The sequence below is a fragment of the Actinoplanes sp. NPDC051513 genome (assembly GCF_044454685.1).
GTDB lineage: Bacteria > Actinomycetota > Actinomycetes > Mycobacteriales > Micromonosporaceae > Actinoplanes.
This window is the reverse complement of sequence record NZ_JBITDW010000017.1, coordinates 1-50036: the sequence shown is the minus strand read 5'-3', so window position 1 is coordinate 50036 and position 50036 is coordinate 1. Positions and strand designations below refer to the sequence as shown.

85 protein-coding genes and 1 pseudogene (1 of these 86 running past the window's edge) are annotated in these 50036 nt (G+C 67.8%); 26 read left to right on the top strand and 60 right to left on the bottom strand.

Going from position 1 to position 50036, the window contains the following annotated elements:
• A protein-coding gene (locus ACIA5D_RS36780) for an RNA-guided endonuclease InsQ/TnpB family protein (RefSeq protein WP_396035069.1) crosses the window boundary here: on the bottom strand, window positions 1-295 show its 5' portion. Its footprint begins 212 nt before the window's first position; the window shows 295 of its 507 coding nt (coding positions 1-295); the start codon lies at window positions 293-295; its stop codon lies off the left edge, out of view.
• A gap of 51 nt (window positions 296-346) precedes the next feature.
• Between ACIA5D_RS36780 and ACIA5D_RS36775 the strand changes: the two genes are divergently transcribed.
• Both ACIA5D_RS36775 and ACIA5D_RS36770 read left to right on the top strand, forming a co-directional pair.
• Window positions 347-616 (top strand): helix-turn-helix domain-containing protein, encoded by a 270-nt coding sequence (locus tag ACIA5D_RS36775; protein WP_396035068.1) that lies wholly within the window; start codon window positions 347-349, stop codon window positions 614-616.
• A gap of 320 nt (window positions 617-936) precedes the next feature.
• A complete protein-coding gene (locus ACIA5D_RS36770; protein WP_396035067.1) occupies window positions 937-1263 on the top strand; it encodes a LysR family transcriptional regulator in 327 nt (108 codons plus the stop codon).
• A gap of 791 nt (window positions 1264-2054) precedes the next feature.
• Here the strand turns inward: ACIA5D_RS36770 and ACIA5D_RS36765 are convergent.
• From ACIA5D_RS36765 to ACIA5D_RS36705, 13 genes are all read right to left on the bottom strand, one after another.
• Complete coding sequence (locus ACIA5D_RS36765) at window positions 2055-3221, bottom strand: hypothetical protein (RefSeq protein WP_396035066.1); 1167 nt, start codon at window positions 3219-3221, stop codon at window positions 2055-2057.
• 603 nt (window positions 3222-3824) lie between these two features.
• Window positions 3825-3977 (bottom strand): hypothetical protein, encoded by a 153-nt coding sequence (locus ACIA5D_RS36760; RefSeq protein WP_396035065.1) that lies wholly within the window; start codon window positions 3975-3977, stop codon window positions 3825-3827.
• A 9-nt stretch (window positions 3978-3986) separates the two neighbouring features.
• Window positions 3987-4295: a hypothetical protein gene (locus ACIA5D_RS36755; RefSeq protein WP_396035064.1), complete on the bottom strand. Its 309-nt coding sequence runs from the start codon at window positions 4293-4295 to the stop codon at window positions 3987-3989.
• On the bottom strand, window positions 4292-4600 hold the full coding sequence (locus ACIA5D_RS36750; RefSeq protein ID WP_396035063.1) for a hypothetical protein: 309 nt from the start codon (window positions 4598-4600) through the stop codon (window positions 4292-4294). The genes ACIA5D_RS36755 and ACIA5D_RS36750 overlap by 4 nt, the downstream gene beginning before the upstream one ends.
• The gene (locus ACIA5D_RS36745; RefSeq protein WP_396035061.1) at window positions 4597-4881 is read right to left on the bottom strand and encodes a hypothetical protein; all 285 of its coding nucleotides are present in this window, start codon (window positions 4879-4881) and stop codon (window positions 4597-4599) included. Before ACIA5D_RS36745 ends, ACIA5D_RS36750 begins: the two co-directional genes overlap by 4 nt.
• Window positions 4878-5186, bottom strand: a complete 309-nt coding sequence (locus ACIA5D_RS36740) for a hypothetical protein (protein WP_396035060.1) — start codon at window positions 5184-5186, stop codon at window positions 4878-4880. Before ACIA5D_RS36740 ends, ACIA5D_RS36745 begins: the two co-directional genes overlap by 4 nt.
• Complete coding sequence (locus tag ACIA5D_RS36735) at window positions 5183-5398, bottom strand: hypothetical protein (RefSeq protein WP_396035059.1); 216 nt, start codon at window positions 5396-5398, stop codon at window positions 5183-5185. The genes ACIA5D_RS36740 and ACIA5D_RS36735 overlap by 4 nt, the downstream gene beginning before the upstream one ends.
• 5 nt (window positions 5399-5403) lie before the next feature.
• Entirely contained in the window at window positions 5404-5646 is a 243-nt protein-coding gene (locus ACIA5D_RS36730) for a hypothetical protein (protein ID WP_396035058.1), read from the bottom strand.
• Entirely contained in the window at window positions 5643-6032 is a 390-nt protein-coding gene (locus ACIA5D_RS36725) for an SAV_6107 family HEPN domain-containing protein (protein WP_396035192.1), read from the bottom strand. The genes ACIA5D_RS36730 and ACIA5D_RS36725 overlap by 4 nt, the downstream gene beginning before the upstream one ends.
• A gap of 26 nt (window positions 6033-6058) precedes the next feature.
• Complete coding sequence (locus ACIA5D_RS36720) at window positions 6059-6490, bottom strand: hypothetical protein (RefSeq protein ID WP_396035057.1); 432 nt, start codon at window positions 6488-6490, stop codon at window positions 6059-6061.
• Window positions 6487-6732, bottom strand: a complete 246-nt coding sequence (locus tag ACIA5D_RS36715; protein WP_396035056.1) for a hypothetical protein — start codon at window positions 6730-6732, stop codon at window positions 6487-6489. Before ACIA5D_RS36715 ends, ACIA5D_RS36720 begins: the two co-directional genes overlap by 4 nt.
• A gap of 8 nt (window positions 6733-6740) precedes the next feature.
• A complete protein-coding gene (locus tag ACIA5D_RS36710; protein WP_396035055.1) occupies window positions 6741-6986 on the bottom strand; it encodes a hypothetical protein in 246 nt (81 codons plus the stop codon).
• Window positions 6986-7726 (bottom strand): hypothetical protein, encoded by a 741-nt coding sequence (locus tag ACIA5D_RS36705; protein ID WP_396035054.1) that lies wholly within the window; start codon window positions 7724-7726, stop codon window positions 6986-6988. Before ACIA5D_RS36705 ends, ACIA5D_RS36710 begins: the two co-directional genes overlap by 1 nt.
• A 140-nt stretch (window positions 7727-7866) precedes the next feature.
• Here ACIA5D_RS36705 and ACIA5D_RS36700 point away from each other — a divergent pair, with 140 nt between their 5' ends.
• The gene (locus ACIA5D_RS36700) at window positions 7867-8124 is read left to right on the top strand and encodes a hypothetical protein (RefSeq protein ID WP_396035053.1); all 258 of its coding nucleotides are present in this window, start codon (window positions 7867-7869) and stop codon (window positions 8122-8124) included.
• Window positions 8125-8142: 18 nt separating this feature from the next.
• Here ACIA5D_RS36700 and ACIA5D_RS36695 read toward each other — a convergent pair whose 3' ends face one another.
• The 26 genes from ACIA5D_RS36695 to ACIA5D_RS36570 form a co-directional block, all read right to left on the bottom strand.
• Window positions 8143-8343, bottom strand: a complete 201-nt coding sequence (locus ACIA5D_RS36695) for a hypothetical protein (RefSeq protein ID WP_396035052.1) — start codon at window positions 8341-8343, stop codon at window positions 8143-8145.
• A complete protein-coding gene (locus ACIA5D_RS36690) occupies window positions 8340-8543 on the bottom strand; it encodes a hypothetical protein (protein WP_396035051.1) in 204 nt (67 codons plus the stop codon). Before ACIA5D_RS36690 ends, ACIA5D_RS36695 begins: the two co-directional genes overlap by 4 nt.
• The gene (locus ACIA5D_RS36685) at window positions 8536-8718 is read right to left on the bottom strand and encodes a hypothetical protein (protein WP_396035050.1); all 183 of its coding nucleotides are present in this window, start codon (window positions 8716-8718) and stop codon (window positions 8536-8538) included. Before ACIA5D_RS36685 ends, ACIA5D_RS36690 begins: the two co-directional genes overlap by 8 nt.
• Window positions 8718-8873, bottom strand: coding sequence for a hypothetical protein (locus tag ACIA5D_RS36680; RefSeq protein WP_396035049.1), 156 nt, complete (start codon window positions 8871-8873; stop codon window positions 8718-8720). Before ACIA5D_RS36680 ends, ACIA5D_RS36685 begins: the two co-directional genes overlap by 1 nt.
• Window positions 8874-8945: 72 nt before the next feature.
• Complete coding sequence (locus ACIA5D_RS36675; RefSeq protein ID WP_396035048.1) at window positions 8946-9164, bottom strand: hypothetical protein; 219 nt, start codon at window positions 9162-9164, stop codon at window positions 8946-8948.
• Window positions 9157-9399 carry a hypothetical protein gene (locus ACIA5D_RS36670; RefSeq protein WP_396035047.1) on the bottom strand — a complete coding sequence of 81 codons (243 nt, stop codon included), beginning with the start codon at window positions 9397-9399 and terminating at the stop codon, window positions 9157-9159. The genes ACIA5D_RS36675 and ACIA5D_RS36670 overlap by 8 nt, the downstream gene beginning before the upstream one ends.
• Window positions 9396-9629, bottom strand: coding sequence for a hypothetical protein (locus tag ACIA5D_RS36665; RefSeq protein ID WP_396035046.1), 234 nt, complete (start codon window positions 9627-9629; stop codon window positions 9396-9398). The genes ACIA5D_RS36670 and ACIA5D_RS36665 overlap by 4 nt, the downstream gene beginning before the upstream one ends.
• Window positions 9626-9847 carry a hypothetical protein gene (locus ACIA5D_RS36660; RefSeq protein ID WP_396035045.1) on the bottom strand — a complete coding sequence of 74 codons (222 nt, stop codon included), beginning with the start codon at window positions 9845-9847 and terminating at the stop codon, window positions 9626-9628. Before ACIA5D_RS36660 ends, ACIA5D_RS36665 begins: the two co-directional genes overlap by 4 nt.
• On the bottom strand, window positions 9844-10086 hold the full coding sequence (locus tag ACIA5D_RS36655; RefSeq protein WP_396035044.1) for a hypothetical protein: 243 nt from the start codon (window positions 10084-10086) through the stop codon (window positions 9844-9846). Before ACIA5D_RS36655 ends, ACIA5D_RS36660 begins: the two co-directional genes overlap by 4 nt.
• Window positions 10083-10376 (bottom strand): hypothetical protein, encoded by a 294-nt coding sequence (locus ACIA5D_RS36650; RefSeq protein ID WP_396035043.1) that lies wholly within the window; start codon window positions 10374-10376, stop codon window positions 10083-10085. Before ACIA5D_RS36650 ends, ACIA5D_RS36655 begins: the two co-directional genes overlap by 4 nt.
• Window positions 10373-10585, bottom strand: a complete 213-nt coding sequence (locus ACIA5D_RS36645) for a hypothetical protein (RefSeq protein ID WP_396035042.1) — start codon at window positions 10583-10585, stop codon at window positions 10373-10375. The genes ACIA5D_RS36650 and ACIA5D_RS36645 overlap by 4 nt, the downstream gene beginning before the upstream one ends.
• On the bottom strand, window positions 10582-10842 hold the full coding sequence (locus ACIA5D_RS36640) for a hypothetical protein (RefSeq protein ID WP_396035041.1): 261 nt from the start codon (window positions 10840-10842) through the stop codon (window positions 10582-10584). The genes ACIA5D_RS36645 and ACIA5D_RS36640 overlap by 4 nt, the downstream gene beginning before the upstream one ends.
• Window positions 10843-10942: 100 nt before the next feature.
• Window positions 10943-11200, bottom strand: coding sequence for a hypothetical protein (locus ACIA5D_RS36635; protein WP_396035040.1), 258 nt, complete (start codon window positions 11198-11200; stop codon window positions 10943-10945).
• Window positions 11197-11439 (bottom strand): hypothetical protein, encoded by a 243-nt coding sequence (locus tag ACIA5D_RS36630; protein WP_396035038.1) that lies wholly within the window; start codon window positions 11437-11439, stop codon window positions 11197-11199. The genes ACIA5D_RS36635 and ACIA5D_RS36630 overlap by 4 nt, the downstream gene beginning before the upstream one ends.
• Window positions 11436-11606: a hypothetical protein gene (locus ACIA5D_RS36625; protein ID WP_396035037.1), complete on the bottom strand. Its 171-nt coding sequence runs from the start codon at window positions 11604-11606 to the stop codon at window positions 11436-11438. Before ACIA5D_RS36625 ends, ACIA5D_RS36630 begins: the two co-directional genes overlap by 4 nt.
• The gene (locus tag ACIA5D_RS36620; protein ID WP_396035036.1) at window positions 11603-11851 is read right to left on the bottom strand and encodes a hypothetical protein; all 249 of its coding nucleotides are present in this window, start codon (window positions 11849-11851) and stop codon (window positions 11603-11605) included. The genes ACIA5D_RS36625 and ACIA5D_RS36620 overlap by 4 nt, the downstream gene beginning before the upstream one ends.
• Window positions 11848-12123, bottom strand: coding sequence for a hypothetical protein (locus ACIA5D_RS36615; RefSeq protein ID WP_396035035.1), 276 nt, complete (start codon window positions 12121-12123; stop codon window positions 11848-11850). Before ACIA5D_RS36615 ends, ACIA5D_RS36620 begins: the two co-directional genes overlap by 4 nt.
• A gap of 2 nt (window positions 12124-12125) precedes the next feature.
• Complete coding sequence (locus tag ACIA5D_RS36610) at window positions 12126-12320, bottom strand: hypothetical protein (protein WP_396035033.1); 195 nt, start codon at window positions 12318-12320, stop codon at window positions 12126-12128.
• Window positions 12317-12535 (bottom strand): hypothetical protein, encoded by a 219-nt coding sequence (locus ACIA5D_RS36605; RefSeq protein WP_396035032.1) that lies wholly within the window; start codon window positions 12533-12535, stop codon window positions 12317-12319. The genes ACIA5D_RS36610 and ACIA5D_RS36605 overlap by 4 nt, the downstream gene beginning before the upstream one ends.
• Complete coding sequence (locus ACIA5D_RS36600; RefSeq protein ID WP_396035030.1) at window positions 12535-12732, bottom strand: hypothetical protein; 198 nt, start codon at window positions 12730-12732, stop codon at window positions 12535-12537. Before ACIA5D_RS36600 ends, ACIA5D_RS36605 begins: the two co-directional genes overlap by 1 nt.
• On the bottom strand, window positions 12732-12923 hold the full coding sequence (locus tag ACIA5D_RS36595; protein ID WP_396035029.1) for a hypothetical protein: 192 nt from the start codon (window positions 12921-12923) through the stop codon (window positions 12732-12734). Before ACIA5D_RS36595 ends, ACIA5D_RS36600 begins: the two co-directional genes overlap by 1 nt.
• Window positions 12924-12936: 13 nt before the next feature.
• Window positions 12937-13137 (bottom strand): hypothetical protein, encoded by a 201-nt coding sequence (locus ACIA5D_RS36590; RefSeq protein WP_396035028.1) that lies wholly within the window; start codon window positions 13135-13137, stop codon window positions 12937-12939.
• The gene (locus ACIA5D_RS36585) at window positions 13134-13352 is read right to left on the bottom strand and encodes a hypothetical protein (protein ID WP_396035027.1); all 219 of its coding nucleotides are present in this window, start codon (window positions 13350-13352) and stop codon (window positions 13134-13136) included. The genes ACIA5D_RS36590 and ACIA5D_RS36585 overlap by 4 nt, the downstream gene beginning before the upstream one ends.
• Window positions 13349-13681 (bottom strand): hypothetical protein, encoded by a 333-nt coding sequence (locus ACIA5D_RS36580; RefSeq protein ID WP_396035025.1) that lies wholly within the window; start codon window positions 13679-13681, stop codon window positions 13349-13351. Before ACIA5D_RS36580 ends, ACIA5D_RS36585 begins: the two co-directional genes overlap by 4 nt.
• The gene (locus ACIA5D_RS36575) at window positions 13678-13923 is read right to left on the bottom strand and encodes a hypothetical protein (RefSeq protein ID WP_396035024.1); all 246 of its coding nucleotides are present in this window, start codon (window positions 13921-13923) and stop codon (window positions 13678-13680) included. The genes ACIA5D_RS36580 and ACIA5D_RS36575 overlap by 4 nt, the downstream gene beginning before the upstream one ends.
• The gene (locus ACIA5D_RS36570) at window positions 13920-14171 is read right to left on the bottom strand and encodes a hypothetical protein (protein ID WP_396035023.1); all 252 of its coding nucleotides are present in this window, start codon (window positions 14169-14171) and stop codon (window positions 13920-13922) included. Before ACIA5D_RS36570 ends, ACIA5D_RS36575 begins: the two co-directional genes overlap by 4 nt.
• A gap of 334 nt (window positions 14172-14505) precedes the next feature.
• Here ACIA5D_RS36570 and ACIA5D_RS36565 point away from each other — a divergent pair, with 334 nt between their 5' ends.
• The 3 genes from ACIA5D_RS36565 to ACIA5D_RS36555 are packed head-to-tail and all read left to right on the top strand — an operon-like array spanning window position 14506 to window position 16115.
• Entirely contained in the window at window positions 14506-14736 is a 231-nt protein-coding gene (locus tag ACIA5D_RS36565; protein WP_396035022.1) for a lipid A biosynthesis lauroyl acyltransferase, read from the top strand.
• Between the two features lie 3 nt (window positions 14737-14739).
• Window positions 14740-15270 (top strand): DUF6879 family protein, encoded by a 531-nt coding sequence (locus ACIA5D_RS36560; protein WP_396035021.1) that lies wholly within the window; start codon window positions 14740-14742, stop codon window positions 15268-15270.
• Window positions 15267-16115: a helix-turn-helix domain-containing protein gene (locus ACIA5D_RS36555; RefSeq protein WP_396035020.1), complete on the top strand. Its 849-nt coding sequence runs from the start codon at window positions 15267-15269 to the stop codon at window positions 16113-16115. The genes ACIA5D_RS36560 and ACIA5D_RS36555 overlap by 4 nt, the downstream gene beginning before the upstream one ends.
• A 64-nt stretch (window positions 16116-16179) precedes the next feature.
• Here ACIA5D_RS36555 and ACIA5D_RS36550 read toward each other — a convergent pair whose 3' ends face one another.
• The 12 genes from ACIA5D_RS36550 to ACIA5D_RS36495 form a co-directional block, all read right to left on the bottom strand.
• Window positions 16180-16800, bottom strand: a complete 621-nt coding sequence (locus ACIA5D_RS36550) for a DUF4352 domain-containing protein (RefSeq protein ID WP_396035019.1) — start codon at window positions 16798-16800, stop codon at window positions 16180-16182.
• A 460-nt stretch (window positions 16801-17260) separates the two neighbouring features.
• The gene (locus ACIA5D_RS36545; protein WP_396035018.1) at window positions 17261-17842 is read right to left on the bottom strand and encodes a hypothetical protein; all 582 of its coding nucleotides are present in this window, start codon (window positions 17840-17842) and stop codon (window positions 17261-17263) included.
• Window positions 17839-18492 carry an RNA polymerase sigma factor gene (locus ACIA5D_RS36540; protein WP_396035017.1) on the bottom strand — a complete coding sequence of 218 codons (654 nt, stop codon included), beginning with the start codon at window positions 18490-18492 and terminating at the stop codon, window positions 17839-17841. Before ACIA5D_RS36540 ends, ACIA5D_RS36545 begins: the two co-directional genes overlap by 4 nt.
• A 322-nt stretch (window positions 18493-18814) precedes the next feature.
• Complete coding sequence (locus ACIA5D_RS36535) at window positions 18815-19297, bottom strand: hypothetical protein (protein WP_396035016.1); 483 nt, start codon at window positions 19295-19297, stop codon at window positions 18815-18817.
• Between the two features lie 13 nt (window positions 19298-19310).
• Window positions 19311-19754, bottom strand: a complete 444-nt coding sequence (locus ACIA5D_RS36530) for a Panacea domain-containing protein (protein ID WP_396035015.1) — start codon at window positions 19752-19754, stop codon at window positions 19311-19313.
• Between the two features lie 346 nt (window positions 19755-20100).
• The gene (locus tag ACIA5D_RS36525) at window positions 20101-20520 is read right to left on the bottom strand and encodes a hypothetical protein (RefSeq protein WP_396035014.1); all 420 of its coding nucleotides are present in this window, start codon (window positions 20518-20520) and stop codon (window positions 20101-20103) included.
• Window positions 20520-20744 carry a hypothetical protein gene (locus tag ACIA5D_RS36520; RefSeq protein WP_396035013.1) on the bottom strand — a complete coding sequence of 75 codons (225 nt, stop codon included), beginning with the start codon at window positions 20742-20744 and terminating at the stop codon, window positions 20520-20522. The genes ACIA5D_RS36525 and ACIA5D_RS36520 overlap by 1 nt, the downstream gene beginning before the upstream one ends.
• A gap of 80 nt (window positions 20745-20824) precedes the next feature.
• On the bottom strand, window positions 20825-21121 hold the full coding sequence (locus ACIA5D_RS36515; RefSeq protein ID WP_396035012.1) for a hypothetical protein: 297 nt from the start codon (window positions 21119-21121) through the stop codon (window positions 20825-20827).
• Window positions 21111-21821, bottom strand: a complete 711-nt coding sequence (locus tag ACIA5D_RS36510) for a hypothetical protein (protein WP_396035010.1) — start codon at window positions 21819-21821, stop codon at window positions 21111-21113. The genes ACIA5D_RS36515 and ACIA5D_RS36510 overlap by 11 nt, the downstream gene beginning before the upstream one ends.
• Before the next feature lie 249 nt (window positions 21822-22070).
• Entirely contained in the window at window positions 22071-23681 is a 1611-nt protein-coding gene (locus tag ACIA5D_RS36505; protein WP_396035009.1) for an AAA family ATPase, read from the bottom strand.
• A gap of 19 nt (window positions 23682-23700) precedes the next feature.
• Window positions 23701-24066, bottom strand: coding sequence for a hypothetical protein (locus ACIA5D_RS36500; protein ID WP_396035008.1), 366 nt, complete (start codon window positions 24064-24066; stop codon window positions 23701-23703).
• An 86-nt stretch (window positions 24067-24152) separates the two neighbouring features.
• Window positions 24153-24476, bottom strand: coding sequence for a helix-turn-helix domain-containing protein (locus ACIA5D_RS36495; RefSeq protein WP_396035007.1), 324 nt, complete (start codon window positions 24474-24476; stop codon window positions 24153-24155).
• Between the two features lie 70 nt (window positions 24477-24546).
• On the opposite strand from ACIA5D_RS36495, the gene ACIA5D_RS36490 reads away from it, so the two are divergent.
• Genes ACIA5D_RS36490 through ACIA5D_RS36455 form a run of 8 tightly spaced genes read left to right on the top strand, consistent with a single transcriptional unit; the run spans window position 24547 to window position 31205 of the window.
• A complete protein-coding gene (locus ACIA5D_RS36490) occupies window positions 24547-25929 on the top strand; it encodes a DUF2637 domain-containing protein (protein ID WP_396035006.1) in 1383 nt (460 codons plus the stop codon).
• Window positions 25926-26159 (top strand): hypothetical protein, encoded by a 234-nt coding sequence (locus ACIA5D_RS36485; RefSeq protein ID WP_396035005.1) that lies wholly within the window; start codon window positions 25926-25928, stop codon window positions 26157-26159. Before ACIA5D_RS36490 ends, ACIA5D_RS36485 begins: the two co-directional genes overlap by 4 nt.
• On the top strand, window positions 26156-26560 hold the full coding sequence (locus ACIA5D_RS36480) for a hypothetical protein (protein ID WP_396035004.1): 405 nt from the start codon (window positions 26156-26158) through the stop codon (window positions 26558-26560). Before ACIA5D_RS36485 ends, ACIA5D_RS36480 begins: the two co-directional genes overlap by 4 nt.
• Window positions 26557-26802, top strand: coding sequence for a hypothetical protein (locus ACIA5D_RS36475; RefSeq protein WP_396035002.1), 246 nt, complete (start codon window positions 26557-26559; stop codon window positions 26800-26802). Before ACIA5D_RS36480 ends, ACIA5D_RS36475 begins: the two co-directional genes overlap by 4 nt.
• 1 nt (window position 26803) lies before the next feature.
• Window positions 26804-27217 carry a hypothetical protein gene (locus tag ACIA5D_RS36470; RefSeq protein ID WP_396035001.1) on the top strand — a complete coding sequence of 138 codons (414 nt, stop codon included), beginning with the start codon at window positions 26804-26806 and terminating at the stop codon, window positions 27215-27217.
• 2 nt (window positions 27218-27219) lie between these two features.
• Window positions 27220-27618 carry a hypothetical protein gene (locus tag ACIA5D_RS36465; protein ID WP_396035000.1) on the top strand — a complete coding sequence of 133 codons (399 nt, stop codon included), beginning with the start codon at window positions 27220-27222 and terminating at the stop codon, window positions 27616-27618.
• A gap of 3 nt (window positions 27619-27621) precedes the next feature.
• A complete protein-coding gene (locus ACIA5D_RS36460; protein WP_396034997.1) occupies window positions 27622-28776 on the top strand; it encodes a hypothetical protein in 1155 nt (384 codons plus the stop codon).
• A gap of 32 nt (window positions 28777-28808) precedes the next feature.
• Window positions 28809-31205: a hypothetical protein gene (locus ACIA5D_RS36455; RefSeq protein WP_396034995.1), complete on the top strand. Its 2397-nt coding sequence runs from the start codon at window positions 28809-28811 to the stop codon at window positions 31203-31205.
• Window positions 31206-31207: 2 nt separating this feature from the next.
• Here the strand turns inward: ACIA5D_RS36455 and ACIA5D_RS36450 are convergent, their stop codons facing one another.
• Window positions 31208-31444: a hypothetical protein gene (locus ACIA5D_RS36450; RefSeq protein WP_396034993.1), complete on the bottom strand. Its 237-nt coding sequence runs from the start codon at window positions 31442-31444 to the stop codon at window positions 31208-31210.
• A gap of 38 nt (window positions 31445-31482) precedes the next feature.
• Here ACIA5D_RS36450 and ACIA5D_RS36445 point away from each other — a divergent pair, with 38 nt between their 5' ends.
• Entirely contained in the window at window positions 31483-32157 is a 675-nt protein-coding gene (locus tag ACIA5D_RS36445) for a hypothetical protein (RefSeq protein WP_396034992.1), read from the top strand.
• Between the two features lie 23 nt (window positions 32158-32180).
• On the opposite strand, the gene ACIA5D_RS36440 is transcribed toward ACIA5D_RS36445, so the two are convergent.
• The 3 genes from ACIA5D_RS36440 to ACIA5D_RS36430 all read right to left on the bottom strand — a co-directional run bounded on the left by ACIA5D_RS36440 (window position 32181) and on the right by ACIA5D_RS36430 (window position 33526).
• Entirely contained in the window at window positions 32181-32393 is a 213-nt protein-coding gene (locus ACIA5D_RS36440; RefSeq protein ID WP_396034991.1) for a hypothetical protein, read from the bottom strand.
• 323 nt (window positions 32394-32716) lie between these two features.
• The gene (locus tag ACIA5D_RS36435; protein WP_396034990.1) at window positions 32717-33127 is read right to left on the bottom strand and encodes a hypothetical protein; all 411 of its coding nucleotides are present in this window, start codon (window positions 33125-33127) and stop codon (window positions 32717-32719) included.
• A gap of 204 nt (window positions 33128-33331) precedes the next feature.
• Window positions 33332-33526 (bottom strand): hypothetical protein, encoded by a 195-nt coding sequence (locus ACIA5D_RS36430; RefSeq protein ID WP_396034989.1) that lies wholly within the window; start codon window positions 33524-33526, stop codon window positions 33332-33334.
• A gap of 650 nt (window positions 33527-34176) precedes the next feature.
• On the opposite strand from ACIA5D_RS36430, the gene ACIA5D_RS36425 reads away from it, so the two are divergent.
• The 4 genes from ACIA5D_RS36425 (at window position 34177) to ACIA5D_RS36410 (ending at window position 38654) form a co-directional block, all read left to right on the top strand.
• Window positions 34177-34821, top strand: coding sequence for a hypothetical protein (locus tag ACIA5D_RS36425; RefSeq protein ID WP_396034987.1), 645 nt, complete (start codon window positions 34177-34179; stop codon window positions 34819-34821).
• 329 nt (window positions 34822-35150) lie between these two features.
• The gene (locus tag ACIA5D_RS36420) at window positions 35151-36176 is read left to right on the top strand and encodes a hypothetical protein (protein ID WP_396034986.1); all 1026 of its coding nucleotides are present in this window, start codon (window positions 35151-35153) and stop codon (window positions 36174-36176) included.
• 8 nt (window positions 36177-36184) lie between these two features.
• Complete coding sequence (locus ACIA5D_RS36415; protein WP_396034985.1) at window positions 36185-38437, top strand: hypothetical protein; 2253 nt, start codon at window positions 36185-36187, stop codon at window positions 38435-38437.
• Between the two features lie 79 nt (window positions 38438-38516).
• Window positions 38517-38654, top strand: a complete 138-nt coding sequence (locus ACIA5D_RS36410; RefSeq protein WP_396034984.1) for a hypothetical protein — start codon at window positions 38517-38519, stop codon at window positions 38652-38654.
• A 360-nt stretch (window positions 38655-39014) separates the two neighbouring features.
• On the opposite strand, the gene ACIA5D_RS36405 is transcribed toward ACIA5D_RS36410, so the two are convergent.
• Together ACIA5D_RS36405 and ACIA5D_RS36400 are read right to left on the bottom strand one after the other, a co-directional pair.
• A complete protein-coding gene (locus tag ACIA5D_RS36405; RefSeq protein ID WP_396034983.1) occupies window positions 39015-41168 on the bottom strand; it encodes a hypothetical protein in 2154 nt (717 codons plus the stop codon).
• A gap of 588 nt (window positions 41169-41756) precedes the next feature.
• A complete protein-coding gene (locus ACIA5D_RS36400) occupies window positions 41757-42464 on the bottom strand; it encodes a hypothetical protein (protein WP_396034981.1) in 708 nt (235 codons plus the stop codon).
• A 165-nt stretch (window positions 42465-42629) separates the two neighbouring features.
• Between ACIA5D_RS36400 and ACIA5D_RS36395 the strand changes: the two genes are divergently transcribed.
• The 5 genes from ACIA5D_RS36395 (at window position 42630) to ACIA5D_RS36375 (ending at window position 47451) form a co-directional block, all read left to right on the top strand.
• Window positions 42630-43718: a hypothetical protein gene (locus ACIA5D_RS36395; protein ID WP_396034980.1), complete on the top strand. Its 1089-nt coding sequence runs from the start codon at window positions 42630-42632 to the stop codon at window positions 43716-43718.
• A gap of 65 nt (window positions 43719-43783) precedes the next feature.
• Entirely contained in the window at window positions 43784-44986 is a 1203-nt protein-coding gene (locus tag ACIA5D_RS36390; RefSeq protein WP_396034979.1) for a tyrosine-type recombinase/integrase, read from the top strand.
• Complete coding sequence (locus ACIA5D_RS36385; protein ID WP_396034978.1) at window positions 44983-45912, top strand: tyrosine-type recombinase/integrase; 930 nt, start codon at window positions 44983-44985, stop codon at window positions 45910-45912. The genes ACIA5D_RS36390 and ACIA5D_RS36385 overlap by 4 nt, the downstream gene beginning before the upstream one ends.
• On the top strand, window positions 45909-46898 hold the full coding sequence (locus tag ACIA5D_RS36380; RefSeq protein ID WP_396034977.1) for a tyrosine-type recombinase/integrase: 990 nt from the start codon (window positions 45909-45911) through the stop codon (window positions 46896-46898). Before ACIA5D_RS36385 ends, ACIA5D_RS36380 begins: the two co-directional genes overlap by 4 nt.
• Window positions 46899-46974: 76 nt before the next feature.
• Window positions 46975-47451, top strand: a complete 477-nt coding sequence (locus tag ACIA5D_RS36375; RefSeq protein ID WP_396034976.1) for a DUF4279 domain-containing protein — start codon at window positions 46975-46977, stop codon at window positions 47449-47451.
• 3 nt (window positions 47452-47454) lie between these two features.
• On the opposite strand, the gene ACIA5D_RS36370 is transcribed toward ACIA5D_RS36375, so the two are convergent.
• Window positions 47455-47619 (bottom strand): hypothetical protein, encoded by a 165-nt coding sequence (locus tag ACIA5D_RS36370; RefSeq protein WP_396034975.1) that lies wholly within the window; start codon window positions 47617-47619, stop codon window positions 47455-47457.
• 210 nt (window positions 47620-47829) lie between these two features.
• On the opposite strand from ACIA5D_RS36370, the gene ACIA5D_RS36365 reads away from it, so the two are divergent.
• Together ACIA5D_RS36365 and ACIA5D_RS36360 are read left to right on the top strand one after the other, a co-directional pair.
• Window positions 47830-48162, top strand: coding sequence for a hypothetical protein (locus ACIA5D_RS36365; protein WP_396034974.1), 333 nt, complete (start codon window positions 47830-47832; stop codon window positions 48160-48162).
• A gap of 98 nt (window positions 48163-48260) precedes the next feature.
• Entirely contained in the window at window positions 48261-49418 is a 1158-nt protein-coding gene (locus ACIA5D_RS36360; RefSeq protein ID WP_396034973.1) for a hypothetical protein, read from the top strand.
• Window positions 49419-49543: 125 nt separating this feature from the next.
• Here ACIA5D_RS36360 and ACIA5D_RS36355 read toward each other — a convergent pair.
• A pseudogene (locus tag ACIA5D_RS36355) lies at window positions 49544-49714 on the bottom strand (IS1380 family transposase); the annotation flags it as partial.
• Window positions 49715-50036 lie beyond the last annotated feature (322 nt).

The window sequence follows — 50036 nt, the reverse complement described above, 5'->3', positions numbered from 1 at the left end:
TGTACGCGGGGTTGACCTTGACAATGGTCGCGCCGTGGTAGCGCGCCGCTTGTTCAAGGGCAAGCAGAAGCCTGCCCCAGCCCTTGTCCAGGATGGCGCGGTTCAGGCCTGCCTTTTGCAGCACGTTCTTTCCGGGTGCACTGGCGGAACCCTTCGCGGAGCGGGTCATGTTCTTGGTACGCAAGTCTTCAACTACTACGAGGCCGTGCTTGGTAGCCAGTTTATGGGCAGTCTGCGCAGCGAAGTCCTTACGCCTAGTGCCGTGACCACGAACGTTTACGGTGTTGGATGACACGCCGCCCGGGCTGACGGTTGGGCGGCGCCGCGCGCGGGTCAGGCTGTGGTGGTGGCAGATCTTGTACGCGTGCGGCGGCTCAGTGACCAGGAAGGTCAGCAGCTGCTGAGAATTACCCGTCGAGGTACGGGTTCACCGATCCGATTACGGCGGGCGATGGTCGTGCTCGCCTCTGCCGGAGGTAACACCGTGCCGGCGATTGCTCGTCTGGTCCAGGCCGACGAGGACACGATCCGGCAGGTCATCCACCGGTTCAACGAGTTGGGGATGGCCAGCCTGGACCCTCGGTGGGCGGGTGTGTCGCCGGTTTCCGAAAATTGACCCTCTGGGGGTTCGCAGGAACCCACCAGGGGTCAGTCTTCAGGGCGCGGCGACACCCGTGCCCGGTCGGCGGTCAGCTCACATAGCGGATAGTCCAAACGGACCGGATAGACCCCCACGAGGTTCTTTTTAAAAGGGCGTCTGGTCGGGATCCCCCGAGCCGACAGTGGCTTCTATTTCCTTCGAAACCGACATCGGCACGATTTTTTTTACCCACGGCGTCGAACGCCTCCACGGAGAGCAGGCCGCCCGACGCGACCACTACCAGGCACAACGTCGCGACACGGAACCACGTCGGCCCGTCGTAGCCAGCCACAACTTTGACGCCCTCGTTGAGGGAGGCGGGAAGGGCGGACACGGCGACCAAGCGCCAGAGTTGGCGCTGTTGGGGTCGACGACGCGGCACGAGCACTACCGTAATCGCCCGACGCCACCTGCCGGGTATTCGACTCACCCGATCGTGTCACCACTCGCTAATCGAACCCCCGGGCTCGGCCGCCGCGGCGCTCGGCCTGGCCCAGCCTGCCCTGACCAACCAATTTCAGCGCATCGAGCGGATCCTCGGGGGCGCGCTGTTCACCCGTGACCGCCGCGGCGTCCTGCCGACGCCGCTCGGCGATCCCGTGCTGGCCGCGCCCCGGTGTTGATCCCGGCCGTGACCGGGCTGCACGACGAGGCCAGCGAGCTGATCACGGCGGGCGGGACGGCCCGATACCGCGTGGGCGCCACCAATAAGCCGATCGTGGGGCGGGCTGCTGCGCTGGCTCAATGACGCGTACCCCAGCGGGCCTGTCTCGATCCACTCGACCTGGTCGGAGAACGAGGTCGAGTGGATGACGGTCGACGGGCGGCTCGACTATGCCCTGGTCGGCGCGCGTTCGGCCCCGCCGGCCGGGTTGTTCTCCGGCCTCACCTGGCGGGTGGCCTCGGTCGATGCCGTCTGGGCTGCTGAACGAGCGACATCCGCTGGCCGACTGGCAAGGCGCCATAGCCCAATGCAACCGGGATGTTGGCGTGCTGGAAGCACGTTACGTGGCTCGACCGCCCGGATCGCGGCAGTGCGTCCCGACGATCAAATATATCTACCGAGCGTGCGTGGATGCGCAGATTGCCAGCATTCCAACGAACAAGGAATCGGCAGGTAGCGGTACTCGAAATGGGTGAGAACGAGTGCCGCCGGATCGCTCCTACCGTGCTGGCCGGGTCCCGGCGGGCCTCGACCGCCAACCGGGTCGCACGCTCACGCAACTCGTCCAGGTACTTCTTCGGTGCGGGCATCGCTGGTGTTCCTCCCAGGTTTCGATGTCTCCATCAAACCCGGTGCGGGACGCATGGTCACCGCACTAGTGCGTTGACCGCGAACGCTACCAACGCTGGGGCCACCGACCCGAAACCCAAGCCGCTTGACGAACCCAGGAATCCATCAAGGTCAAACGCACTAACCAGAGGGGGTGGTGGTGCAGACGTACCAGGGCGAGTAGTTCGGGAACCAGTCCGAGTCACCATGCCCGCCTGCTGCCTTTACGTTGACGCACATGTACGAGCCGGGGTCTACGGCCCAGGAGTAGGTCGTCTGGTTCGCGGCAAGCCGGCGCTCCTCGTTGCCGTTCGAGACGACGAAGGCGGTCTCGTCGATCGAGTTGTCCTGCCACCGCATCTCGATCTTCCGCGGTCCGCTCGCGGTGGCGGTCAGTCCCGTGGGCATCGCCGGCGGGCCGGAGTCGGCGAGCGATCCCAGCCACTGGACCAGTCCCTCGTGCTCCGCGACCGCGTGCGAATGGACCAGGGAGGCGATGACCGGGCGAAGGTGGTCGGCGACCCAGATCGCGGCCTGCTGATCGACATAGGCGGCGGCTTCCATGCAGTACAGCCATGGGACGCCGACCTTCACGGTCAGCCAGGCCGCGAGACCGGGCACAGTCTTCGGCAGCGAACCGTCGATGCCGTCCGCGAGCTTGAGGGCGATGCGCGCGGCATCCCAGATGTCGTGCTGGGTCAGTTCACCGTTCTTCGCCCGGTAGGAGATGTCGAATGCCTTCGTCCCGGACTCGGCGATGTCGAGGATCTTGAGCGCCGGGTGGTCCGCGAACATGATCCGCGCCAGCACGGACAGCCCCTCGTCGGTGATGCCCTTGAGGCAGTAACGCACGGCGTCGTTCACCGCCTCCCCAAGATCAGGAGGCCCGGAAGGAGGCCCGGAAGGAGGCCCGGAAGAAGGAGGCTGCTCGGAGGGCGGCGCGGAAACCTGCCCGGTTACTGTGAAGTCGGCGTCGGCGCTGCCGCCGTCCCCGGTCAGCGCCGCAATGCCGAGAAGCGCCCCGACCGGCGCCTCCGGCGGTATCGGGAACGTCGCGGTGAAGCGCCCAGCCGAATCCGGCCTAGGACGAGCGATGCCGTCCCGCAGCGAATCCCAATGCCCGTTCCCGCGATTCACGCTGATGTCGATGGGCACGCCCGCGGCGTAGATCTCGTGGGTGAACCCCGAGCCGGTGACGGTGACCGACGTCCCCGGCGGCCCGGAGCTCGGCGACACCGAGATCGACTGCTGCGCGAAGGCCGCCGGCGGCGCCACCAGAACGCCGGCCGCGACCACCACCACGGCCATAAGCCGTCCGACACCAGACCACATAACAATGCCTCCCGGATATGACATTGGGAGGCGTTCACCACTCTAGCCGCGTTTCAGCGGCGACGCCGGAACTCGCGAGACAGGACGTAGGCGGCCAGGGGAGCCGAAACTCACCGACATTGATCAAGATTTCGGGGCCGGGCCGTAGATCGCGTACAGCGAGCGGCTCGGGATCGTCAGCTCCTGGGAAGACGAAGCGAACGCGCAGCAAGTCAGGAAGTCGGCGTGCGTGATGGTCACGCGGTGGCCAATGCTCGTCCGTAGCCGGGCCGGTCGGAGTGGTCGATGCCGTGTCCCGCCCAGCTGTACAGATGCAGGCTCATCCGTCGGGGTCGTCGAAGGCCAGGAGCCAGCCGACTGATGCCTCGATGACCGGTGAGTGGGCGACGCCCGGGGTGTCGAGGTGGGCCGCTTAAGCATGGAGGTCGGCGTGGTCGTCGACGGCGAAGCTGATCGGGTCGAATCCGACGCATCCCCTCGCCAGCCCGGTCAAAAGTTACTGGTCACCGCACTAGGCAGTGGCACGGACGCCATGCAGTTGTGCGACGAGATCGCCGAGGCGTTGTGGCCGGTCAGTGTCTACAAGCTTCCGAAGGTATGCACGGCGTTCGACTCGACGGCGGTGACGTCGACGAGGCCATGGGTCGCAAGCGCTCGTACGTGCGCGATCGGATCAGTGGCTACACCGTGGATCAGCTCTGCCAGCTCGGCGCCTGTGTCGTCGAGCAGCACTATCGGCCGTCATTGTGGGTTGCTGCAGGTCTTCGGAGGCCGGCATGCCGGCGTCAGCTCACAGTTCAAGAATCTGATCTTTGCGGCAGACGGACCAAAGCCGGAGCTGGTGCTGGCCGACGCTGTCAGCAACACCATCGAGATCAGCAAGAACGGCGAGTGCCAGCCCCTGCCCCAGTCCTCGCGGGCCAGCCGTTCGGCGCTGACCGGACCACGGTTTTCGTCGACGGTGAACAGATGCTGTGGAAAGACCTCACCGGCATTGCTGTCTGCCATGAAGATCAGGTCGCCAGGCTTGAGGGCGCTCGGGTCAGTCACTGCCGACTCCTCAACGCGGCCCGGTAGAACGCCAGCGCCGCCGCGCCAGCCGGAGTCAGCCGCCATGAGCCGCCCGGGCCGCCGGTCGAGTACGGCTTCGACACCAGAAACCCGGCCTTCTCGGCGATGGCCACCTCCTCTGTGACGTTGTCGATCGGGTCGGACACGCCGAAGTACTCGCGGTCGGTCAGAACGCTGCTGCCGCCCGGCTCGAGCCACAGATCGCAGTTGTCGGCGGCGGCGAGCAGGTTGCCGAGTTCGCGGGCCCGTGTCTGCTGGGCGGGCGTCAACTCGACGACGGTCACTGCTGCATCCCACCGTGCGTGCAAAGCTGGGTCATCCGGCGAAAGAAGTCCCGCTCGTAGGCGGCATGGTCGACGAACACGACCTGCACGCCAGCGGTCCGGGCCCGGCGCTCGTCGGCCCGGCTGTCGAACATGCCGTTCCAGGCGTCGTCCTCGTCCTTGTAAAACGTCGACTCCTCGATCAGGCCGAACGGGCAGCCACAGCGGTAGAGGAACACCCAATGCCGTCGCTCGGACTGTGGGCGGTAGGCGGGGGTCGTCTTCGCGGACCGGGTGCTCATTTGCCGCCCTCCGTGTCGTGCTCGCCAGTAAGCAGGTACCGCAGCGCGGGTGTCGGAACCCACGCATCCGAACGCCGCTGGTATTCCTCGGCACCGGCGCAGAAGCTCAGTAGCGCCGCGCGTAGTTGGGCACCGCTTTCCGCGTCCGCCTCGAGGGCGGCAGCGACGGCGTGGGCCTCCCGGCGGATATCGTCAGGCTCCCCGTCGTCGACGGCGTCAACCGCGGCCAGGCTGATGTAGCTGCGCGACCGGGCGATGGCCTCAGCGATCACCAATTCCAGCGGGGACAAATTACGGTTACTCACGACGTCTCCTCGTATTCGGCCAGCGCGCGAACCGTGTCCAGCAAGGTCCGCTTCTCAGCGAGGACCACGGTCACGTCGCAGGCGGCATGGTCACGAGTCCAGGCGATTACCTCGGACACGGGCATTCCTGCCACGATGAGGATCTCCGAGTGGGCCGGGCACACGATCTTCTCGATCCGCGAAGCCTTGTCGGCAGTCAGCGAGCCGCTCACGCCGCCTACTCAGGCTTCGTTGCCGAGGTCCCCCACAACGGGTGGCCGTGTTCGTCGGTCAGCGCCAGGTTGCCGCGGTGGAACGGCATCTCGAGACCGTCAGCGAACCTGAGGACCACCTGCCAGCGCGGCCAGCCCACCTCCCGTACCTCCAGCAGGTACCGCCACTGCGCGAGCGGAGCGTTCGGATTGTCGGTAGCCAGCCAGCGCACCCACCGACCGGGCATGAGCCGGTCGCCCACACTCACGATGCCTCCCCAAACCCGAGGGACGACGAGACCACATCCACGAACTGCCCGGCCGCGTCGAGCAGGTCGTCGGCCTCCTGCGCGGTCACCGTCCGTGGGATGCCCGCCTCGGCGGCAGCTCGTTTGGTCGACGTGCCGGCAAAGTAGGTGGCCCAGTCGCCGAACTCGGGCGCTACCTCGGCGAGCAGCACCCACACCGAGACCGTCGGCCGGCGCCGTCGTTCGGGGTCGGGCTTGGCGCGCGCCCCTAGGACCGCGGCAGCGGCCCGCAGGGCGGCCAGGTGGGCACCGGCGTACCGCATACCGTCGGAACGGGTTTCGCGTGCGTCGGCGAGTCCCTGCCGGGCGATGACCAGCAGCTGGGCTGGGGTGCGATGGGGCAGCATGTGCACGGGGACCGTGGGGACGTCGGTCACGCCGCCACCTCGTCGGCGAACGCGATCCGCTCCCAGTTCCGGTGGCTGATCTCCAGATCGCCGGCCTCGAACTCGGCGAGCATCGCCGCGCACTCAGCCTCCGCGTAGTCGCCGTCGCCGTACGACTGGCCGATCAGGTTGCACGGGCCGCGGTAGCCGTTGCGCCAGTCCAGGACGGTGTAGAAGACGTCGCCTTCCAGTTCTTCGTAGCTGTCGGCCAGGTCGTCGTCCCAGTGCGCCTCGTCGTACGCGCCCCGGTGCGCCTTCCGGTCGGCGTCGGTGACCGGTCGGGTGAGGGCGGCGAAGTTCTTGGTGACGGCCTTAACCGTCCACGGATTGGCATCGTCGGCCAGGGGAACGGTGTCGCCGAGGTGGAGGGCGCGCGGGGTCATCTCCCAGCGGCCGTCAGCAGGAGGATGGAAGTTCATCGCCATTCCTCCTCGTCGATCTGGACTACCCACGTCTTGGTGATGTCGTCGTACGGGTCGTAGGTGGTGCCGTCGGGTTCGGTCACCGTCGTGGTCTCGCTCATGTCGCTCAGGTAGGCGTCGAGCAGGTGGTCCACCATGTCGTCGGCCTTCGCCTGCTCGTACTCGGTGCGGCTGACGGTGAACTTCCGGCGAGCGATGGACTCGCCGTAGAGCGTGATCGTGTCGTCGTTGTCGGGCATCGTTCTCCTCAGTCGTCGAGTTCTTTGGTGGCGTTCAGCAGTGCCCTCTCGGCCTGCACGTAGTCGCTGGCGACCGGGTCCAGCCAGACGCCGTCGTAGGTGACGGCCTGGTAGACAAGGTGGCCGGCGATGCCGGGCCGGAGGGTGTCTTCGATGCCGGTGGTGCGGATGGTGCCGCGCCACAGGCCGTTCACCTCGACGCGGCAGACGCTGCGGCGGCCGGTGCCGAACCAGACGCGAGTCAGGGAGGCCATCAGTTCGGGTAGCGGACGCGGCCATTGCGAGTCTGCGGACGGGCCCGCATGTTCTCGTCCAGCAGGCGCACGTCCCCGTTGTAGGTGCTTGCGTGGACCGTCGGGCGGCCCAGGCCGGCGCTGCCAACCGTCACGTCACCGTTGTATGACTCGGCCTCGGAATCGGAAGCCAGGCCCGTCGCCGTGACATCACCGTTGTACGACTTGGCGCGAACGCTAGCTACATCGCGGGACGCCACATCCCCGTTGTAGGTGTTCGCGATCAACGACGAACCGGGAGGCAGGAACGCCCGGATATGCACCGGCATCGGCGGATCGGTCACGTCACCGCCCTGCCCGCCGTCCACCGCCACGCCGTTCACGTAGGTGCGCCCGCCGCGAACCTGGATGCGCTGACAGTTGACGTACATGTCGGCATCGCCGCCGCCAGTCATGACCATGCCGCCGCCGACGCTGATCGAGGAGAAGTTGCTACCCCCGACGACCACGTTGCCGGAGCCGACGATCACGCTGCCGGCGGTTTCGTTCTTCGGCAGGTGAAGGGTGTAGTAGTCGCCCTCGTCGTCGGCGCTGAGATTTTCGAGCATCTCGATGGTAGGTCCGCTGTTCGCGGCAGTGACGAGTTCGATGCGGGCAGACGTTAGGCCGGGGTCGGTGGCGGCCTCGATGTTGCTGTTGTAGCCGGAGAGGTCGACGGCGATTGGGCCGCTCTGGCGCGGCGTGAACGTCTTCGTTGTCAAGGGAACTCCGAAAGTGCGGGTGTAAGGCGACTATCTAGCATCACCGCTAGATCGAAGCGCTAATACCGAGCGCTTCGGCATGGCGTAATGCTATCAGGGTCGTACAGGTATGCGCCACGGTGTAGCGCTAAGGTGTGCACATGGCACAAGACCTGCGGCAACAACTCGCCGAGATAGCGCAGCGGAGAGTGAACGCCGAGGCCGAGGCGAAGGCTCTCAACGACCAGGAACAGGAACTGATCGCTCAAGCGTGGCGAGAGCACGTCCCACCGGCGGAGATCGCCGAACTGGTAGGCCGGTCAGCTGCCCACGTTCGCAAACTCCGCCCGGACGATGTGCCCCCGCTACGCCTCGGCGGCGGCGCCGCACCCAAGAAGGGGCGGCGCGGCAAGCGGTAGCCGAACACCGCGCCGCCTTTACCCGGCGACCCGCAGCTCGTTGTCGAGCAGCCACTCGTCCACGCACCGCACGCACACCGTGTTGTAGTGGTCGCACCGCTCGGGAACGATCTGCACCTCGACCGGCTGCCACGACACCGGCCCGGTGATGTTCGTCTGCAGATACTCCAGCCGCTGGCCGGCCGCGGCCACGGCTACGACATTGAACGCCGCGCTCACCGGGCGGCCGCCTCAGGCTGGGCCTGCTCCGCGAGGTCGTGGTGCCGGCGCCCGCACACAGGGCAGACCAGCCATCCGTCGTCGTCCCGCTCGGTCAGCGCAACGTCGTCGTCCGGGCACACGGACGTCCACGCCTCGCCGGTCCACTCGTTCGCCAGCACCATGTCCGGCTCCTGGTATCGCTCACCGGCCTCAGGCATCGGCTGCCGCCAGCTTGTCGGCGACCGCCCGGGCCAGCGGGAAATCCTCGGCGTCGCCGTCCACGTACACGACGACGCCTTCCCGGTACAGCGTGTACGACACGTCCTCGAAGCTGCGCGGCTCACGCGCGTCGTCGAAGTACACGGTCAGCCGGTCGGCGTGCTCGTGGGCCATCAGCCCAACCGCCGGCGCAGGACACTGCCGACACCTGTGCGGCCCGCCGGCGGGTACGCCTCCCGCTGCACCGCGTCGCGGACCTGCCGCATCTCCTGCTCGGTGTAGGGCCAGTCCGCGGGCCGGGTCCGGTCGGTCGCTGCTACGTTCGTCATGAGCGTTCCTTTCGCTCTGGGGTCGCGCGGTGTCTTTGGACGGGACGGACGCGCGGCCCTGCTTCGTTTCGGTCATTTGCCGTACGCTGCCGGGTTCTCGTCCCGGGCGTCCCGGTCGTGCTCGTCGCACCAGCGGTAGAAGGAATTCGGTGATGACGGCTGGCCGCAGCGAACGATCCGCCCCGGATATATGCCGCACTCGAGCTCCCGATCGCAGCTGCCCGACGACGCGTACTCCCACTCCTCGTCGCAGTAGCGGCTGCGGGCCAGCATGGGCTGAAGCTCAGGCATGCGGGTCGCGTCCTGCCCGGTACTCGGCTGCCTCAGCGCGCAGCGACTCCGGCGTGAACGACGACGCGAACAACCGGACCAGGCCAGAACGTTCCATCCGGTCGGCGTACGACTCCAGCAGCTCGGCCATCCGCTGCTTCGCCTCAGGGTCTTCGCTGCGGCGCTGGAGGTCGCACATCTCCGACCACTCGTCGCCGGAAGCGGACCACTCCCGCAGGTGCTCGATGGGGCTCACGACGTCACCGTCCGCGCCCACTCAATGGCCTGCGCCGGGTCCTGCCGCCAGCTGCCCGGGTAGCCGAGCCGCGGCGTGCGGTCCGTGCTCGTCGAGGCGCCGTCGAACACCGCCCAGCCCTCGCCCGACAGCCGGGGCAGCACTGTGCGGCTGGTGCCGTCGTCGCGGTGCACCCGCCAGCCGTTCGGCAGCGGAATCACGTCCCGGTCGAGGTTCGTAGGGGCGGTCACGATGCCTCCTCGAGTGCACAGCGGACGGCCTGGTCGAGGGTGGGGAACGGGTTGCCGGGGGACGGCCGGCGCATCTGGTTGATCCGCTTGATTGCGCACCAGGCATCGCCGTACCGTTCGAACAGCCACGGGCCGGCAACTTCCTCCCACGCCTCGTCAGCGCGCCCGGACGGCCGCACCCGGTGAATGCGCGGGTCGGTGGTCATCGGGGCGGTCACCGCGGGTCCCCGATCAGCGAACGGACCAAATCCTCGGCCGTCGCCCGCCCCGTATGCTCCGACGGCATCCGCGTCGCCCTGTACTCGTCGATGTCGAACCGGGCGCTGGCGCAGTCCGGCAGTGGCCACGCCTCCCACAGGTTTTGAGTCTCGACGACCGCCCAGCTTCCGTCGACGAGGTAGTTGCCTTGGGGCGTGGCGGCGACCCGGCCGGGCCACATCTTCGGAGGGGTGGTCACTGCGGGCCCCCGATCAGCGAGCGGATCGCCTCGGCATCCACAGGCCGCAGCCAGCGGCAGCCTTCCGTGTCCCGGCCATCGGTGAGATACAGCAGACTCGCCTCGATCAGCCGATTGGCGACGTCGGCGTCCACGAACGCCAGGGCATTCGGGCGCATGCCGTGTATCTCCGTCCCCGGGTTCGGGTCCGGATACCAGCGAGCAAGTCTGTGTTCCTCGCCGACCGCGCACGACACCTGTTGCAGCAACGCCCAGCTGAGAACCTGCGTCTCTTCGACGGTGAGGTTCACGACGCCATCTCCGGACGCCAGCGGGCCACGATCTCCGCGGTCATCACGTCGCCCAGATCCCCGCCCATGCTGCGGCCGGCGCGGCGGATGCGCTCGGCGATCTGCTCGTTCGACTCGCTCGGGTAACTGGCAACGAACGACTCGACCATCGTCTTGGCGACCGGATCCCGGCCCGTGATCGGCTCGAACACGTCATCTCCGTCGATCACGCCCACACCGACACCCCGTAGGCGGCACCGTCGTCAGCGGTCACCTCATGACCTCGGCCCTTTGCCTGGGCGATCAGCTCGAAGTCGGCGGGCGACAGCACCACCCGGGCGATCCCGGCGTGCAGGGCGCGCATCTCCCCGTCTTCGACATCGAGGGCGACCTCGATGCCGGAGTCCCAGTCGGCGACACGCACGACAGTGGCGGTTCCGTTGCGGGCGGACATGAGATCCGCCGGGCTCATGTGAATTTCTCTCACGGTGTTGTCCTTGTCTCGCCCGGTCATCTGACCGGCCGCCACGCCCCCCAGCCCAGGGGAAGCGTGGGGCGGGGCCCGGGCTGGGAGGCTTGGTCGCCGGTCAGACGTCGATGTGGATCCGGTCGCGGGCGTCACCGGTCCAGTCGACGGTGACGTCCTGCTCGTCGAGGGCGGACACCACTGCCTCACCATCGGCGGGGTCGCCGACGGTGATCTCGACGTGGTTGTTCTCAACGTGGGCGTGCACCTCGCGCCGGCCGGGCTTCGGATGCCGGTGCGCGGCGAGAATCAGCACGAGGGTGATGCCTTGGCCGCCGAGGAGATCCTTCAGCCAGTCGAGCAGGTCGTGGCCGGTCATGGGATCGTCGCCAGGGAGAACGCGGCGCCGACGGACAGCAGCGCCCACCGCATCCGTACGGCCGCGTACGTCGGGTCGTCGCCGTACGCCTGCGCCATCCTCGCCGCGCATTCAGCCTCACCCACAGCGGCGAGGGTGTCGGTGACGGTGCAGCGCACCACCGACCCGTTCGGGCAGGCACGCATGTCGAGGTCGGAGCAGAACAACGCCTCGGCGCGGCGGGCATCCTCGGCGGTCACCGGGTCACCGCCTGACGGCTGGCGGTCCACCCGCAGTCGCAGGACAGGGCGCCGCTCGGCAGCTTCGCCGCACAGGACGGGCAGCTGCGGGTCCGCTGCCGGTCCCGGCCGGCCTGCTCGTTGACGTCGAGGTAGCGGCGGTTCGTCGTCTCGTAGGCGCGACTCACGACGCCACCTCGTCGCAGGCCGACCCGAACACCGGCAATGCCTCACCGGTCGTCACATGGCACCCGGGGCAGCAGAAGGAGCCGTCGTCGGTGATCTGGTGCATCGCCAGATCACAGCCCCCGCAGACGGGGATGCCGCGGTGGCCGTTCCACTCCATTGCCTGGCCGCCCCGGTTGATTGCCCGGTCACCGACCTGCAGGTCCAACAGCGGCGTCCACGGATCCACATAGCGGTGGGCGGTCACGACGCCACCTCCCGCCGGACACGCTCGATCGCGCGGGCGGTGCGCTCCGGTCCGGCCGGCGTGAACGGGCCGTGGAACTCGTCGACCTGATCCCAGGGGCGCGGCTGGCCGATGCCGTCGAGGGCCCGCGGCTCCCAGCCAGGTCCGTCAGTGAGCGGCCACCACGGCCCCCAGCGTTCGATGCCGTACGAGCCGATCGGGTAGTCGTCGACGCGCACCCACGTGTCGCCGCCGCGGTCGATCCACGCGGTGTGGTTGTCAGGCTCGACCATCGTCACCACTCCGCCCTGATCTCGAGGGAGCGGATGTCGCCGACCGTCAGGTGCGGCAGGCCGTTTACCTTCACGGGCGCCGAGTTGTCGCCGCGGGCTTTCGCCTTCAGCAGATCGGCGAGGGCCTCGATGTCGGCGGCGTTGGCGGACTTGTCGACAACGCCACCCGACGCGTACGCGATCTCGAAGACGATCATGCCGTCACCACCGCGTCCGGCTCACCATCGGGCGTCGGCAGGACACCGTCCTGGATCCACACCCGGCACGTCCAGCCGGCGTTGTCCGGTGCGTCCAGGAAGTCACGGCCAAACTCGGCCGGATCGGTGCCCTCCGGAACCGAGCACATGCTGTCGGTCTTGGTCAGACGGACTTTGCCCTGCGGGTCTGTGACCTCGAAGTAGCAGACGGCCATCACGCCTCCCTACGTGCGACGGCGTCCGGGGCACGCTCGGTGTCGTAGCCCTCCCAGACGCGGATCTCGTCGGTCGGCTTGTTCGGGCCCAGCCTGAACAGCTCCTCACCGAACGCGGGGGCGTCGAGGCCGCTGTCGAAGGTGCCGCGATGCCATTCCTGGCCGAGGAAGCGGTAGGCGAACGTGTAGACCGGCATCACGCCTCCCGCAGCGACTCGTCGATCGCGGCCCGCTGCTCGGCGCCGCGGGCAGGACGCTTCGGCCGGCGCAGACCGTCGAAGTCCGGGTCGACGTCGAGGGTGAGGTGCTGGGTGAGGGTGGCGAACTTCAGGAAGTCGTCCCAGTCGCCGAAGTCACCGGCGGTCGGGGTCAGCGTTGCGGTGGACATTTCGTCCTCCAGATCAGCGGGTGGGGGAGAGCAGAGAAGGCAGAACGTCCACATAGGTGGCGTGGACGGGCTGGAAGCAGGCGCCGGGCCGGTCCGAGGTCCAGCCGCAGCGCTGCCAGTCGTAATAGATCCGGGCCGTGCCGCCAGCCGGCAGCGCGACGACCGCCTCGTGCGGGTCGGCCCACGTCAGGGCGGGAGCGGTCGGGGCGGTCACGGCAGCACCTGCCCGGCCTTGTCGGTCGGCTTCACCGGGCGGCGGACCGCGTCGGTCAGGTCCACCACGAACAGCAGCCCGTCGGCGATCAGGTCGAGGATTCGCTGCCGCGTCGCGCGATCCACCTCGATGTAGTCCAGGTCGAATTCGTGGCCTACCTTCACGAGCCGCTCGGCAGCTGCAGCCCGGATCAGGTCACGGTCCTCGGCGGTCATCCCGCCACCACCGTCACGCGCACCGTCGTCACGTCCGTGGCGAGCATGGTCAGCCCGCTGGTCGCGGTGGCCAGGTCAAGGACCTGGCTGTCGTCGGCCTTCTCGATCGCCTCGAGCAGGTCTGCGACCTTGTCGATGCCGCACGGGGCGTCGCTGCGGTTGCCGAAGCCGACGGTCATGCCGTCCCGGCCGAACAGCCGCACCTCGAAGGTGAGGATCTCGGAGGCACGCTCCCGCAGCACCGCGGCGAGAGTCGCCAGGTCGGGCTCAGCCGGCCAGTCCGCGTTGCGCCCGGCGGCGTCGGCGTTGAAGAAGACGGCGGGAGTCATTGCACGCCGGCCTTACGCAGTTCGGCATACCCGGCGTCGGTGACCGTCACCGGACTGACACCCGGGCCGTCGTCGATGGCGACGAGGTAGCCGTCGCAGCTGAGGTTGTTGACCCGGGCGTGCAGGTCGTATTCGGCTTCGGCGCCGCGCCACAGGACGCCGTAAGTGAGGCTGTCGTCGTAGGTGAACTCGCCCCGGTCGGCGGCGGCGATCAGCACCAAATCGGTCGTGGACAGGGTCATCGCGGGTTTTCGCTCATCGGCAGGGATCGGACCCACGCGGCGGCTTCGGGGTCCTGGATGCCGAGCGCCGCGGCCGGGTCGCCGCCGTGCCGGGCCAGGGCTGCCTCCAGGAGCGGCAGCAGGTCCGGGTCGAGCGGGCCGGTCATCTTGGCGAGACCGTCCGGCCCGTGCTTGGCGATTAGGCTGTGAAGGTTCGCGCGCATGTCGGCGCTGGCGGGGTCGGGGAGTGTCGTCGTGGTGGTGTCCACGGGGTCCTCCGGGAGGTGTTCCAGCCGGGGCAGGGGGATCTGTGCCGCACCAACCCCGGCCGGGAGTCGATGGCTTGATGCCTGACTCCCACGGAAGCACGCTTGTAGCAACTTGTAAAGTACTTGTAGACAACTTGCGCTACAGTTGACACGCGAGGTCCCCCAATGGCCCCGGCCACTTCACGCTGGCCGGGGCTTTCGTGTAGAAACGATCAAGACGCAGTCGTCAAGTGCTCCACAAGCACGCGACAAGAAGGCTCGCAATTGACACACGGTTGGTGGGACCATCACAGCGGGCCACAAAGGTCCGCCCACTCACACGAAGGGGACCGCTGTGTTCGACAACATCGAGTGGCTGTGGAAGACCTGGGGATCCGGTGACGGCGACTGCCCCAGCATCATGAAGGTCGACGGAGGATATGTACTCGTCGGCAAGAATCTCGACTCCGGCACCATCGAGCAGGTCGCCGCTGTCGGCCGCGCCAACAACTCCGGCATCGGCGCCGACGAGACGGCGGTCTTCCTTCCCGCCGACGTGATCGACCGCCTCCGCGAGCTCGGCTGAACCATGCGTCGAACGCTCGCTGGCGACGAGTTCAGCACCCAACTGCGCGACTTCAAACGCACAGCACTGCGGTGCGAGATGCAGCCGTGGTACTGGGTCGCCAGCGAGCGTGACGCGTACAGCAACTTCCTGGCAGGCAGCCCGGTTGAGCCCATCAACGTGGAGGGTTCAGCAAGATGGCTCGCCCAGGTCGCCAACCAGAGAGCTGAAGGCCGGCGCATGGAACGAGTCCGCATCCACCGAGACCCGCCCACCGACTACCAGAGATGGATTCGATGGACAGGTCAGTGGAACATCCGCGCCGGCGAACGCATCGACTACCTCACTGAAGGACAAGCCACGGTCGCCGGACTCTTGGCCGGCGTAGCCCAACGCGACTGGTGGCTCTTCGACGATAAACGGCTCATGGTCTTGACTCACAACGAGGAGGGCCGCCGTATCCACACCGAACTGATCACTGACGAAGCCGAGCTCGATCGAGCACGCGCGTGGTGGGACCTCGCAGTCCACACGACGCGAGGAGAGAACATATGACCGACTTCCGCGCCGAAGACTGGCTGACCCGCCCTCACGGGTTGGCTCAACGTTTTCGCGAGGCACGGGAAGCCGCAGGCATGCTGGCCCAGGATGTAGGTGCCGCCTTGCACTGGGATCCGGCGAAAGTCTCCAAGACCGAGAACGGCAAACGCACGCCGACCGCGGCCGACATTCACGCGTGGGCAGAAGTGACTGGCCTCGACGACTCCAGGCGTGACGAGATGCTTGCCATGCTCGAGACCGTGCGAGCCCTGCGTAGCTCATTCAAGGACCGCATGCGGTACGGGCGCACCGCGCTACAGGGTGAATACGACAGGCTTTATCGCGAGAGCAGCCGCTTTCGAATCTTCCAGACCATCTGGATTCCCGGCATCCTCCAGGTCCCGGACTACGCCCGCGCTGTCTTCATCGACCTCGATGAGCTGCGAGAAACGCCGCGGGATGTCGAACCGGCAGTACAGACTAGGATCGGCCGGCAGCAGCACCTGAACGACCTGAGTAAACGGTTCGAGATCATCGTCTGTGAGGCCGCGCTCCGGACAGTGTTGGCCGATCCGCAGGTAATGCGGGTACAGCTTGATCGGCTCATCTCAGTGACGATGCTGCCGAACGTGCGGTTCGGAATCATCCCCCTGTTGAAGCGAATTCACACTGCGCCGCAGGCTTCGTTCGTCCTTTACGACGAGCTTGCCGTAACGGAAAGCTTTGTGGGAGAGACGCGGTATTTCACTGAGGAGGCAGCGTTGCTCGGCCGGATCATGGAGCGGCTGTGGAACGACGCCGTTGAAGGCGCGGAGGCGAGAGGCCTCATCAGAGCCATCATTGAGGACCTGACTGCGTAGCGTTCCACAGCGCCAGACGTGAGGCCCTGGGGCAGGACGGTCCCAGGGCCTCGTCGTCCCCGCACTACTTCAGCGCAACCTTCGCCCCGCCGGACCAGAACGAGTCATGCAGCTCGATGGTGGTCAGCTTCGTACTCTCCGGCACGTCGAATACCAGGGTGCCCTTCACCGAGTTGCCCGGGTTGATCTCCTCCAGGAACGTTTCAGCGCCCGAGTTCACGCTGAGCTCGGCGCCACCGTCGTTGGAGTACTCGACACCCCTGCCGTCGAACGCCTTCTGAGAACCGCCGGTGAACGTCTGGGCCTCGTCGCCGATGTTCTTCACCGTCACATTCACCAGGCAGAACTCGCCCTGCGCCTTCGACACGAGGAATCCGCTGCCCACCTGCTCCTTGCCGCAGGACACCTTCGTGACCGTGAACTCGAATTTCCCGTCCCGCACCGGCGTGTTCAACCCGGGCTGCGCAGGCTTCGGCTTCGCCGGCGGCTTCGTGGCCGGCTTGACGGCAGCCTTGGTGGTCGCCTCCGGGGCCGGCGCCGCAGCACCAGTCTCATCGGCCACGTCCGCGGCATCCTCGACACTCTTGGTCGTGGTGGTGTCCGAGCCGTCGTCGGTGAGGTTCGCGATGGCGCCGAAGAACAGGCAGCCTCCGAACAAGACGGCCAGCACCACGAAGACGATCAACCCTGTCCTCCGCTTCGGTGCCTGCGGCGGCTGAGGCGGGAACGGCTGCTGCCCGTACGGTACCGGCGCAGCCTGGTACGGCTGCTGCGGTGGCGGCGCGTACTGCTGCGGCGGATACGGGGTCTGATACGGCTGATCCGGCGGGGGCGGAGCGTTGTACGGGCCTGGCTGCTGCCAATTCGCGTGCGGATCGTACGACACGGGGTGGACTCCGAGCGGGCTGGTGACTGGGCTGGTTGGCGCGGCCAGGCACCAGCCCAGGTGGCCCGGCCGCGTCACACACCCAACGACGTTCGTCGTTCCCGCGCAGTCGCCCTAACGGTCGGCGTCGGTCACTGACCGTCCTCCGAGGTTCACCGAACGGTCGTCGCCCAGGCTGAAGTTGATCGACCGTTCGCATCCACGCTCCATGGGGTGGTCCGCCGGGCCGTATGCCGCGACCAACCCCGGCCTGGCCGCACTACTCCGGGCCGGCCTGTCCGGGCGGCTTCCCGCCCACCAGGCTGGCTGCCTTGTTCTGTGCCACCGACACGATCGCCGCCGCCTCCACCCGGGCACGGTTCACGATCCGGTCCGCCTCGGCCCGCGCCTCGTCGATGATCCCTTGACTCAGGTCGAGCACCGTCGGGCCCAGCGGGCCGTCACCGACTGACGGCGCCGCCGCGAGACGACCTGCGCTGGTCAGCCGCCGTTCCGCGTCGGCGCAGGCGCGCAGCACGGCATCACGATGGGCTTCGGCTTCCCCGACCGCCAGCCGCACACTGTGCAGTTGCCGCTTCAGATTCTGTAGCTGCACCGCGAGGTCTTGCACGTCCGCGGCGTCCACATCGGGCGGCGGGCTGGCGGGAAACGGGTACGGAGACTGCAGCCGCTCAAGCTTGGTCAGACGCGCCCCGAAAGCAGTAGCGAGCACGTCGTGCAAACGGGCTGTGATGTGCTCGTCGGTGACCGCGGCGGCTTCAGCCTCGATTCGCTCGACGCTGAACAGGCCGGGAATCATGTCGTCGTCGTAGTGGTGACCGATGCTGGCGTCGCGTGTCATGGTCGGGCCTCAGGTCGGTTGCCGGGTTCGGTTCTCAGGTCGTTCTGCCACGCGTCGACGAGCCGGGCCCGCGCGTAGGACAGCTGCCGGCGTACCGCGGTCGGCTGGACCTCGAACATGTCGGCGATCTCCGTGGGTGTGTAGCCGTCGAGAATCATCGCCATGACCTTCTGCTGGCCGGGCGTCAACAGGTCGAGCAGCAACTGTCTGATCCACTGCCATTCCTCCCAGGTGGTTAGGTTCGCATCCGGCCGTGCCTGCGGTGTGCCCGCACGTCTGCGCACCTGCTCGGCGCGGATCAGGTCCAAGCTCCGCGCCTTCGACTTCAAATAGAACCGCACCACTGCCCGGCGGGCCCAGGCGAGCGGGTTGTCGAGCCTAGACCAGTTGTTATAGACGTCGAGCATGGTCGCGGCGACCGCCTCATCGGCGTCCTCGCGGTCCGCGCCGGCGTACTGGGCCTGCACCAGCAATGTCCGGTAAGAGGTACGGAAAAACGCCACGAACTCCTGCTCCCAATCGGTGCGGGCAACGCCCGAAACCGGATCGGTCCAGGACAGGGGAGTTGGCTGCTCCGCAGGGCGGTCACGGTCGGCCGCCGCCGCAGTTGGCCGGTCCTGATCGGCTGGATCAGAGTTGTCGTCGCGCACGGTGTCGTGATTAACCACGAGTGCGCTCCCGCAGGATGAGGGTGGTGCTGTGCTGGCGCCGGTGCGAGTCAGGTCTATGTGGTCCGGTGCTCGGTAAAACGTCAGGGGTTGTCACCGTGGGGGTCCTCTCGTCCGCGTTGACGGAACGTCCACCCATATAGGGCTTCGAAACCGTCGCAGCGTGAGAACACGATCGGGTGACAACTGGCCAGTACCTTTCGAGATCGCGTCCGTGGCGCTAGCCCGGCACGAAGAACTCGTCGAGGTCCAGCACCAGGCTGCAGTGATAGCCGGCCTGCGGCGCCAGCCATCGCCGATCGAGTCAGTCCTTTTCGACTGGATAGACGCCATGGTCGGCGTCCCACCACAACACGTAGAAGACGCCGGCGGCGATGAAGCCCCACAGCCGTTTCTTGTTGCCGATGCGGAATCGGAAGATATCCGCGTCGAAGACCTCGTCGAGGCGCAGCTGCGCGATCCGGTCCTGCGCCTCCTTGTTAAGCGTGTTGACCGCCTGGAAATGGTGTTTCTTGTGGGCACCGCCCTTCGACCCTGCGAGCTGCGCTTTGACTTCCGTCCACGTCGACCGACCGATGTTGCACATGAACTCGAGCAGCTCGTGCGCCTCGTCGCCGCTCACCCACGACCAGGCGCCGTGGTGGCCGCGGTCGGCGTGCTGAAACGAGAAGGTCACCTTGTGCTCGCCCGCGTCCGGGCCGCCCGCCGCCCGCTGATCCGTCTTCGGGACCTTGGCGCCAGAGACGAGTTGCTTCTGAGGAACGGTTTTCGCCCGTTTCGGCGACATGACCGGGTCCCGTTCAGGCGGTCGCGGCCGGTGTGGTTCCCCAGTCGTCCCAGGTGAGTTCGTCGACCGGGACGGCCTCCTGCGCGGAGTCCAGCGAGCTGTAGTACTCCTGCATGGCTGCTTGCGTGATTTCCGCGCTGGACCGGTCGGTGGGGTGCAGGCCGTGCCGTGCTTCCTGCCACGGCTGCTCGGCGTGGGTGAGGTGGCTGAGCTTGCGCGCGTTCAGGTCGGCGTAGGTGCCAAGAACCACGTCCACGGACTCACGCTCCGAGGTGGTCAGCCTGCTTGGGCTACCCGCCGGCCAGTCGGTGACAGTGAACTGGCCGCGGTGCAGTTGGTACACCTCGTAGACGACGGGCCCGTTCGCCCAGGCTTCGATGCGTTCGCCGAACAGTGGCTGGTCGTCCCAGACGAGATGCCAGGCCTGCGCGTAGTAGAGCAGCTTTTGCAGCTTCATCGCTGACATCGGGCCGCGTTGGGACAGGATGTATGCGGCTACGTCGTGTGCGGTTGCCACGGATACACCTCCCAGGTTCGCCTTCGGTGCGCCTCGTTTGCGGGTGAGCCTAGCGATCAGGTCCGACATTCCCTGTCCTCATGGTAACGGTTCGGTCACAGAACGTGGGTGGTTTGCCCTATTCTGTCGGTTACCGCCGCGTTTTTTCGCGAGTGACATTCACAACTCGGCGAGGAGACGTCACCCCGCCAGTCTGCGGTGCTTCCCCGGTTCGTGGCGACCACCCGAACGTATGGTGCCGACACACGACAGAACGAACAGCAGACCTCGCTGGACGTGGGGCCAGCTACTCCTCGCGGAACACCTCGTCGAGGTCCAGTACCCGCCCCAAGCTGAAGCCGGCCTGCTCGAGTGTCGGCGCCGCATACGTGGCCAGCGACAGGCCGCCGGTGACCGACAGCAGCATGGCGTGCGCCAGGCCGGGCGTCACCCGGCCCTCTTCCACGATCAGGTCCACGGCCCGGGTGGTGTCGGCATCGGCGAGGCGCACACCGTGCGCGCCGGCGAACGATTCCAGCCGGGCTAGCGCCGCCCTGTCATCGGCGAGAACCTGCTGGGCCTCCTCCAGCGCATACCAGGGGATGTGCACGGGGCCGCCGGTGTCTTCGCGCAGCTCCCGCAGCAGTTCGTCGATGGGCAGCGCGCGAACATCGTTGCGGGCGTATTCGACGAGCGCTGAGGTGTCGAGAACGACGCCCGGGTCCATCACCGGCCGGCGTACCGGGCCAGGAACGCTGCGGCCGACGCCTGGCCCTCGGCGGAGGCGGCGAACTCGCGGGTCTCGTTGAGGCGGGCACGAAGCCGTGCCTTCTGAACCGACGACAGCGCAGGCTTGGTTCCGCCGGCAGCCAGCTCTTCGATCACGGCAGGGTGCTCCTCGACGTAGCGTGCCGCTGCGTCGGACAGCTCAACCTCCGGGCGCCTGCTCATACCTTCGAGGCTACCGTCAGGCCTGGAAAATGCACTACACCGTGTCGTGCATTTCCGGGGAATCGGATCGCTGGCAGTGCTCAGGCCGGCCACGACAAGGTGCTGAACAGGTCGCATCGCACAACTCGGTCGGCGGCGACGATCCAGTACGAGCAGATCACTATCTGCCCGTCGTAGTGTGAGCCGGGAACCCGCGCCCACCAGAAGTCGTCCTCGGCGCGTTCGAGCTGGGCACCGCGTCGCGGATCGAACCTTCGAGTCGGGATCCATTCCTCAACCACTGCCAGGACCTCGGCCGGCGGCTGTTCCCGGTCGCGCCACAGGGCCAGTCGCTGCGGGAAGCGGTCGAGGTTCCACAGTCGGTCGTCAACTGTCATAGGTGTCTCTCGGCGGCCAGGTTCCTTCGGCCTTCCGCTTCGCGATCATCGCCTCGACCATCCGTTTCGTGGGCCGTTCGTCGTCCGGGTCGTCGGTCTCATCAGGCCGGTCAAACCAGTCCGTCAACCAGTCCCATTCGATGTGGTTGTCGGGCGCGTCTCGGGCCAACTGCCACGGCTTGGACGCCTGAACAAGGCTGCGCAGGTCGGCGGGGGAGAGGTTGGCGTAGCGGGACAGCACGTAACCGACCACGGAGAGTCGGTTGTCGCGAATGTTCCCAACCGAGGACTCGTCGATTTTCACGTCGACGCCGTTGTCGGTGGCGTAGATGGTCTCGCTGAACAGCGGCTCGTTGCTGTGGGCAAGCTCGTGGCCCTGGCAGAAGAACAGCAGCAGGTTGCGTTTGGTTTCTGACAAGCCCGGCCGGTCGTGATCTATGGCTGCGATGACGGTTGTGACGTTGAAGGGCGCGGTGCTCATCGGGGCACGATAGGTCGGCGCTGTTGGCGGCGCAGTCCGCCCTGGGGTCAAAGTGAGACTTGGCATGATCACCCCTTCCGCTGCGTCAACCTCACCAGCACTGACGGTAACCCTGTCGGCTGGCTGACCCTGTCGGATCACGGACTCGTCATTGCGATCCATCGATGCCCGGTTGAGGTCCTCATCGAGGTGCGGAGGTGGGTTCTGCTGGTCGGTCATGTCTCCTCCTCTGGTTTCAAGTAGCACGGGGGTACGACATGTTTGGGCTTGGCGACCTGTCCCGGACCTGTCCCCTGTCCTCTCCCTAGAGAGAGTGGGAGAGGACAGGTGCCATTTGCAGGTGGCGGGGACAGGTCCGGGACAGGCACAGGACAGCTCCGACCTGCGCTTTTCTGAAATTCGGGGACAGGTCGGGACAATCTTGGGGACAGATCTTGGCGGGACAGGTTTCAGGACAGGTTTTGATCTTCATGACTGGCGATCCTTCAACTCTCGGACCACGTCCGCCATCAACGCGTTGTTGAACGTCGGCAGGCCCTTCAGCGCCATCCAGCTCTTCAACTTGTCCCGGCCCAAGCCGGCCGGGACGCTCGCACCAATCAGGTCGTCGACGACCCGGTCCACCTCGCCACGGATGGTCTCGAGGGCGCCGGGCTCGGCGAGTTCGTGGCTAGTCCGCCCGGGAAGCCAAAGACCGCCAACTTGCTTCTCGCCGCGCCGCACCACCATGAACTCGTCCTCGCCCAGCCCAGTGCGCGTGTACGGCCGACTCAGCCGGATCGTCGTCGCGATTCGTTCAACGCCGTTCGCCACCGTCTTGCGCTCGTCGACCCGGCGCATCTCCCACACGTGGTCCACGTCCTGGGTCTTCGCCGACGAGCCACGTGAGCCCTTGTCCGAGTCCTTGCCGAAATGATCCAGCCGTACGCACGCGACACCGCGCGCCTTCAACGGCTCGTGGACCAGCTGGTAGAGCTGCAGCCACGTGTCGGAGTCGTTCTCCTTGCCGCCGATAAACCGCGACGCTGTGTCGAGCACTACGACATCGGGTGACTCCTGGTCGATGACGGCGAGAAACTCGCGAGAGGCCTGCTGTGATTCGTCGAGCGTGCCGGAGAAGCGGGGGAACTGCCGGTACGACAACAGGGCGCGAAAGTCGTCCGCGGTGGCGCCGAAAGCCTGGGCGCGAGTGACCACGTCCCGGAGGCTGTTCTCCCGGTCGAAGTACGACACCTTGATCGGCCGGCGGCTGATGTCGCCGATGAACGGCCGGCCCGTGACCGCCTTGAACACCCAGTCGAGAACGAACAGCGACTTGCCGACCTTGCCGTCGCCGACCAGCGTGATCTGCTGGCCGCGCTCGAGGAACCGGCCCGGCAGCCAGTCCATCCGGGTGAAGTCACGGGCGAAGGCGTCGTCCCAATCGACCTGGGATTCGATCTTGGAAGTCGGCCGGGGGCTGGTCGGTGAGCAGGTACTGCATCTCGCCCAGGGCAGCGTCGTACGCGGCGAGATCGTCCGCTTCGAGCGCCTTGCCGGCCCGGGCGTGAATCTCGAGTCGACGCCGGCGTCGGTACGCCTCCCGAACCTTGCCACGTGGTACGCGCACTCCGGGAGTCCGAGGAGGTCAGCGTGTTCCTTGCACTCGGACAGGTAGCTGATGACGCCGCCCGCCAGGGCGCGCACGGCGCGATGCGTGGTTCCCGTGGCCAGGTCGACAGCGACAAGCGTCGAGATGTTCGGGACGCCGATGTGCACGCTTATCGCCGCGTAGATCTCCTGGTGCGCGATCGAATAGAAGTGCTGCACCTCGAGATCGGCCAGGCGGGCTTCGGCGTCAATGTGGTTGGCGGGACTCAGGAGCCAGCCAAGAACAGTCTGTTCGTGGATCGACAGTGCCGCCGCGTTTGGCACACCCGAATCGCCAGGTGCGGCGGGTGGTGCGTTACGCGGTTTGGCGTGGGCTTCTTGGCGGGGAAGTGTCACGCGACACGTCCCGGAATCACCACGCTGTGGCCTACCTTCAAGTGGTCTGTTTCCGTAGTTGCATACGTGGGCGTGATGAACCGGCCGTGGCATGGCATCGCCGCGGCCGCCGTCATCTCGGGGCTTCGATCGAAGCGGAGCGACACCGCCCCGTTTCGCTATAGCTCCACTTCCAACTGCTGATCGCTTCCAGTAGGTCCGCGCGGCCCAACGCGGTGAGGTAGTCGACCAGCCGTTCCTTGGCGCCGAGGGCGGAGTGGTAGCGGTTGAACAGCGGCCGTTCTTCGCGGATTGCCGCTTCTTCGGCCTGCTTTGCTTCGGCGCGCGAGGGATACCAGGTGTTGGTTCCGGTTGCGGCGAACTCGGTCCACAGCGACTTTGCACCGTGCATCACCGCCCGGTCGTACAGCCAGTCGCTGATGCCGATGTACAAAAGCCGTTCGCCGCCATCAAATCGGCGGTACAGCACGGTCGTCATGCCAGAAGGGCAGCCCTCAACGCGACCGAGCTCGGTGGCTCGAGTTCCTGGCTTGGGACGACTGGCGGATTCGGAGGCGAAGTTGTTCATTCCGCTGTCTCTTGATCTGCGTGAGCTGCTGTTGTCTCTCGGATCCGCCACCCAAGGTCGTGATCAAGTTTGGCGAGTGCCTGGAGCAGGCAGATGTACGCTGCACGGTTCTTTGGCCAGGGCTGGCGCACGCCGCGCTCCCAACGACTCACGGTCATCTTTTCCACGCCGAGCGCCTTTGCCACGTCATCAAGGGTCACGTCGGCGCGCTTTCGAATAGCCCGGCGTTCCGCCGGCGGGGGCAGGCGGTTGGCACGCAACCGGTCGACTAGTTCGGCGACCCCCTCTCGGGCGGCCGGATCTGGGATGGCATGCGTCATGAGCTGAGGTTACAACACCTGACCTACAAGTCACTAGCAAGTGGTTACAAGTTGTGGTTTACTTGCAGCCGTGTCCGCGACGATCTACGCCCTCCCCGATCTCCCCGACCCCGGCGGCTCAGCCGTGTCCGGTCCGTCGTGGACCCATGACGCATGGGCGCAGATCATCAGCTCGTTCGACACCATTCCCCCGATCGCCTGGGTCGGTGTCCTCGCCGCGCTCACCCTCGTCACCTGCCTGACCATCCCGTGGCTGCGCAGCCAGGCGTTCCGGGCCGGCGCCCGCCATGGCAAGCCGCTGTCCGACGAGGACAAGCGCGACCGGCGGCTCCTGATCGCTGCGATGGTTCCCGCCAGCCTGTTCTGGGTTGCGGTGCTCGTCGGCTCCGGTCGGGGCCTTGTCGCGTTCGGCCGGGAAGACCTTCGCTGGACCGGCGGCTGGGAGTACCTGGTCCCGCTCACCCTCGACGGCGTCGCCATCAGCTTCGCGCTGCTGGCCTTCCGCGCCGTCAAGAAGAACCTCAACCCCGACCGGGCCGTCCGCATCGCCGGGCTCGCCATGTGCGCGTCCGCCGGCATCAACTTCCTGCACGAGGTCGGCGGGTCGAAACTCGGCGCCGGATACCTGGCGATCCTGTCCCTGCTCGGCATGCTGATCTTCGACGAGCTGCTGGGCCAGTTCGAACTCGGCGCCGACAACGAGGTACGGCGCAAGAACCCGAAGTTCGGCCTGCGCTGGATCACCTGGCCCACCAACACCGCCTGCGCGTGGGTGGCGTGGCGCAACTACCCGCCGAGCGATGACCTCAAGGCGACCATCGGCAACGCGGTCACGCACCTCGAGACCGTCCGCCAGCGCAAGACGGAGCACCGCGCCGGGCAGATCGACACCACCGCCTGGTGGTGGCGGCTCGCCCCGTGGATGCACGTCGCCGCGCTCCGTGTGGCGCTCACGGAGCACCACTCCACCCTCGCTGCGGAGCGCTCCGCCACCCAACGCGCCGAGCTCGCGCTAGCCGAACTCGCCGAGACGCACCGCCGTGAGTACGCGGCCGCGGTGGAGCAGTTCCGTGCCGAATCGGAGCAGGCCCGCTCCGAGGCGGCGGAGCAGATCGAGCGGCTCAAGGCGGAGCACGCCGCCCACGTGTCCCGGATCCGGGAGAAGCAGGCCCCTGCTCCGGGCGGAGCGCCCACGCGGGCCAGCGGAAACACCGCACCGGCGTCCGGTGGGGCGGAGCGGCGGCTCAGTAACGACGAGGCCGTCGAGTTGATGCTCCGCACCCATCCGGAGCCCGGCTACGAGTGGGGCAACCGGGAAGTCAACCGGCTCACCGGAGCGGGTTTCGGGCGCATTCCGAAGCTCATCGACGCGGTCCGTGAGCACCATGCCCGGAGCGGCGGAGCAGCCGGCCGGAGCACTTCCGAAGACGACGCCAAGGAGCACTCCGCATGACCGACCTTGAGACCAAGCCGGCCACCATCGAGGTGTCCGTCACCGTGACCGTGAACGGCACGGGTAAGACGTTCAACGCGAGCGCCCAGACCGACGGTGACCCGCACTCCGCCGCGCGGATGCTGCTACATGCGGTCCGCGACGACGCCGCCGACTGGGCATCCGAGCTCGGCAGTGAACTCGAGCGTCGGCAGGACGCTGCCCGCCGCGGCCTGGTGGGTGTCCGATGACCGCCGCTCAGCCGTCCGGCCGGCTCGCGCTGGTCGTGGACGAGATGCACACGGCCGTGTCGCAGCAGGAGATCCACCAGATGCTCGACGTGATCGCGGCTGAGATGCGCGACCGCGAGGCTGTTGTCGCAGGTCAGGCCGCCCACCCGGTGCTCGGGGAGATCGGCGCCGGCGAGCCCGTCTACCTCGTCGCCGTGAATCCGTGGCGGCCGTGGGTCGCCCGGGCCGGCGGCACCGCCCTCGGCGCCGGCATGTCCGCGATCGTCAGCGTCGCCCTGAACCCGCAGCTCATGTACACGGCCACCCTGATCACGATCGCGGTGGCGCTGGTGTTCGCGTGGGTGCTCGGCGGCTACGAGCTCACCGAGAAGCACCCGAAGAAGTTCGTGAAGGCCCAGTGACCTGGGAAAACACAAAAAGGGCCAGCCGTAAGGCCGAGCGGCGGCGGCTGTGGCACGAAGCCCGGATCGCCGCGGCGGCCACGCCGAAACAGAAGGCGTGGGCCGCCTGCGGGTGGCTGATCTCCGAGGCGTGGCGGGCCGGCCGTCTCGACGACGCCCTCGACTGGGTGCTGGTGAAAGTCCACGAACTACGGGAGGAGGAACGCAACGATGACGACCGAGACGACGGATACGCAGCGTGATGTGAGATCAGATGAGCGGGGGAGGTCCCGGATCCTCGACAGCCCGGCGGTGTCGGCGCGCGCACGCGCGAGGATACCGGTCACGGACAGTGAGATCAACCGGGGTGATCGGGTCCGGCAGGCGTTCACCTCCTGGTGGCTGCTGACCGCCGAACCGATGACCCTGCGCGAGCTGTGGAACGCGTCCAAAGTCGACCGGAAGCGGATCCCCGCCGACAACCTGATCCTGCGCGTCCTGTGGCAGGTCTCCAACTGGACCGACCGGCTGGCCATGTTCGCCGCCGTCACCATCGTCTTCCCGCCACTGCTCACCGGTCCGCTGCGCTGGTGCGCGGCCCGGCCCACCCGCCGCTACGGCCTCTACCTCACCGTCGCCGCCCTCACCGGCGCCTACCTCTACGAAAGGAACCACTGACCATGTTCGGTATCGGCGCCCGGTTCGGGCTCCTGCTGATTGCGGCCGCGGTGCTGTTCGCCGCGCACCGCACCCACAAGTCGTCGAAGAAGTCCGCGAAGAACGTCGCCGTGGTGATGGCGTTCCTCGCCGGACTTGCTTTCCTCGCCACGTTCGTCGGCGACTGGATGCAGTCCGCGGCCTGGCTCGGCGGGCTCGGCGTTGCCGGGCTGATCGTCTGCGCATGCATCATCGCCGTGGACTGGTTCATCGACAAGAAACCCGACAAGCCCGCCTTCTGGGCAGCGTTCGCGCTCGGCTTCGCGATCGTCATGGGCGCCGCGAACATCGACCAGGCTGGGCAGCAGATCCAGGACGGTGGCCGGGAGGTCACCAACCAGCTGTCGCAGATGGGCAAGTAGACCGTGGAGTTCCTCGTCTGCTGCGTGCTCGCCTACTGGGTGGTGAAGCACATCCCGCAGCTTGCCGGGGAAGCCGCCCAGGAGTGGCGGTACGCCCAACAGGGCGAGGAATCCCCGGCCGCCAAAGCCCGCCGTGACCGGCTCGTCGACGCCGGTATCGACCCGGCCACGGGAGGCGCGTTTCGTCAGTACTGGGGCAACGCGTGGCGGGACTTCTGGCTCGACCTGGACGAGGACCGGCAGAAATGCCGGGCCCGGACCGAGGCGGCGGCCGTCACGGACGGGCGCGGTTGGTGGACCCGGCTGGGCGAGAAGGTCGGCCGGCGGCTGGACGAGATGGTCGACGGGCAGGCCGCGAAATGGCGCCACCGCAACCCCGGCGGCACAGCCGCAGACGGCAGTCCGCCGGACCCGCCGGACCCCGCCGGATCCACCTGGCCGGACACCGACGACGCCGGCCCCGACCGGCCACCGCACGGCGACGGGCCCGGGAACCCGCACCCGGACCCGGCCGCCAGCGATCCGGTGCAGGTCCCGTCGACGCTCGGCGACCCCGCCCCGTCCGGCCCGCCCAAGGAGGACCCCATCAGCGACCTACCGCCCATCGCCATCGGGCCGGCCGAGGCCGAAGCCCTCAAACACGAACTGTTCGGCAACTGCAGTCAAGACCCCACCCGATGCCCGCACTGCGCCGCCGAACAACGCCAACGCCCCGACACCCCAGCGCAGCCGGTGAAAGTGTCCGCAACTGTCGGCGCGCCGGCCGCAGACACGCACACCCCAGCCGGCGCCGGCATGGCCCTGCCGGCCGCCCCGACCGAAAGGAACCCCGCCATGACCCAGGCCGTCACCACCCGAGGTATCGCCGTCACCGGTGTCATCTCCGGCGCGCAGGAAGCCGAAGCGATCCGCCGCCAGCTCGAAGCCGCGACCGCCGCCTACCTTGCCGCGATCCGCAGCGCCCGCGGCCGCATCAACTCCCTCGGCGAGCAGACCCTGAGCATTGTCCAGTTCGCGGGCGCGTCCGCGGTGGTGACCCGGATGGCGCAGGCCGCCGAGGCCGCCGCGGCCGCGGAACGCGCCGCGAGTTCCTGCGCGGCCGAGGTCGGCCCGCTGCTGCAGGCCACCCGACGCGAGTTCGACAAGCGCAACAGCTGACCCAGGTACGACACCACGAAGGGATGTGAACGATGGCAGCGCCGACGACTGCCCCGCGCCAGCCGGCGCCGCCCACCATCAGCAAACCGCCTACCGGGGCGGCGAAGATGGCGAAGGTCTACCTCGACGACAAGGGCATCCCGCAGCGCTCGCCCACACCGGTTCCGGTCGACGAGAACGAGCGCCGCACCCCGCACCTGCTGCACCAGTGCCCGCAGTTCCGGAATCTCAACGGCGGCGGGAAGGAACGCTGCGGGACGAAGGAGTGGCTGCTGCCGGACGCCGACCGGCTGTTCTGCCCGCGGCACGGCAAGGAACTGGAGCCGCAGCGGTCCGGGCCGTCCGCGCTCGAGCAGACGATCCGGGATGCGTTGCGAATGCACGGCCGGTCCGCCGCCCCGTGGCTGGCCCCGGCCGCCGCCGGCGTGTTCGATGTGGCCGCGCATCTCGGTGGTGTCGGCGCGTTGGAGACGGCCGGTGCGACGCCGGTGTTGGCCGCGGGAACGTACGTGATCGCGAAGCGGACGCTGACGGCCCGGGCGGTGAAGCGGGGCCGGATCGAGAAGGGCCAGAAGATCGGCCGCCGGGTCCTCGCGTTGAAGGGCGAGGCCCGCCGGTACGCCTGGTACGCGGGGGAGACCGGGCTGTGGCTGGCCGCCCTCGCCGGCACCGACATCACCCACCTGCCGGGGGTGCTGATCGCCGGGGCGGGCATGCTGCGCTGGGCGTTCGCGTCGCGGCTGTGGTGGCAGAACGCCGAGCAGCGCCGGGCCCGCGGGCAGGTCACCGTGCACACCCCCGCCGCCGTGGCCGGCGCCGCACCGGTGCAGGCCCCGGATCCGGTCCGGCTGCGCGCTCTCACCACCTGGGCGTCCATCATCGGCTGCGCCGGTGGGCCGCTCGCCGGGACCGAACTCGTCGACTTCCAGCGGCTACCGGCCTGCGAGGTCGCCGCCACCGATCGCAGCCAGTTGCCGAACTGGTCGGCGAAGGTCGTGGCGAAGGTCGAAGGCACCATCAACATGCGGGAGCCGCGGCCGGCGCTGCTGGGCCGGATCGCCGCCGCCTACAAATGCACCTACGCGGATGTGAGTTTCTCCGCCGACGAGTCGGATCTGTCGATCGGCTGGGTGCGGGTGCAACCGGACAATGTGCTCGCCGAAACCCGCATGTGGGTCGGCCCGGCCGCGTCCGACTGGAAGCGTGGCACGTCGGTGATCGGCCGGTTCGACGACGGGCAGCCGATCATCTACCAGTGGTGGACGAAGACCGGCGCCGCCCACGACCTGATCTCAGGGTGCACCGGGTCCGGGAAGAGCGAGCTGGTCGCGCAGCTGCTGCTCGCCTCGCTGCACTCGAACGGCCTGGTCCTGGACTGGGTGGGTGACCCGCAGGGCGGCCAGTCGTACGGGGCGTTGAAGGACCAGGTTGACTGGTTCGCCCGGGACCTGACCGAGATCAAGCTGATGTTGCTGGCGGCGGTGAAGGAGATGTACCGCCGCAACGACGAACTGTCCCACAACAACATCAAAACCTGGTTCGCGACCACGGCGATGCCGCTGCTGGTGGTCACCTTGGACGAGGTCCAGTCGTACATCGAGGACCCGGACATTCTCGCCCTGGTGGAGAAGCTGGTCGGGCAGGGCCGCAAGTGCGGCATCAAGATGCGGCTGATCACGCAGATCCCGGCCGCCTACAACCTGGGCGGCTCCACCTACATCAAGGAGCAGTTGAAGGCCGGCCAAACGCTGATCTTCCGGGCGATGACGGATGTGGCCGGCCGATCCGCGGTCGACGGAGACGTGCCGGTCGATCCGACGTTGCTACCGCTGGCGTGGGGCAAGAACACGTGCGCGGCGGGGGAAACCACCGCCGGGCTGATGTTCGTGCAGGGCATGAACGGCCGCGACGTGTACGGGCGGGCCGACTTCACCGGCGAGAAACTGGAGCCGTGGCTCGTCGACCCGGACGGCGACCCATCCGTCTGCCCGGGCCGGTTCAGCCCGGAAGCGCAGCTGGAGTCGGGTGTGTTGTGGGGGGATCGGAGGGAACGGGCGAGGAAGCTGCTGTCGCAGGGCCGCCGCACCGAGGATCTGCTGCCGGGTGGCCGGGCGGCCGGGCTGATCGAGCAGGCTGCCGCGGACTGGGATCCGAACGGCCCGCCGACGTCCGGGTCTGCACCGGCGGGCCGGCCGGACAATGCGCGGGGCAAGGTGCTGGCCGCGTGCCGCGAGTTGGCTGCCGAGACGGGGCGGGTGGAGAAGCGGGCCGTGGTGGCCCGGGTCGCCGGTCAGGTCGCGGAGACGACGGTGACGGCGAAACTGTCCGACCTGGTCGCCGCGGGCGAGCTACGGCGGGTCGAGAACGGCGTGTTCGAGGTGCCGGGCGTTCCGCGGCAGGGCCAGCTTCCGATCGAGGTGCCGGCGTGACGTCAGCGCTTCTGCTGCTGGATCCACAGGTGCAGCTCGGGGAGCTCGGGTTTGTTGTCGCTGTACAGCCAGCGGCGGCGCCGGACGATCCCCGCGACGTAGAACCGGTCGGTGTTGTAGTCGCGTTCCCGCAGGCACAGTTCGTCGCCGACGGCCGGGGCGCCGAGGCTGGTGTCGATGACGTACTTGCCGTCGACGGCCCGGTCGGGCTGGTCGACGTCGAAGAGCGTGACCTTCATGCGCCCATCGTGACCGATCGACTGCGGATGGTCCAGTCGTGACCGCGACGCTGCCGCCCCACGCGGATGTGCGGGACTGCCGCCTGTACCGGTTCTGGGTGCGGCATCCGGAGTCCGGCGAGCGGGTGCTCGGCTATGTGGGGGAGACGGTCCGGCAACCCATGACCCGGCTCCTCGAGCATCTGCTGGACCAGCCGTGGGCGGACACCATCATCGGCTGGGAGATCGACGACCGGGTGTTCGCCGGCAAGGGTGCGGTCCTCGAGGCGGAACGGTTCGCAATCGAGACGGAGCTGCCGCTCTACAACGTGGAGTGGAACCGGGGCAACCCGCACCGGATCCCGCCGCCGGCCGCGATCCGGCAGCGCCGGGCCAGGGACGCGACGAAAGCCGACACGCCCCGTTGGGAGCATCCCGCTGACCGCGTTGCAGTCGTGTCGCCCGCGCCAACGTCACGGGCCCGCTCCGCGGCGCGCCGTCGATGGCGTCCGTGGCAGAAGAATCTCCTCGCGCTCGCCATTGTCGGCCTGGTCCTGTGGATCGCCAGTCTGGTCGTCTTGGCCCGGACCGGGCTGCTGCACGGCGGCGCCTGGTGGCAGGCATTGGTCGGCTGCTACTCACTGACCGTGTGGGGTTGGCTTGGCTTCCCCGCACTCGACAAGCGGTCGAGCAGACGGTTCCGGATCGCGCGGCGAAGGTGGCGGGGGCGATGACTGGCAATGCAACCGCGAGACCGTCAGTCGTCGTCGTCGCCGTTTTCTTCGTCGAGGAACAGGTCGTCCTCTTTGAGTCCTTCGATGGCGACGCCGTTGTCGAGCAACACGGTATATTTGGCCGCAGAGAGCCCGCCCCAGGGAACGTTGACGCGGATGACACGTCCCGGCGCGCCGATGGGCTGGCCCTCGACGACCCGGGTCAAGACGATGAGGTCACCTTTGGAGAACGGCATAGCGTGACCCTATTGAAGCTCTCCGATACTTCCAAGGGCTTCAAGTGACCCGGCCCCGCAACGAGCCCGACTGGTGCCGACGCGGCGACCACGAGCAGTTCCCCCGACTGCACCGCTCCAACGAGGTGAGGGTCGGGCCGCGGCCCGCTATCGCGGGCACGGGGAAGCATTCGCATGGTTCACGCAGGCGGACGGCGGCCCGGAATGGTTGGGCATCGGGGTCGCCCACATGGCGTCCGTGACGGTGCAGTTGTCGCCGGAGGACGCGATCGCGTTCCGGGACAAGCTGACCGACCTGTTCCGGCAGGCGGGCTGGGAGTAGATCAGTCGTCGCGGCCGAGCTCCTTGCGTAGGCGCTTTCGCGCATCGAGAAGTCGGCGGATCTTCTGGCGGTCCTCATCGCCGAACAGCTTGTCGTAGTTGGCCTCTTCCCTTTGCGTCTGCACGGTCCAAACCTGACTCAGGAACGACACCCCGGCGAAGATCGCTCCGACTACCAGGGCCACGCCGAGCTCTTGCGTCTTGTCGACCAACGTGAGGGGGATGCCGGCGAGAAACGCCGCACCGCTGACCGTGAGGATCATGCGGAACCAGCTCATCGACGTCAGAACTCGGGTGACCCGTACCGGTCCGACGTTGGCCGTCCACGTCGAGTGCATGTCGGCGGCGGTCCACAGTTCGTTTTCAACGTCGGCAAGCTCCTTCTCGAGCTTGTCCTTGTCGGCCTGATCCATGGCGTCAAGGTAGGGCTGCTCGGCAAACTGCGAAAGCGCCGCGACCTCCGAGGCCGAAGCCAGGGAGATCGCGGCGCTGTGTCGTGCTGAAGTCTTTCGCTCAAGTCTTCGGCACGCGGCCGGTTTCCTTGATGGCCAGGGCCGTTTCGCCGGTCATCGGACGCGTTTCGCAGGCCAGCCTTCTTGATGGGCAAATGCAGCCTGCTAGCCGACGGTCTGGCCGTCGATGGTCTTCGGCTTGACGCCGGCCCGGATCGACGCCTGCTGGATGTCGGTGCCTCGCAGGATGCCGAAGTAGAACGTGACGGCGACCCCGAAGTTGATGAGCACCGTGTAGGCGGTGCGCAGGAAGTCGAAGGCCTCACCCGATTCGACCTTGCCCGATCCACGACTCCACATAGGTCTTGATCGCGGCAAGCAGCAGCAGGATCGGGCCCTGGCGGAACGCCTACCAGCTCGACCGTATCAACGAAGCGGCGATCGGCAGTAGACGTGGCCGTTTAGACGCAGCGGGCCGACCGCGCACCAGCGCATTCACATACGTGAGCGGGCGCGGAACACGACGGCTTCCATGGCGGACTTCAAGCGCCGGCCAGGCTGACCGTCCCATCTGCTCGGCGCGCCGCCACGGCCGGTCGGCCTCGGTCAACGACCGTTCGGCCGTGCATGCCATCACCGGGTGGTTCCTACGCTCGGCAAGACCAGACACCTCGAGCGATGGGTGGTGCGTCATCAACTATTCACAAGACCGCCGACAATCCGGACTGGCTGGGGAGCGGTGCGCATCGCCTTCGGCTTCCGCCCGCTGCGGTGGCATGGGCAGTTTCTGTCCCGGGCCAGGATCCCGCGACCTTCAGCGAGCTCCTTCCGTTCACTACAAACGGTTTAACTCGTCCGGGTGAATCGTGCGCTGAGATCTTCCGAACGCGCAACGGCGGATTGTCAGAACCGCGCCTGCCACCGCACTATGCATCGCCGGGTGCGGAGCCGCTCGGTCCGTCTGATTCGTCTGCGCGTGGTGAACGACGTTGCATGAGAAAGGGACCGAGATGACTACCCTCATTTCCAACATCATCCTGCACGTCCTTCTGATCGGGTCAATGGGCTCCTTCATCGTCGCGATCGTTGCGGATGCCATCGCCGACCCCGATCGGCGTGAGCGAGTGCTGCGCATCGCTGGCCTTGCCGTTGGGGCGCTTGTCGCCGTCGGTGCGCAGGTGTTCGGCGTGAGTTACGCGGCCTTCATCGTGAACTCGATGGTTAACGGGGCAGGCCCCAGCGCCGCCGCAGCGTTCGCCGCGTCGGCCGTCCCGGCGATCGGCGGCATCGGCCTGGGCTGGTTCCTGGTGCGGACCTACCGGCGGAGCACCCGGATCGGTGCCCGAATGCTCGGCTTCATCGGCATGCTGGCCTCGACGGCGTTCGTCGCCATCTACGCACAGGCCACGCAGACGAAGGGCGTCATTCTCGGCGCGGCGGCTCTGCCGAACGTCTCGTTCGTGGTCGGGGTCATCCTCACCATCATCTTCACGTTCGACCCCGACCTGAAGCGTGGCGGCAACCGCAGAACCCAGATCCGCGTGCTCCTGGGAGGCGGCGGCCGGCAGACATCGGCTGCCGTTGCCTCGCATGCGTCCCCGACTGGCGCTCCGCCCATTCGGCAGCGCCGGGATCCGTTCTCCGAGTCGCAGTGACGGCGCGCACCTTGATCAAGGCAGGAGCCGAGGGAAATGGGAAGTTTGGTACGACGCGTGTGCCCGTACTGTGGACGCACGATCGTCTTGAACCACTGTTCGATTTACCCAAAAAACGCGTTTCCGCTCGGTACCGGTCTGGTTTCACCGCCCGCCCAGATCGCGCACCGAGGCGCTGAGACGGGGGCCCGGCTTGCGGGCCTGTCGGACGTACCGAGCCTCTCAGACGTCGACCCCCTCGGCGGGCCGACCGGGGATCTCGGGGCGCACCGAGCACCGGTGCCTGGGCAGGCGTCGCGGGACGGATCGAAGGCGGCTCCGCTCTGGTCGTGGAAGCCGCCGAAGCCGCCCGGGCCTGCCCGGCGAGGACAGTGGTTCAGCTCGCTACCTTCCGCAAACGACCAGGAACAGCCCTCAAGGCGCTTACCGATTTCCCTGCCCGGCATATGGCGCGGCGCGCCTGCTCCGTCGGGGATTGCAACCAGGAACTCCCGCCGGATCTTGACGACCGGCAGGCGCACATCCTGTCCGTGGTCGGACTGAACGCCGCCGGCAAAACGTACTACCTGGCTACAGCATTGACCGAAGCCATGAACGGTTCAGGGCTTGACGTCGCGGGCTTCCTGGAATTCGAGCCGGACGATGAGACGGCCCAAAGGTTCTACACCGACTACTACAGCGAGGTGTACCGCGACAATCGGCTGCTCATTCCGACTCCTCAGAGGGACGCAGCTCACCAGAAGTCACTGAATTTTCGCGCCCGCATCGACGGCGGCCGGCCGATGCTGGTGATGACTCACGACATCGCTGGCGAGACGCTGATGAACTTCGCGAAACGAGCTCAAGATGCGAATTTCCTCCGGCGATCCTCCGCTGTGATCTTCCTCGTCGACCCGCTCGAGTTCGACCCGATTCGGGCCCATTACGGCGAGCACATCCAGGGCCGCACGATCCATCAGCGGGACTTGCTGTCGGCGACATTGCGCGAGCTCGAATTCGAGCCTGGGCGGCGACCGGTGCCCGTCGCGGTGGTCGTCTCCAAGGCTGACCTGCTCGAGCCGTTCCTGCCGCCGGATGCTCAACTCCTCGGTCTCCGGCCCCGACATAGCCAGAGCACTGAGGAGGAATGGCTGTGCGAACTGCAACGGAGCAGTGCCGCCACGCACGAATTGCTGATCAGGATGGGCCAAGATCGCCTGGTTCGGGTGGCTGAGTCTTTCGGCAATGCAAGCTTCTATGTCGTCTCCGCCTTGGGTGGCAGGCCGGCAACCGAGGGCCCGATCAGGCCGACTCCCCGCGGGGTGCTCGATCCTCTGGCGCTCGTGTTGTGGCGGCTCTCCAACGCGTTGGCCTAGGTGCCGGCATGGCCGAGCAGCTCGTCTTCACCTGGGCCGACCGCGGCCTTGAGGGCCGGGGCATGTGGCAGGTGGTTGCCGCGAGCGAACACCTGTTTCACAACCTTCCCCGGGCTTTCCAGCTGGCACGGAGCCTGTGCACCGAGTTCATCTATTCTCCCCTGTGGCGAGATCCGGCGACCGCACCAGTCTCGTTCGGCTGGCGCGATATCCGCGGCATGCGCTTCGCGTTCCGCCGCGTCTACTGCGGCACCGACGCCTTCGGTCGACCCGGAGTCTTCGCCGCCCATGTGCTCGTCGACCGTCCCGAAAGGCTGCCGGCCGGGCACCTGCTCGGCACCGCCGGGTCCGCGGCCTGGTGGTCCGGCGAGCCGCGGCCGCCTGACGCCGACGAATGGATGCCGACCGTGACCCTCGATGACTTCGGCCACGAGGCGATGACCAACACTCAGATCGATGCCGCGGAAGCGGTACTGACCGCCGTGCTGGCGCACAAGGGGCGGCCGGTGCAACTGGCGATGGATTCAACAGTCTTCTGCGCAGCCCTGCGCCGGGTTGCCGCGTTGCTACCCGGCGCCCTTGACCACCTCAGTGTGTCGACATACGAGCCATCGGAAACTCGATCCCTCTACGGGCTGACGGCGGTCCAGCCGCCGGAGGCGGATCCGCTTGCGATTACCATCGATGCGCTGGGCGGCGCCTCGGAACTGTCTGGGCACCGCGACGTCGCGCGGCTGACCATGGCGGAAGAGAGTCGTTCACGCGCGTACGTCAGTGCCGCATGGCAGGCGGCTAGCCATACTGGCGACTTCCTCCGCGTGTGCTCAAGCTACCTTGTCGTGCGGGCCGGAACCGTCCTGACCGTGGCCGACGTGTTGCCCGGCCTGCAGCACCCCGGCACGGCAGCCGACCTCCTGGACGATCTGCGCGTCCGCACGGTGGTCGCCCGGGCACTCGGCGCGGGCCACGTGGAGGTCGTTGCCGCAATGCGGATCGTAGGGCGCTCCCTCGAGCCGGAAACTTGGAGTTCACTTGGCGAGCTCACCGCACGCGTTGCAACGGCCAAGCACGGGCTCGCCGTGGCAGCCGAAACGATCCGCGCCGTGTCTGCTCCAGGTGCGAAAGCCCTGGTTAAGGAACTCGTCCGGCTGGCACTCGAGGATGGCTCTCGGATCGAGCGCTTGCCTGCCGAGGTGCTCCCGGATGTGTGGCGCGATCCGTCGACTCAGGCATCGAAGACTTTGGAAAACGCCGTCGTGCGGGCCGGCGCGGCGAGCGTGCTCACGCTCGCCGGGAACCGTTCGATCGCAGCCAACCTGTGGTCGCGCCTGCTGGTGGAGGCCCTGACGACCGGGCAGGTCGACCCTGGGGAAGCAGCACAAGCGGTGCACGGGAGAACGGCCTTCGCGCGCGAGGTAGGCGACACCGCACCGACATCCTGCTTGGAACTGTTGCTCGATTCGCTGCCGAAGGGACAGGCACTGGCGCTGTTGTCGGTCTGGGTTCAAGCCACGCGGGCCGAGGTGTGGATCGATCTGGCAGCGCGGCTTGCGTCTCAGTTCGGTGACGGCCACGCCTGGCGAGTGGCTGCAGCCGTCGCACCCTGCCTGCGCCGGCCTGCCCCCGCCGGCTGGTCGTCGTTGCGTGACGAGGTCATCCGGCGCCGCCTGATTTATGAATTCGCCGACCCGAGCGCGCAGTGGTGCTCGCTCGCCGAGGTCTGCCGGGCCGAGTTGGGAACGGCAGATGGTTACTGGCACGAGTACTTGCGCATGCTGAATACCGGTCGGGTCGTCGTCAATTGGCCATCCCACACGCTGGAAGTCGCTCGTTGCGTGAGCCAGGTACCCCGGGACTATCGGGAACTCGCCGGCAGTTTCGCCTTGCACGACATGGTCGCCACGGTCGATACACCAGCGGATGTGGCGGCTATCGTGCACGCCATGAATCCAGTGCTGGAGGGCGGCTCCGAGCGGATCGCCGAGCTGGCCCTCCGGGGTGGTCTGCGCGGGATCCGCCGACACCATAATTGGCCGGCTGGCTTCGCGGCCATGACCTACGTGGCGGTGTGGCTGGTCGGGCCTGGCCTCGTCGGTCGCCGCAAAGTGACCGGCGAGCTGGCTTCCCCGCTGGCTCAGCGCTTGGCCGTCGACCTCTACGCGGCACTGGCCACCGAGAATCCTTACCTCGATAAGTGGCTCAAAGAGTGGAGCCAGGGCCGGCCGCGGGCCGAGCGCTGGCTGCGCGGACTGGGCGGCTGAATCCCAGCGTGCGGTGCCGCAGTCGTCTGCCCCGATGAGAGGGGTGCCTTTCGGCCAGATCGAGGCTCCTCCTTGATCAATGTCGCTAGCTCGGAGCCATCTTTCGGTGCTGGGCGTGCTGGGCGTGCTGGGCGTGCTGGGCGTGCTGGGCGTGCTGGGCATGCTGGATCGGCATGCGGGCGAGCGACACGCCGTCGGCGCGGAGTCGGGGCTCTGATGCCGTGGCCGGACTTCCATTCCACGCCTCCAGGAACGCCTCGACGGCGGCAGGAACGACCAGAACCAGGCCTTTCTTAAACGCCGCGCAGTGAGGCAATGCAGCACCGCGACCAGCAGCGGCAGCACTGTCAGGGCGAGGCCGAGCACACCGGCCAGCGAGGGCTTGAGCAGGTGGGTGGGCAGTGTGGGGAACACGACCGAATCCATGTGGACTCCAACTGGCGAAGGGGTGATAAAACTGTCCGACCCCCGCCGTACGGTCTCGGGTGTGCGTTCGGCCGACCACCAAGTCCAAGGCTGGGCGCCGGCGGCCGTGCCTCCGCCGGCGACTGCTACTGGGCGGGTCCAGGTGGCATGGTCAGCTCGCCGTTTCCGAAAGAGTGAACGTCGGAAGGTTGGAGTACCCGGACAGGCTCCTGTCATTCGTGGTGTAGCTGCCATCGGCCTGGATGTAGTACACCCGCTGCCTGCCGATCTTGTCTGTGACGTAGATGCCGGTCACCCGCCAGGTGCCCGGAGTTGTCCCCTTGGGCAGCGACCCGACCAATTCCCACGTGCCGTCCGCAGCCGGCAGCGACTGCGGGTCGAGACGGCTTTGCGCGCCGATGGTGCGGTAGTCGGCCCATACGTTGGCCACCCCGCTGAGGTCGTCGGAGGCGCGCAGCCGCAGCCGCACCGTCCGGTTGCTGCTGTTGTCCGCCGTGGTGTCACCGACGTATTCGCCGTAGGTCATGTCAACGGAGGGTGGCTGCTGGTCCGAGGAGCCTGTCACAGTCAGTGCCGGAATCCAGGTTCCGCCGCCGGGGAGCAGGGTGCGGTGGTGGCCGACCCGGTCGGTCGCTTCGATGCTGGCAACCGTCCATGTGCCGGCAGGCAGACAGGCCGGCAGGACGGCGGTCGCCTGCCAGATACCGTCGATTGTTGTCCCGGAGGCGGGGCGAACGGCCTGCAGAACGATGGACGGGTCGTCCGGATCCTGGTTCGTCAGGGTGACGCTCAGGCTGGCGACACCGCCGAGGTCGTCGATTGCCGGAAGTTGCAGCGTGATCGGCTGATCAGCGGTGTTGTCCAGCATCGTGCCGGTTAGCCAGGCAGCGCGGGTGACGTCGACGACCGGGGCGTCGTTGTCGGAGACTCCGGTGACGACGAGGGGTTCCAGCGCGATCACGCCGGTCTCGGTAGTCGCGCCGCGGACGGTGTCCATCGTCGTGTAACTGCCGTCCGGGGCAACGGTGTAGCGGGTGTACCGGAAGGTTCGATCTTGCAGGTACACCTCTTGCAGCGTCCAGTCACCGACTGCCGAATGTGCCGGCACGGTCGCCTGCATTTCGAAGATCCCGTCGGCGAGGCATCCGGTGATCGCGTTCGCGGCGTGCCAGCCGACCGATAGCGGCGGCGCGGACGGGTCCGGGCTGCGCAGTTTCATCATCACGTACATCAGGCCGCTGCGGTCGTCGGTGACGTGTGCCCTGGCGCGGATGACCGAGTCGGTGCTGTTGTCGATCAGCGATGACCCGGACCAGGCCAAGCTGGTGAAGTCGATGGAGGGCGCCGCGCTGTCGGTGGACGAGTCCGCCAAGGGGCCGCTTCCGCCATTCGAGCATTGGTCCGTCGAGGGCGACGGGCTGGCTGACGGCGAGGGAGTAGGGGTTGCCTCCGTGGGGCCAGACGGTGTGGGGGTCGGAGCGTCAGTCGCCGGCACAGAGGCGTCGTCAGGCACCGGCGCCGAGGGGGCTGACGGCACGCTGGGGAGGACCGTTTCGCTGGGAGCCGATGGTTGTGCAGGCGCCGGAGTTGCGATCGGCGACGTGGGTTCCAGCGGTGTCGGTGTGGCAGGTGGTGTTGGCGTGGGAGGCATTTGCGGCATGGTGGGAGCCGCCGGAGTCCCCGGCGCGGGCGGGGCCGTCGGGTGCAAACTCGGTGCTGACGGGGAGACGGTGATGGTGGGTGTCGGTTTCACTGCCGGCGCGGGCTTCGCAGGTGACGCCGGCTGGCAGGTCTTCGCGTCGCAGACGTCCGTGCCTCCGCCACCCGTGACCTTATCGATGCCGGCGCCACCATTGATCCGGTCGTTGCCGGGCCCGCCGTTGAGGCTGTCATTGCCCGCTCCGCCCTTGAGCGTGTCGTTGCCGGCGCCGCCATCGAGCCGGTCGTTGCCTGCCCCGCCGTCCACGACGTCGTTCCCGGCGCCGCCGGCAAGTTTGTCGTTGCCTGATCCGCCGTACAGGATATCGGTGCCTGGGCCGCCAGAGACCGTGTCTGTCCCGGGTCCGCCATCGAGGACGTCCTTGCCTGAGCCGCCGATGAGCGTGTCATTGCCGCCAAGCCCGCACACCACCTCGCGGGCGTGGGTCGCGCGAAGCCGATCGTTGCCGTTTGTGCCGATGACCGTGCAGGCCTGGCCGTTCGCGGCCGCCGGCACCGCGGCAGCGGCCGATGCGGGAAGCCACGCCGCACCAGCGAGCCCAGTCGAGATCATGGCTGCTGCTAGGGCCGCTTCACGTGCCTTCATGTGTCCTGCTTCCAAGCGGTACGAACGTGTGCTCAGGCAATCGTCAGGAGGGGAGTCGCGTATGAGGCCATCGAGCAGGCAATGTGACCAGGTTCGCTGGAGTAGCTCAAGGTAGGCAGCGGTACCCGGACCTGCGTTAAGACACTGCGGTCGCCAACTGTCTCCGTTCATCCGCGTCGACATTTGTTAGGAGCCCGCGTCGGAACTGTGGTGCCGACGCACTGCTCGAGAGCGGCCAGATTCGTCTCGACCTGCCCGGCCGGGTGGGCGCCGCCCGCTAGGCCTGGAGCCGGAGCGGAGCGAACCTGTCCCCGCCCCGCAGTGCATCTACGCTGGCGAGGCCGAAGTGGCGACCGTCGCGCCGCAAGATCAGGCCGACCTCGACGCCATCTTGAGCACGGGTCTGGAGCTTGAACTCGACCTGAGCGATGACCGCGCCGTCCTAACGTTGCCGTAGCCGCCACGTCCGAACGTTCAACCTGAGCCGGCGCAGACCGGTCGTCTTGCGCGGAAGGGCCCGCGCATTTGCCACGGCCAAGCCCCTATCTGCTTGCACATCGGCTTCGACCCGTTCTTCGCCGACGTCGCTCAGCCCAGACCCACACCGCGCTGCCTGAGCAGTTCCGCTAGAGCGGCTCCTACGCCCTCGGCCGGGTCCGGTGACTGCGCCTCGGCGGCGACATTCCGCGCGGTCGGTGGTATGACACGCCGCGCAGACCCGTCGCCACCCGGGGCTACCACCCGATAGCTGAACGGCACGTTTGAACGGCCACGCCGCAACTCGCGCACCTCGAAAGCGTCCTCGCCACGAGTACTCACGTACAAGCCGGTGCAGTCAGCTTCAGGCCTCAAGAACACGTGATAGTCCGTGCCGAACGGCGCCGCGTCGTCCGGTTCCAACGAGACGATTGCCTGGCCGTCGACAAGATCGGCCCGACCGATCAACTCCACCGGTACGACGCGGCCCGCGGCCGCGGTGCCGATCGACCCGGTGACAACAAGGTCGCCGTCGACGAGGACCGGGCCGACGAACAGTCCGGCCCAGCCCTCGGCCGAGCTGTCGATGACGCCGTTGCCGTAGACGTACACGCCCCGCACGCCGGCCGTATTGAAATCGTTCGGCCCGTCGGATTGCCCGTAGACGCCGGTCGAGTGGCCCGAGTAACCGAACACGCCGATTCCGCCCGGCGTCGCGCCGGAGACGCCGCGCAGGTCCGAGAGGCCCAGCACGCCAGGGCCGGTCAGGGCTGTGCCGACGACACCGGCGCCCCGGCCGATCTGGGCAGTGCCGCGCACGCCTGCGGAATCCTCTCCGCCCTGGGTGCTCCCGACCACGCCGTTGACTGCGCTAATCGAATTTCCCCAGTTGTGCTGACGTAGGTTCCCCACCCTGGGCGCTCCGTTTGCTCCGCTCTCTGGTCCGATCCCCGTGTTGATCACCGTGGATGGTTGGAGGCGCGGGTGCTGTCTTTGGAGGCCGATGTGGAGGCGCACGCGTTGCGTGCTCAGGGGTGGACGATCTCGGCGATTGCCCGGCATCTGGGCGTCGATCGCAAGACCGTGCGGGCGTACCTGTCCGGGCGACGCACTCCGGGTGTCCGGGTGCGTACGGCTCCGGACGTCATCGACCCGTTCCTGGGCTACTGCCGGCTCCGGCTGGCCGACGACCCACATCTGTGGGCGTCGACGTTGTTCGACGAGTTGCAGCAGCTCGGCTTCACCGGCTCGTATCCGAGCCTGACGGCGGCGATCCGTAAGCACGGTCTGCGCCCGCACTGCGAGCCGTGTCAGGTCACTCGCGGACGCGACGCCGCGATCATCACCCATCCCGCCGGCGAGGAGACCCAGTTCGACTGGGTCGAGCTGCCCGACCCGCCATCGGCATGGGGCGTCGGCAAGCATGCTCACCTGCTGGTCGGCGCGTTGGCGCACTCCAGCCGCTGGCGCGGCGTGCTGGCGCCGACGGAGGACCAGCCGCACCTGATCGAGGCACTCGATGCGGTCACCCGCAGGTTGGGCGGCCTGACCCGGCGGTGGCGCTTCGACCGGATGGCGACCGTCTGTTTCCCGGCCTCGGGCCGGTTGACCGCCTCGTTCGCCGGCGTCGCGAAGTATTACGCGGTCGGCGTGGACATCTGCCCGCCCCGGCGCGGCAACCGCAAGGGCGTGGTGGAGAAAGCGAACCACGCCGCCGCGCAACGTTGGTGGCGCACCCTGCCCGACGACACCACGATCGAGGCCGCTCAGGCCGGCCTCGATGCGCTTTGCGTCCGACTGGATCAACGTCGGCGCATGCGTGACGGGCAACGCACCACCGTCGCGGAGCTCGCCGACGCTGAACCGCTGCGTCCCTGCCCGCCAGCACCGATCCCGGCCGAGCTGCAGGCAACGCACACGGTGACCGCGCAGGGACTGGTGCCGTTCCGCGGCAACTTCTACTCCGTTCTTCGCCGGGCCCCGCCTGCTCGTGATCGACCTATGCCGAGACCCGAACTATGCCGAGCCGGCTGCCCCGATCGGGTGAAAGACGGTGTGATGGTATCGGCATAGTTCCATGAACGGGCACAGCCCTGATCGGAGGGGAGCACGCGCTCCCCGCGAGAGGGGTGATGATGATGGGGACTCCCCGTCGAAAGGCCGGCGCTCTGGCCGGGCAGGTCGAGGGTTATCGGGAATGGCTGGCGCAGCTCGGCTATACGCCGTCGACGGTCAGGAACATGCTCAAGGACCTCGGCCTGGTGGGGCAGTGGCTACGCCGGGAGGAACTCGAGGTCGCCGATCTATGCGAGGACCGGCTGACAGCGTTCCTGGCGGCCCAGCGACGATCCGGTCGTCAACGGCTGGCCGGAGCCCGGGGCTGGTTACCGCTGTTGACGTTACTGCGCGAGGCGGGTGTGGCCCCCGAGGCAGCGCAGGTCGCGGCGACGCCGCTGGATGCCTTGTTAGGCCGGTATCGCCGCTGGATGCTCCAAGAGCGTGGCCTTTCGCCGCCCACAATGCTGCGTTACGAGAACACGGCCCGCCGGTTCCTGAACGAGTACGCGATGACCGGCGGTCAGTTCGCGCCGCAACGGTTGACCGGGGCGGAGCTGAACGCGTTTCTGCTGGGCGAGTGCGGGCGTGTTTCGTCGGGCTCGGCGAAGGGCCGGGTGGCCGAGCTTCGCTCCCTGATGCGGTTCCTTCACCTGAGTGGTGTCACCGCGAGGATGCTGGGGGCGGCAGTGCCACCGGTCGGCGGCTGGCGCCTGGCCTCGCTGCCGCCGATGATGCCGGCGAGCGACGTTCAACTACTGCTGGATCGGTGCCCACACGACAGCGCGGTCGAGGTACGCGACTACGCGATCCTGATGCTGGTCGCACGGCTGGGACTGCGGTCGATCGAGGTGGCCCGGCTGTTGCTCGACGATATCGACTGGCGCGGTGGTGAGATCGCCGTCCGGAGCAAGGGCCGGCGCGAGGACCGGCTCCCGCTGCCGGTCGAGGTCGGTGAGGCCATCGTCGCCTACCTGTCCGGCGCCCGGCCCCGGCTCGATGACCGTCACCTGTTCCTGACCTGTCGAGCTCCCCGCGCACCGATCCGAGCAGACCTGGTCAGCGACGTCGTCAAGCGGGCCTGCCTTCGAGCCGGGCTGGCCCGCGTGGGACCGCATCGGCTGCGGCATGCCCTGGCTGAGCAGATGCTGCGTCACGGCGCCGGGCTGACCGCGATCGGTCAGGTGCTGCGGCACCAGGACCTGGCCACCACCGCGCTCTATGCGAAGGTCGACCTCGCCGCGCTGCGGCAGGTCGCCCAGCCCTGGCCCGGAGCGGCGGCATGAACGGGCTGCGCGAGCACCTTGAGGACTATCTGCGACTTCGCCGTTCCCTGGGGCACCAGATGGCGGAGGCGGCCTGGCTGCTTCCCGACTTCGTCGCGTTCATGGACGGCCGCGGCCAGTCCACGGTGACGATCCAGGCCCTGCTGGCCTGGGTCCGATTCCGTGAGGACGAGGTGGTCACGACCGTCAGCCCGCGCCGGGTCACCGCGGTCCGCGGCTTCGCCCGCTATCTGAGCGGCATCGACCCGGATACCGAGATCCCACCGCTGGGACTGATGCCCTACCGGCGGCGCTGGCGCCCGCCGTTCCTCTACTCCGACACTGAGATCACCGCGCTGATCGCGGCAGCCGAGGCGATCGAGCCACCGTTGCGGGCCGCGACCTACCGCACCCTGCTCGGGCTGCTGGCCGCCTCCGGCCTGCGCATCGGCGAGGCGATCAGCCTGGACGGCGCCGACATCGACTGGGCGCAAGGCGTTTTGCTGATCCGCGAATCCAAGTTCGACAAGTCCCGGCTGGTCCCGCTGCACGACAGCGTCATCCGGGCGCTACGCGAGTACGACATTCTGCGCCGTGGGACGACACCACGGCCCAAGGATCCCGCGTTCTTCATCTCCCGCACGCGTCGGCGGCTGATCTACGCCGTTGTCAGGTCGACGTTCCGGCAGCTGGTGACCGCTGCCGGCATCGGCGCTGACGCACCCCATCCGCCACGGCTGCACGACCTGAGACACACCTTCGCTGTCCGGACTCTGCTGCACTGGTATCGCACCGGGGACAACGTCCAGGCCAAGATCCCGTCGCTGTCGACTTATCTGGGCCACCGCGAACCGGCACACACCTACTTGTATTTGTCCGCGGCGCCCGAACTGCTCGCGCTGGCGGCGGCCCGCCGGGAAGGCATCGGGAAGGCGGCGCGGTCATGACTTTGATCGCGGCCACGCTGCAAGCGTTCTTCACCGACCGGCTGGCCCGGCAGCGTCAGGCCAGCCCGCGCACGATTGCCGCCTACCGCGACGCGCTGCGGCTGCTGCTCGTCTTCGTCCAGCAGCGCACCCACATCGCTCCCGCCGATCTGGACTGGACCGACCTGGACGCGGGCACCGTGTCCGCGTTCCTGAACCACCTGGAGGACGAGCGCGGCAACAGCACCAGAACCCGCAACGTCCGCCTGACCGCGATCCGGTCGCTGTTCTCCTACGCCGCCCTGCAACACCCCGAGCACGCCCTGCTCATCCAGCGTGTCCTGGACATCCCGCCCAAGCGGTTCGACAAACGGATCATCACGTTCCTGACCGAGGCCGAGGTCGACGCCCTGCTCGCGGCGCCGGACCCGAACCGCTGGGAGGGCCGGCGGGACAAGGCGATGATGGCCTTGGCCATCCAAACCGGGCTGCGCGTCTCCGAACTCACCAGCCTCAACTGCGCCGACATCAGCCTGGGCGCCGGCGCCGCCGTCCGCTGCGAAGGCAAAGGCCGCAAACAGCGCATCGTCCCGCTCGGCCGCCCGGTCCAAGCCCTGTTGCAGTCCTGGATGACCGAACGCGCCGGACGCCCCGCCGACCCGCTGTTTCCCACCCGCACCGGGCGACGCCTCAGCCGCGACGCCGTCGCGCAACGCCTGAACACCCACACCAAGACCGCCACGGAATGCTGCCCGTCACTGCGCGACAAGGACGTCCATCCGCACGTCTTGCGGCACAGCTGCGCGATGTCGCTGCTGCAGGCGGGCGTCGACACCACCGTCATCGCGCTCTGGCTCGGCCACGCCAGCGTCCGCTCCACCGACGCCTACGTCCACGCCGACATGACCACCAAAGAACGAGCCCTGGCTTTGACCACGCCCCTGACCGCGCGGCCCGGCCGTTACCGTCCCACGGACAAGACCCTCGCATTTCTCGACGGCCTATAACCGCGACCACAGACTCCGAGGCCCGGGCCACAAATAATGCGCACCCGCGGACCAGGACGGCTCCTATCCTTCACCGGTGCACGTCAACCAGTACGCCTACTTCGCGCTATTCAGTCGCAGCACCCCGGCGACAGAGATGGCGGCTGTCCTGGGCCTCGAACCCGACGAGACCACCGTCCGCGGCAGCCGCCGCACCGAGCCCAAGGCCATCCCGGTCTCTCACTGCTGGAAGATCGTCTGCCGGGAACCGAGGCTACGCGTTGACGAGCAGATCGCCCGCATCATGCAACGACTCGCGCCGCACACCACGGCGATCGCCGCCCTGGCCAGCCGCTTGAACACCGACGGCGAAGGATATGGCGCCGTCCTCGAAGTCGTGCGCTACTTCAACAACCAGGATGCCCAGCAACACGATCGCAGCGACCCCGCCGCTAAAGGCCCGAACCCACTCGGCTGGCATCTCGACCGCGACGTCCTCGACTTTCTCCAGGCCACCGGAGCGGCCTTGGACGTCGACGAGTACGACATGACACCGGACTATGCCGAGGACTGAGCCTCAAACCGCCATCGGGCCAACCACCTCAAGGAAACCATCGGCATAGTTCCGGTCTCGGCATAGGCCAATACAGAGAAGATCGACGCGTCCGTAGCGGGCGATGGTCTTGGTCAGTTGTTTGTCGTCGGCGGCCTCGACCAGTCCGTTGACCAGCTTGGCGGCCATGACATATCGGACACGCCCGGCCATCGCGGCGGCGGCGCCGACACGTGGCCACCGCGGTCCCCGACGTCCCAGACATGGTCAACGGCGGCATCCGGGCAGGCCAGCGACAAGATCCTGGCCAAAAGAACAGACGTGTAGTTCAACCGCGGCCGGCGGTGAAATCCGCCGGAACCGGTCGCGCTGCAACCCTTCGGGCCTAGCCTCGGCGAGATGCCGCTCATCAAACCCCGCACCGAGCGTCTGGACGGCGCGGAAAACCCGCGAAAGGCGGGCGCCTTCTACGACGCCATCGCTGTCATCACCATCCTGGCCGGCCTGCTCGCCGCCTGGATGCTCGGAGTGAACGAGGCGCCCGGCAGCGCGATCTTCGCCGCGATCGGCGGCATCGTCTCCGGCATGCTGATCCACACATCGGCGATTGCGATGCGCTGGCTGGCGGCGATGTACGAACTCGCGTCACGCGGGTTCGAGCCCGAGGCCACCGCCCGGCAGAGCCCGCCCGTGACGGCCGACTCAGGCCGCGCGCACAGGCGGGCGGCGTAGCGCCGCCACCTGCCCGGCCGGAGCGGCCTGGACACGGGGTCTCATGGAGGCACGCCCGTCGGCTTCCCCGGCTCGCCGGCGGAGGTCATGCTCGGACGATGAACGCCATCGACGACCCGGCTCCGGGCGCCCAGCGGAAGGAACGGCTGGGCTGGCGCGGCACGATCGCCGGCTTCGTCCTCGGCACGATGAGCGTGGGCATCGTCGTCAACCTGCTCAGCGACGACCACGGCCTGCGAGCCTTGGCCACGGTGACCGGCATCGGCGCGGTGTTCACCGTCGCCGACTGGCTGCGCCGCTTTCCCGGCTCGAAGTTGCAGCGCGCCGCCAGCATCCTGCTGTGGATGCTTTCCGCGGCCTGCATCCTGTTGGCCGCCTCGGTCTTCTCCTGGGCCTGGTCGCTCGGGCTCACCCTGGCCGCTGCCGCGCTGCTGGCCGTCACCGTGCTGCTCGCCACCACCCTGCACACTGCCGCCACCCTGCTCGGCGGTGCCGCGGCCGTCGGGTTTGGTGGCACGCTCGCTGGGCTCGCGGGGGCATGGCTGCCGGCCGGGGACGTCGGGACGGCGGTGTACGCCGGGACGGCTGTCGGGTTAGGTGTCGGCACCGCGGTACTCGGGGTGGTCTGGCTGAGGAATGGGGCGGTGCCGATCGGCGTGTTGTTCGCCTGGACTACTGCCCTGCTCGCCACTCTCGGGCTCGCGAACCTGGCGGGAATGGAGCCCACAATGATCGGGGCGACGGCCGTCGGGCTTGGTGTCGCGCTCGCCGGACTCGGGCCTCCGGAGCCACAAGGCGGAGCCATGCTGTTCGGCGTGGCGACCGTCGGGCTCGGTGTCGCCGTCGCCTTGCTCGGGGTGCGGCTGGGAGACGTGCTGTTCAGTGCACCGATAGCCGGGCTCGGTGTCGCCGTCGCCGTGCTCGGGCTGGCGTGGCTGCAGGGCAGGGTTGCACTGTTCGGTGCGGCAATGATTGGTGCCGGCGTCGCGCTCGCCCTGTTCGCGATCCCGTGGATGCTAGGCGCCGCCGAGCTGTTCGGTGTGGCGATGATCGGGGCCGGTGTCGCTGCCGCCATGGCCGGAATGGCGATGTTGAAGAACGCCGGCATCATGCCGCGTCTGGGAAGGTGGTGGGCGCGAATCACCGCCGATCAGCGCCGGGCCCGGCCCGTGGCGGACCCGCGCAGGCCCGGCGACCCGACCGACACCATAAGTGGCCGCCGCGGCGGACTACCCGGACTCGGCCGGCACCGCTGACACCGTCACCTCACGCGAGCCGGTCGAGTTGCTGTCAGCGTGGATCCGGCTGCTGTGGACGCGGATCAGGGCGCCGGAAGGTTCGGTCACGCTGCGATCGCCCGCTGCTCGCCCTCGCCGATCACCCGCTGCCCGCGGACCAGGCGCGCGGCGGTGTGCAGCAGGCGGTAGCGCAGTCGTTTCGGCTCAGTTGTGGCGAGGTCCCCGTGTAGGGCGTGGATTTGCAGCCACGCGATCAGGTCCGCGGCGATCGCGGCCGCAACACACCAGGCCTGGTTGATGGCGAACTCGCGGGAGCCCTGGGCCGGTCGGGGTGAGAACGGGTCCTGGATCGCCGGCGACGAGCGAGCCGCCTGCCATGCGGTCGAGCGCTGGATCGCCCGGCGCGGCGGCCACGAGGCCTGGCAGGAGTTCAACCCGGCCGGGAAGGTGCAGCTCTCTTCCTAACCTCCGGCTTGATCCTTACGGTGCTGGACGCGGTACAGGATCACCACGCGCCACCACCCGCAGATGGCCACCGCGACCCACGCGACAAACCGGATCACGTTGCGGTGCGGCCACTCGGTGCCCCACACGATCGAGGTGACGGCCAGCGCCGATACGACCAGGATGACGGTC

Coding starts and splice junctions, on each gene's coding strand:
- ACIA5D_RS36765 (WP_396035066.1), bottom strand. CDS start 3,221: ATGGCCGTGGTGGTGGTCGCGGCCGGCGTTCTGGTGGCGCCGCCGGCG.
- ACIA5D_RS36745 (WP_396035061.1), bottom strand. CDS start 4,881: ATGAGCACCCGGTCCGCGAAGACGACCCCCGCCTACCGCCCACAGTCC.
- ACIA5D_RS36725 (WP_396035192.1), bottom strand. CDS start 6,032: ATGCTGCCCCATCGCACCCCAGCCCAGCTGCTGGTCATCGCCCGGCAG.
- ACIA5D_RS36720 (WP_396035057.1), bottom strand. CDS start 6,490: ATGAACTTCCATCCTCCTGCTGACGGCCGCTGGGAGATGACCCCGCGC.
- ACIA5D_RS36715 (WP_396035056.1), bottom strand. CDS start 6,732: ATGCCCGACAACGACGACACGATCACGCTCTACGGCGAGTCCATCGCT.
- ACIA5D_RS36710 (WP_396035055.1), bottom strand. CDS start 6,986: ATGGCCTCCCTGACTCGCGTCTGGTTCGGCACCGGCCGCCGCAGCGTC.
- ACIA5D_RS36700 (WP_396035053.1), top strand. CDS start 7,867: ATGGCACAAGACCTGCGGCAACAACTCGCCGAGATAGCGCAGCGGAGA.
- ACIA5D_RS36690 (WP_396035051.1), bottom strand. CDS start 8,543: ATGCCTGAGGCCGGTGAGCGATACCAGGAGCCGGACATGGTGCTGGCG.
- ACIA5D_RS36685 (WP_396035050.1), bottom strand. CDS start 8,718: ATGGCCCACGAGCACGCCGACCGGCTGACCGTGTACTTCGACGACGCG.
- ACIA5D_RS36680 (WP_396035049.1), bottom strand. CDS start 8,873: ATGACGAACGTAGCAGCGACCGACCGGACCCGGCCCGCGGACTGGCCC.
- ACIA5D_RS36675 (WP_396035048.1), bottom strand. CDS start 9,164: ATGCCTGAGCTTCAGCCCATGCTGGCCCGCAGCCGCTACTGCGACGAG.
- ACIA5D_RS36635 (WP_396035040.1), bottom strand. CDS start 11,200: ATGACCGGCCACGACCTGCTCGACTGGCTGAAGGATCTCCTCGGCGGC.
- ACIA5D_RS36615 (WP_396035035.1), bottom strand. CDS start 12,123: ATGGTCGAGCCTGACAACCACACCGCGTGGATCGACCGCGGCGGCGAC.
- ACIA5D_RS36610 (WP_396035033.1), bottom strand. CDS start 12,320: ATGATCGTCTTCGAGATCGCGTACGCGTCGGGTGGCGTTGTCGACAAG.
- ACIA5D_RS36605 (WP_396035032.1), bottom strand. CDS start 12,535: ATGGCCGTCTGCTACTTCGAGGTCACAGACCCGCAGGGCAAAGTCCGT.
- ACIA5D_RS36600 (WP_396035030.1), bottom strand. CDS start 12,732: ATGCCGGTCTACACGTTCGCCTACCGCTTCCTCGGCCAGGAATGGCAT.
- ACIA5D_RS36595 (WP_396035029.1), bottom strand. CDS start 12,923: ATGTCCACCGCAACGCTGACCCCGACCGCCGGTGACTTCGGCGACTGG.
- ACIA5D_RS36585 (WP_396035027.1), bottom strand. CDS start 13,352: ATGACCGCCGAGGACCGTGACCTGATCCGGGCTGCAGCTGCCGAGCGG.
- ACIA5D_RS36580 (WP_396035025.1), bottom strand. CDS start 13,681: ATGACTCCCGCCGTCTTCTTCAACGCCGACGCCGCCGGGCGCAACGCG.
- ACIA5D_RS36575 (WP_396035024.1), bottom strand. CDS start 13,923: ATGACCCTGTCCACGACCGATTTGGTGCTGATCGCCGCCGCCGACCGG.
- ACIA5D_RS36560 (WP_396035021.1), top strand. CDS start 14,740: ATGCGTCGAACGCTCGCTGGCGACGAGTTCAGCACCCAACTGCGCGAC.
- ACIA5D_RS36555 (WP_396035020.1), top strand. CDS start 15,267: ATGACCGACTTCCGCGCCGAAGACTGGCTGACCCGCCCTCACGGGTTG.
- ACIA5D_RS36545 (WP_396035018.1), bottom strand. CDS start 17,842: ATGACACGCGACGCCAGCATCGGTCACCACTACGACGACGACATGATT.
- ACIA5D_RS36535 (WP_396035016.1), bottom strand. CDS start 19,297: ATGTCGCCGAAACGGGCGAAAACCGTTCCTCAGAAGCAACTCGTCTCT.
- ACIA5D_RS36530 (WP_396035015.1), bottom strand. CDS start 19,754: ATGAAGCTGCAAAAGCTGCTCTACTACGCGCAGGCCTGGCATCTCGTC.
- ACIA5D_RS36525 (WP_396035014.1), bottom strand. CDS start 20,520: ATGGACCCGGGCGTCGTTCTCGACACCTCAGCGCTCGTCGAATACGCC.
- ACIA5D_RS36520 (WP_396035013.1), bottom strand. CDS start 20,744: ATGAGCAGGCGCCCGGAGGTTGAGCTGTCCGACGCAGCGGCACGCTAC.
- ACIA5D_RS36515 (WP_396035012.1), bottom strand. CDS start 21,121: ATGACAGTTGACGACCGACTGTGGAACCTCGACCGCTTCCCGCAGCGA.
- ACIA5D_RS36510 (WP_396035010.1), bottom strand. CDS start 21,821: ATGACCGACCAGCAGAACCCACCTCCGCACCTCGATGAGGACCTCAAC.
- ACIA5D_RS36505 (WP_396035009.1), bottom strand. CDS start 23,681: ATGCCACGGCCGGTTCATCACGCCCACGTATGCAACTACGGAAACAGA.
- ACIA5D_RS36500 (WP_396035008.1), bottom strand. CDS start 24,066: ATGACGACCGTGCTGTACCGCCGATTTGATGGCGGCGAACGGCTTTTG.
- ACIA5D_RS36495 (WP_396035007.1), bottom strand. CDS start 24,476: ATGACGCATGCCATCCCAGATCCGGCCGCCCGAGAGGGGGTCGCCGAA.
- ACIA5D_RS36485 (WP_396035005.1), top strand. CDS start 25,926: ATGACCGACCTTGAGACCAAGCCGGCCACCATCGAGGTGTCCGTCACC.
- ACIA5D_RS36480 (WP_396035004.1), top strand. CDS start 26,156: ATGACCGCCGCTCAGCCGTCCGGCCGGCTCGCGCTGGTCGTGGACGAG.
- ACIA5D_RS36465 (WP_396035000.1), top strand. CDS start 27,220: ATGTTCGGTATCGGCGCCCGGTTCGGGCTCCTGCTGATTGCGGCCGCG.
- ACIA5D_RS36455 (WP_396034995.1), top strand. CDS start 28,809: ATGGCAGCGCCGACGACTGCCCCGCGCCAGCCGGCGCCGCCCACCATC.
- ACIA5D_RS36450 (WP_396034993.1), bottom strand. CDS start 31,444: ATGAAGGTCACGCTCTTCGACGTCGACCAGCCCGACCGGGCCGTCGAC.
- ACIA5D_RS36440 (WP_396034991.1), bottom strand. CDS start 32,393: ATGCCGTTCTCCAAAGGTGACCTCATCGTCTTGACCCGGGTCGTCGAG.
- ACIA5D_RS36435 (WP_396034990.1), bottom strand. CDS start 33,127: ATGGATCAGGCCGACAAGGACAAGCTCGAGAAGGAGCTTGCCGACGTT.
- ACIA5D_RS36430 (WP_396034989.1), bottom strand. CDS start 33,526: ATGTGGAGTCGTGGATCGGGCAAGGTCGAATCGGGTGAGGCCTTCGAC.
- ACIA5D_RS36425 (WP_396034987.1), top strand. CDS start 34,177: ATGACTACCCTCATTTCCAACATCATCCTGCACGTCCTTCTGATCGGG.
- ACIA5D_RS36415 (WP_396034985.1), top strand. CDS start 36,185: ATGGCCGAGCAGCTCGTCTTCACCTGGGCCGACCGCGGCCTTGAGGGC.
- ACIA5D_RS36410 (WP_396034984.1), top strand. CDS start 38,517: ATGTCGCTAGCTCGGAGCCATCTTTCGGTGCTGGGCGTGCTGGGCGTG.
- ACIA5D_RS36405 (WP_396034983.1), bottom strand. CDS start 41,168: ATGAAGGCACGTGAAGCGGCCCTAGCAGCAGCCATGATCTCGACTGGG.
- ACIA5D_RS36390 (WP_396034979.1), top strand. CDS start 43,784: ATGGGGACTCCCCGTCGAAAGGCCGGCGCTCTGGCCGGGCAGGTCGAG.
- ACIA5D_RS36385 (WP_396034978.1), top strand. CDS start 44,983: ATGAACGGGCTGCGCGAGCACCTTGAGGACTATCTGCGACTTCGCCGT.
- ACIA5D_RS36380 (WP_396034977.1), top strand. CDS start 45,909: ATGACTTTGATCGCGGCCACGCTGCAAGCGTTCTTCACCGACCGGCTG.
- ACIA5D_RS36370 (WP_396034975.1), bottom strand. CDS start 47,619: ATGGCCGCCAAGCTGGTCAACGGACTGGTCGAGGCCGCCGACGACAAA.
- ACIA5D_RS36365 (WP_396034974.1), top strand. CDS start 47,830: ATGCCGCTCATCAAACCCCGCACCGAGCGTCTGGACGGCGCGGAAAAC.
- ACIA5D_RS36360 (WP_396034973.1), top strand. CDS start 48,261: ATGAACGCCATCGACGACCCGGCTCCGGGCGCCCAGCGGAAGGAACGG.